The following is a 56,237-nucleotide window of genomic DNA, read 5'->3' as shown; positions in this document are numbered from 1 at the left end:
CCCTGGACCAGCAGCACGACGAACTCGGATTCACGTGGGTTGCTTCGGGTTTCGGGCATCGACACGGCCAACAGGAGCAGGATCGAACCGGCCACGACCAGGCGCACAGTATTGGTGGCTGTGTCGATGCCGTAACTGCCGTCGAACAGGGTGTACACGTCGCGGTTCCACACCGGCACCGTGGCGACCACCACCGCGGCGGCACCGAGCACAGCGAGCAGCCGTACAGGCCACTGCCGTGCGCGCGGCAAGAAAGATCCGAGCAGCAGTCCCAGGACCGCGACGAGGGCGAGAGCTGCTTCGGGGGCGAGCGCGAGGAGATCTCGGACCATCATGTCCTCGGACATCTGTCCCATCTCCCCCATATCAGCGCACCACCAACTCGCCGAGCACGCGCGACGCGGGTTCGATCGCATCGAGCAAGAAGCGGGGGAAAAGGCCGATCACGACTGCTGCTGCCATCAGCGGCAGGATCGAAACCGCCTCGGGTACAGTCAAATCCGTGAACGCCCCCACGCGTGGCTCACCGAGGAACATTCGTTGGTAGGCGCGCAGCAGTAGCGCTGCGGTGATCAAGATGCCCGGGACCGCTAGTGCGGTGTACACCGGCGCGGGCGCGAACGAACCGGTGAAGGTCTGGAATTCAGCGATGAAGCCAGAAAAGCCGGGTAGCCCGAGTGAGGCGAACGCGGCAGCCGCAGTGGTGGCAGCGAAGATCGGTGCCTGTCCAGCTAGTCCACCGAAGGCGTCGATGTCGTAGGTGCGGCGGCGTTCGTAGAGCACACCGGCCAGCAGGAACAGCGCGCCGGTGATGAGTCCGTGGCTGACCATCTGAGTCACCGCGCCGGTGATTGCCAAAGTACGGGCTTGGTCGGTATTGCGCGCAACGAGTCCAGCGGCGCCGACGGCGAGCAGAATGTAGCCCATGTGGTTGACGGAGGTGTAGGCGATCATTCGTTTGAAGTTGTTCTGCGCCAAAGCGACAAGTGCGCCGTACAGCACGCTCACCACCCCGATGATCACGATCACCAGTGCGTAACGCCGCCACGATTCAGGCAGCATCGGCATCGCGATCCGCACGAAACCGTAGGTGCCCAACTTCAGCAGCACTCCGGCGAGGATCGCCGACCCGGCGGCGGGTGCCTCGGTGTGCGCGGGTGGGAGCCAGGTGTGGAACGGCACGGTCGGTGTCTTGATCGCGAGCCCGATGACGATCGCCACCAGTGCGATGGCCCCGCGAGCGGTATTGCCCGCCAACGGATTCGCCTGCGTCAGCTCCACCATGTCGAAGGTGTGCGGGTCCGCAGCCAGGTACAGCACGATGAACCCGACCAGCAACGCCAGCGATCCTACGAAGGTGTAGAGAAAGAACTGAAGTGCTGCCCGCCGGGCTTGCCCGTGGCCCCATCCGTTGATCACGAAGTACATGCCGACGATCGACAGGTCGAAGAATACGAAGAACAGCACCAGGTCTAGGGAGACGAATACGCCCAGGCATGCGGTCTCGAGAAACAGGAACAACGCCGCGAACAGCCGAACGCGTCGGGTCTCACGCAGCGAGTACACCGCGCACGCCAGAAACAATACGACGGTCAGCGCCAGCAGCGGCAGGCTGAATCCGTCGACGCCGAGGTGGTATCCCGAACGCAGGCTGGGAATCCAGCTGCGGTGGACCTCGAACGCGAATTCGCCGTCGCCCGGCGGTGTGCGTCGGTATCCGACCCACAGCGCTACGACCAGCGCAACCTCCACGGCGCTGACCGCGACCCATGTCCATCGCACCCCGCGGTCACTCAGACTCGGTGCCGCGACCAGGACTACAGCCGCGATCAGCGGCAGAAATACCAGAACGCTGAGCACGCTCACCTCTTCTTTCGTTGTCGCGGATTCGTCGCGGCCCAACCAGATTCATCGCAAGGTCACCAGCACGACAGCAAGCACTACGAGACCGACCACTGCTTGGGCGTAGTACTGATGCACCAAGCCGGTTTCCGGGCGGCGCGCCCATCGACCGAGGCTCCGCGAGGCGGTGGCGACGGCGTGCACTGTGCGATCGAGCGCGCGTTCCACCCGGTGATCGACCGCACGTGCCAGTGCCACACCCGCGTTCACGACGACGTAAACGCCGTCGTTGAGCACGCGGTCGTCGAAGCGCGCCAGTGCGCGGCCCACCGCCAACGTCGGCACGACCACCACCAGGTGCGCGGCCCGTTCCATACCGAGCCACTCGGTCAAGAGCGCGGGGGCTGACACGTCGCCACGTCTGCGTACCACGACTCCGGCCGCGCCGATCGCCACCACCGCCACGGCGCCGGATACTGCTAGCTCCCACCACGTGGCCGCCTCCACCGGCGCCGAACCAACAAGACCCGCGAAGCTGCCGTACACGGCAGGAAGCACCGCGACGGCCGCAGCGAGTGTCATGGCGGCGAGCACCGCCAGCGGCAAAAGTTGACTGGTCTGGACTCTGCGCGTGCCTGTTTCCTCAGAGTCCCAACGTTTTTCGGTGTCGGCGACGGGCGATGACCACACCAGGGTGAGCGCTCGTCCGGCGTACAGCGCGGTCAGTATCGCTGCCGCGAATCCGGCCAGGTACAGAGCTGACGAGGAGCCGCGGGCCGCGGTGAGGACCGCGTCCTTGGCCGGCCACAACGCGAAGGGCGGAACTCCGGCGAGACTGAGCGCACCGATCGTAAACGTCACGCCCACAACGGGGTACGCGCGTGCGGCGCCGCGCAGACCGATGAGATTCTTGGTACCCAGTGCGGACAGCCATGCCCCCGCACCCAGGAACAGCAGGCTCTTGGTGACCGCGTGGGCGATCAGCTGTTCGGTACCCGCGGCGACCCCGCCCACCCCTGCAGCGAGAACCATCAGACCTACCTGGGCGCAGGTGGAGGCGGCCAGAAGTTGCTTGAGGTCGCTCTGGCACAGTGCCACCGCACCCAGCGCGATCGCGGTGAGCGCCCCCACCCACGCTGTGGCCTGGCTTGCCCAACTGGTCGCGTTGAGCAGCGGTTCCAGGCGTAGCAGCAGGTAAGCCCCCGCGGCCACCATGGTCGCCGAATGCAGCAGGGCCGATACAGGACTCGGGCCCGCCATTGCCCGCGACAGCCAGAAACTGAACGGCAGCTGTGCGGATTTGCCTAGCGCTGCGAGCACGATGCCAGCGGCTGCGGCGTCGCGCCAGCCACTGTCCAGCCCCGCCAGGGCACCGAGTTCAAGCGCGCCCGCGCCACCGGCCAGCGCCGCGCCCGCTGCGAGATACATGCCGAGATCACCGGTGCGCGTGGTCAGGAACGCGACCAGCCCTGAAGCGGCGCGTTGCTCTTCGCGCCAATGGAACCCGATGAGCGCATAGGAGGCCGCGCCCATCAGCTCCCACGCCATCAGCAGCGTCACCAAGGTCTGCGCCGTCACCGTGGCCAGCATCGCGGACGCGAACATCAGCACCAGTCCGTGGAAGCGGGCGCGTGGTTCCCGGGCTCCGAGGTCGCCCGCCGCGAAGACCAGCACCGCGGTCACGATCGCGGCCACGGTCACGATCATCACCGCCGACAACCCATCCACTCGCAGCTCCACCGGGATGCCGGACAGGAACGGCGCCGAAACTTCGGGCCGGTCAACGGCGTTCCACGCCGCCAGCCCCGTCGTAACGCCAGCTGTCGCGACGGCCAGCACCGGTGCGACGCGGTCAGCGCGGCGGCCACATACCAATAGCGCCGCGCCGACCAACGCCGGTAGCGCGATCATCGTCCACAGCACGATCTTCAGTCCTTCAAATCCGCGGCCATGTCGACTATGTCGACGTCCCGAGCGCGGAAGATCGCTGTGGCGACCGCGAAACCGGTCGCCATCTCCACTGCCATCGCGGTGACCGCGACCAGCACGAGCACCTGGGCGTCGGCGGAGGGAAACGCGAAGTACCAGAACGCGACCGCGGCCACGATGACCGCGTTGATCATCAGCTCCAGCCCCATCATGATCATCACGATCGACTGCTGCGACAGCACACCGTAGAGACCTACGCTGAGCAGCGCCGCCGCCAGCACCAGGAATTCGGGCAGGTTCATCGGCCCACGCCTCCTTCGATGGGATCGTTGGGGGTGCGTCGGTCGAGGCGGTCGCCGTAGCGGTCGTAGCGGCCCCGGTGGGTCGCCAGCACCACTGTTGCCACGATGGTGGCGAACAGCACCAACCCGACGATGATCATCACCAGCATCTTCGAGCCCATCAGGGCCTCCCCGAGCGATGCGGTGGGATCGGCCGGTCGTGGCTGTTTCCCGTCGGGCCAGTCGACCAGCAAAGCGACGCTCGTCAGTGCGACGAACACCGCAGCCGAAATGCCAACCGACGCTTTCTGGTTGTGCACCATCGTCATCGGCATCAGACCGGCCGGGTTCATCATGTACATGATCATGAACACGACCATGATGACCATCTCCATGATCATCATCAGCACGACCAAGACGCCGAGGTAGTTCAGGTCGACCAGGAACACGGTGCCCGCCGCGAATACGAATGACGCGAGCAATGCGAAAGTCGCGCGAGCCATCGAATCCACCCGGAACACCGCGATCCCGGAGGTGACCGCGCCTACCGCGCACACCCAGAAGATCACCTGTGACAGCACTGCGGCGTCTCCCATCTCAGCGAACCATCACGATCGAAACCACCAACGCCTGTACTAGTACCAGCGGCAACAGCACCACCCAGGCGACCTCCATGTAGCGCGACATCCGAATCGTCGGCCACCGCCGCCCCAACCAGATCAGCACCGCGAGCACCCCGGCCTCCTTCGCCAGCAACCACAGCCACCCGGGCAGCCACGGGCCCGCCCCGCCGCCGAGGAACAGTGGCACTGCCATTGCGGCCGCCGCCACGAAGAGCACCCGCCGACCCACCAGCAGCACGAGCCGGTCCACCCCCGATACCTCGGCGAAGACACCGCCCGCGATATCCGCACCAACGGCACTACTGAACGGCGTGGAGAACGACATCGCCGGCACCGAGAGCAGATACACCACGAAAGCCACCGGCATGATCACCACGAACCAGCGATCCTGTTGGGCGGCAACGATATCGCCGACCCGCAACGAACCGGCACCCACTGCGGCACAGATCAGCGCGAACATATGCGGCAGCTCGTAGGCCAACCCCTGCGCGACGAACCGGTAGCCGCCGACCAGTGAAAACGCCGAGTTCGCGCCCCAGCCCGCTAACCACACCGCCGCCCAGGCCACTACCTCGACCGTGTTGAACCAGACCAGCGATACCCCGCTGTCCAACACCGCCAGGTCACCGATCGGCACGAACGCGGCCGCCAATACTCCAGCCAGTAGCAAAGCCAATCCCGCAGAGCGCCAAAGCAACACGTCGGCGGCCACCACCCGACGCCGCTGCTGGATCACCAGCAACGCCACCGAGCGCAGCGGCGCCGCCGCAGCCGTCGCGACCGGAACACCGGAGGCCCGCCCGCGCAGAACAGCGTCGATTACCTCGGCAGCCAACGCGAAGGCCAGCACACCGACGGGCAGTACCACCGCCGACCACCACGGTGCCACCTCAACCATGCGCTGCCTTCGTCGCCGCTGTTGCCCAGCAGACCAGTTCCACGTCGGGGTCCAGACTTGCCACGATCAACCGGGCTTCCTCGAGTTCCGCGCCTACCAGCAGGCCGGGCAACGCGTCGACGATCCACCGATTGCGCTCGACCTCGTCGCTGATGAATCCTTCGGGTTTCGAAAGGCATTCGTCCCGATGGTCGGCATCGGCGAGCGCGGCAACCGACGTCAGGAACCGGTCGTGGGCATCGCCGATCACGGTGGCCGGCACGTTCGGACCGCGGCCGATACGCCCGACTTCTCGTAGCGACCACCGGAGCACCCGCGAGCCAACGACCCGGCGAATCCAGCTGCTCAATTGTCCGGCGTCCCGTTCGGATGGCTCTCCGCTCAGCAATCGGTCGCGCAACCGATGTGCCGCTGTCGCCGCATCGTCCCAACCCGCGATGGCCAACAATGTTGCGGCCGAATCCAACCGCCGCGCCGCCTGCCAACGTCCCGCCTCACCGGCGTTCACTCGCTCGCCACGTCCGGCCCGTAACCACGGTCGCAGCCAGAACGGCTCTATCCCTGCCGCCAGCGGCAGGACCGACACCGCCGCGTCGGAGACCACATCACCTTGCCACCGTGTGGTCATTACCAGCCCGGCTGGCCACCACCTGATCGCCGGACCCAGGGCAACATTCAGCACATCGAGCTGTAGCCCGTCACGGTCCGGTCCTCGATCCGCCATCGCCAGACCACCAGGCAATGGCATCCCCATGTCGTGCCCGTGCCCACCGTGGTGATGTCCGTGCCCGCCACCCATGTGCTGGTCGTGACCATCTCCGTGACCGCCGCCGTCACGCTGATCGTGGCCCTGATGCTCCGCGTGGTTCAGGTGATCGTGTTCGGATCCGGCTGTTCCATTCGCATCATGTCCGTGCGGGGTTGATTCCTCGGAATGAACATGGGTCGGCGGATCAGTTTGTCCGCCTCCATGTTCTTCCACAGTTGCAGGTCCGTCAGCGTCTGCCGCACCATGCTCTCCGTGCGAGGCAGGTTCGTGTGCGACCGCGTCGAATGGACCCCTATGGGCACCGTGCTCGTGCTCGCCGTTACCGCCGGGGCGAGGCTCAGCAGTATCTCCGGTGCTGGGCGGATGCTGTGAATGCTCAGCGTGCGCTCCGGAGGTGTGCTCGATGGGTCGCGGTGACACTCCCGTCGCGGTGTTGTGTCCGTGCTTCTCCGGATCTTCGGCACCGCTGCGGGATTCGTCCGCGCGCGCGGCGGTGATCGGTTCATAATCGGGCCCGGATCGCAGTAGCGTAGCCGCCATGCCGAGCTTCTCGGCGACATCATCGAATTCGGTGATGTGGACGCGGACCTTCGGCTCCGGCATCGCATCCCACACTCGTGTGACGTACTGATCGAACGCGTCATCCGTCGGCCCCGCGACGACCAGAAGCCCCGCTGCCGCCGGACTTTCCGCCCCGCACCAGCCCACCTCTCGGATGGCCTGCTCTACTGCCAACCGTGCCGCCGTACCCCCGGGCACCGTCACCACCAATGGCGCAATCGCCGCTCGCTGCCGCAGCCACATGCTCAGACCCATCGCAGCGCTCCTTCCCGCCAGGCGTAGAGGACGGCGATCATCAGCACGGCGAGGAAGCCGAACATCTCGGCAACCGCACTGATTCCGATATCGGCCACGACAATCGCCCACGGGTACATGAAGGCCATCTCCATGTCGAACGCAAGAAAGATCATCGTGATCGTGTACCACCGGACGTGATAACGCGAGACAGCGTGCTCCACAGCCGCCGCACCTGAGAGAAACGGAGCCTGGTCCACGCTCGCCGGGGCAGCGCCCACCGCCCGCGCCGCGCTGTAAATCACGACTATCGACGCGGCTACGATGGCCACGATCACCAGCAAGTTCGTCACCGCCGACCACCCCTCCTGTCCGTTCGTGCGGGCGACACTACTATCCACCTTCGTAATCCAGCAGGACCGGCACGCGCCAAATCGACTGGCTCACATACACCTACTGGGTAAGGGTAGACCGCAGCACGGCAGAACCGAAAGTAGACAACGAGAGCTGGCGATTCGGAAGCAGTTGCCACCGCGCAAGTCCTGCGCAGCCATTCCACGAATGCACATAGTGAAAAAGGGGCTGCGGAGAATAGTGGCTGCGGAATCGACCTGCGCCACGTAGTTCCATCATCGTCCACCGTTGCCACACTTTCCGCCGCCGAGTAGCCTTCGGTAGGTACCCCTGCCGGGTATTCAGGACCATCACCATGCCGGGCTGAGCAGGTGAATGCCGATGTCGCAGGACCACTATCTGACACGGGCGAGGGCGCGAATCGCGTACCAGCTCAAAGGTTCCGGATCTCCGCTCGGTTATTCGCATGGCATACTGCTGAGCCGGGCTGCCGTACGCCGGCTCGACCTCTTCGATTTCGATCAGCTGGCGGGCGACCATCTGCTCCTGACCTACGACCAGCGCGGCCATGGCCGATCGTCGGGCCGAGAATGGTGGGCGAAGGGTATTCACCGATCCGCTGCTGGATCGGGATGTTGAGGTCCAGCCGGTCCAGGCAGGTGCGCAGCAGTCCGATGGTGGTGGGCGCATTCGGGCAGTTGGGTACGGTAAGCACTTCGATCGTGGTCATTGTTTCCGGTTACCTCGGTTTCTCGCCGATGTGGAGGGGCCGACAAGCCAGTCAGCGACAGCCCTCTGAGTTATCGCCTGTGGAGGGCGCGGCGCAGTTTGCGTTCTGACAGGCGCCCGAAGGAGAAGGGTTCGCCAGCGATGAGGACTCCGGGCGCGAACAGCACGCCCCCTTTCCGCGCCAGTTCGCGGCCCTCGTCACTGGCGAGATCGATCTCGATGACCTGAATCGGGTAATCGACGCTTACCTGATTCAGGACTCGCTTGGCGTGGTCACAGTAGGCGCAGTCGGGTTGGGTGAGCAGGGTGATCGCGACCGGGGTGGTCATGGTCGGCGTTCTTTGCTCACGTCGGCGAGCAGCTTGTCGGTGGGGACGAACATGGTGTAATCGGGAGCGCCGCCATAATCCGCGCGCCAGGCGATCGTGCCGTCGGGACCGACGAGCACGAAGCTGTGCCCGGCGGTTTGCTCGCGCATCATCCCGTACTTGTGGGCGTCGTAGGCGTGGATGACCTGTTGGGTCGGGTCGGCCAGCATCGGGGTCGTAATCTTCTGGTCGGCGGCCTTGCGCGCCTGCTGCGCCACCTGGTCGTGGGAGATCGACACCACCGTGTCGATGCCGGCCGCCTTCAATGCAGCCTGGTTCTGTTCGAGGTCGGTGATCTGATCCCAGCACGGCTGGCACATCAGACCTTCCTGGAAGTACAGCAGCACACTGCGTCCGCGGAAGTCGTTGAGCGAGAAGGTATCTCCGGTGTGGGAGGTCAGGGTGAAATCGGGGGCGGGTTCACCGATCCCGGGATCTCCGGTGACGTGCCGGTACCCGCTGCCACCGTCAGCCGCGGTGTTCTGCTTGTTTTGGGCATTCTGGTAGATCAGGAACAGGGCTCCGACGGCCAGGACTACGAGCACCGCGGTGATCATCGGCCAGCGTCGTTGGCGGGCCGAGCCTGGTGGTTCGACGGTGTCTTGTGTGGTGCGCCGGGTTCGGGTGGTTCTGCCGCGTTTGCCGGTGGGCCGCGTGGTAGTGGATTTACCGCTGTTGACGTTCACTGGTGTTTCTCCTCAACAGATTCCGGAATCGGTGCGGGCGAGGGTTCGGCGCAGCAGTTCGATTCGCGGGTGTCCGGGATGGACTGGCGTGCGCGCAGCGATCGGCGGATCAGCAGGGCCGTACCCGCCAGGAGCAGTGCGGCAACCACGCCGCCGGGCAGCCAGGACACGGAGTCTTGGATTCGGGCACTGAGGTGTTGCAGCCAGGCGCTCACCTCCGATTGCCAACCACCAGCGCTCATTCCGGCACCCGTGAACGCGAGGACTCCGGTCAGGACGCCCATGCCGATCATCAGCACACCACTGAGAGCGGTCCCTACGGCGAGGTCGCGCTGCCAGCGGCCCACCCGGATACGCAGGGATCGGTCGGTGAACAGGCGCGCGGACTGTTCCCGGCGGCGGTCCCAGACCAGCGCGACCAATGCAAGCGGGGTGACCATTCCGGCCACGTAGGACAACCCGACGGTCAGCGCGACGGGGAACGAGCCGGACGCACCGGAGAGCACCGCGACACCGACCAGGACCGGCGCGCAACAGGCGCTGGCGATCCCGGAGAACGCGCCCAGCAGGTAGGCCGAGGAGAAACTGCCTTCCCGGACGGTGCGTGCGCCGGGCATGGGCAGGTTCGGCTTCCACCCGATCAGCACCGCGACGCCGCCGATGACCATCAGTGTCGCGCCGATCGAGAACACCCAGACGTGCTGTTCGATGAACAGTCTGCTCAAGATGGTGGCACCCAAGCCGATAGGCAGGATCACCGTGGCCACCCCGGCACCGAAAACCAGGGTCGCGGGTACGACGCCACCGCGGTGACGGAATCCGGTGGCCAGGTAGGCGGGCAGCATCACCGAAACGCAGCACGGCGCCAGCAGGGCAACCACGCCGCCAAGGAAGGACGCCAACAGCGTTGTCCCGATCAACAATTCACCCACCGTGTGGACCCCTTACCTACGACCTGTCGGCGCATCGCCGGATATCCGGAGCCGCGCGCGTCGGCGACCGTGTGCTGTTAATGGCATGGCTGTCCCATCTGCGAGGTCATGGTGTCCATATGCTCGGCCATGTCGCTGAGCGCCCCAGCGGGTGGGCCCGCGACGAACCCGAGCGTGAGCACGGCGAGTACGCCGGCCGCGGCAAGTGCGGCGATCACCGGAGCCCGGGAGCGGCTCGGTTGCGGTTTCGCCGATGCGGCGACTACCGGCAGATCTCTGGTCAGGGCTCGCAGCTCGCCGATAGTTTTCGCGTGGTAGGCCGCGTCGAGACGGTCGCTGTACTCCGCGAGCGTCAACCGGCCGGTGCCGACCTCGGCCTGCAGGTGGGCGGCCACCCGCTCCCGGTCGGCATCACCCGCACGTACCGATGGCTGTGCGCGGTACGGTTCGGTCACCTGTATCACCTACTCTCGCTGGTTGATTCGGTTCCGTCCTGCTCGCGTAGCGACCGTAGGTCTGCACGCAGCTCGGCGAGTTCACGCTCGACGCCTGCCGGTTTCGCGCCTACGCGGCAGCTGCCCCGGCGCATCGGCCGGATACAGCAGAAATAGGTGAGCGTCACGGCCGCCACGACCAGCGCGGCCGCGAACCAGATCGACATCACAGCACCTTGCCCTCGCGTCGCTCGGCCTTGAGCTGCTCGATCTCCGCACGCATTCGAGCGAGTTCCTGCTTCGCGGGATCGTCGTGCGCGCGGTCGTCGTGGGTGCGCGTTCCCGGTCCGCGCATCATGAACCACATCATCAGACCCATGCCGACCGGGCAGGCCAACACGGCAAGGGTCACAAGCAGCGATTCCATCGCAAACCTCCTGCTACTGGGGCATCTTGGGACACATGCCGCACTCGGCCAGGCCCAGCATCATCAGCTGGCAGTTCCACCAGGACGCCAGGTTCGCCATCATGTTCGGTGCCATTTGTTCGTCTCCTTTGTCGGGTGTTCACTCATTTGTTCCGACTCGTCTACCGAGTCCGGTCTTGTTGCCGCTCTTCGGTGTTGCCGAGTGCCAGCGCGATCGCACGGGCGAGTACGTCGCGTTCCTCGGCCAGGACCACGTTCGCGGCGCGCAGGCGCTCGAGTTCTGTTCGCTCGCCGTCCCCGAGGGGGCGACTGTTACCGTGCCGAGCCGCACCAGGGCGACCATTGGCACGAGCATCGACGCTCGGAGGCGGCTCGGAGGTGGGTGAGGCGCGGAATCGCCGCAGCCGCAAGCTGTTCGTCACCACGAACACGCTGGAGAAAGCCATCGCCGAGCCGGCGATGAGCGGGTTCAGCAGCCCGATCGCGGCCAGTGGGAGCGCGGCGACGTTGTAGGCGAAGGCCCAGAACAGATTGCCCTTGATGGTCCGTAAAGTGCTGCGTGCCAACCGGATCGCGTCGACAGCGGCGATCAAGTCACCACGAACCAGGGTCAGGTCCGAGGCTTCGATGGCGACGTCGGTGCCGGTGCCCATGGCCAGCCCGAGGTCGGCTTGGGCGAGCGCGGCGGCGTCGTTGATGCCGTCGCCGACCATCGCCACGACCCGGCCCTGGTCTTGCAGTTGCTTGACGATGTCGACCTTGTCGGTGGGCAGTACCTCGGCGATCACCTCGGTAATGCCGACCTCGGCGGCGATCGCCCGCGCGACGGTGCTGTTGTCACCGGTGAGCAGGACCGGTCGCAACCCGAGCTCCCGCAGCCCGCGAACCGCTTGCGCCGAAGTCGGTTTGACCGTGTCGGCGACGACCAGCACCGCCTGCGCAGTGCCCTCCCACGCGACGACCACCGCGGTACGTCCCTGAGACTCGGCCCGCTCTTTGACCGTCCGCAGGCCGACCGGAAGGTCGATGCCGCGTTGCTCGAGCAGGGTCGTGCGGCCCACCAGTACGGCGCGGCCCTCGACGGTGCCCTGCACCCCGAGGCCCTCGAGATTCGCGAAGTCCGCTACGGCGGGCAGTGTTGCGACTCGTTCGGCTGCGCCGCTGGCGATGGCCTTGGCGATCGGATGTTCGGACGCATCTTCCAGTGCGCCGGCCAGCCGCAGGATTTCGGTCTCGTCGGCATCGGCGCCCGCATGGACCTCGAGCAGGGTCATCTTGCCGGTGGTGACGGTGCCGGTCTTGTCCAGGACCACGGTGTCGATGCGGCGGGTCGATTCCAGCACCTCCGGGCCCTTGATCAGGATACCGAGCTGCGCACCCCGTCCGGTGCCGACCAAAAGCGCTGTGGGCGTGGCCAATCCGAGACCACACGGGCACGCGATGATCAATACGGCGACCGCGGTGCTGAACGCGAACGCCGCCCCGGCACCGACCGCGAGCCAGATCCCCAACGTGGCGATCGCGAGAGCGATGACGATCGGCACGAACACCGCAGACACCCGGTCGGCGAGGCGCTGGACCTGCGCTTTGCCGTTCTGCGCCTCCTCGACCAGCGTGGCCATCTGTGCCAGCTGGGTGTCGGAGCCGATTCGGGTCGCGTGCACCACGAGGCGCCCGCCCGCGTTGACGGTGGCGCCGACCACCGGATCACCGGGGCCGACCTCCACCGGCATCGACTCGCCGGTCAGCATGCTGGCATCGACCGCTGAATTGCCGTCGGAGACAACACCGTCGGTGGCGATCTTCTCTCCCGGTCGTACCACGAATCGGTCACCGACGCCCAGCTGGTCGATCGGGATCCGCTCCTCGCGGCCATCACGCAGGACAGCGACGTCTTTCGCGCCCAGCTCCAGCAGCGCCCGCAAGGCCGCGCCCGCACGACGACGGGCCCGTGCCTCGAAGAACCGGCCCGCCAGGATCGCCGTGGTCAGGACGGTAGCCACCTCCAGATAGATGTTCTGTCCGGCCATTCCGCGTGCCACGGTCAGCGAGAAGCTGTGCCGCAGGCCTGGAATTCCGGCCTCGCCGAGGAACAGTGCGAAAAGCGACCAGCCGAACGCGGCGAGTACTCCTACCGAGATCAGGGTGTCCATGGTGGCGGTGGCGTGTTTCAGGTTCGACCATGCCGCGCGATGGAACGGCCACGCGCCCCACACCACCACCGGTGCGGCCAAGGTCAGCGACAACCACTGCCAGTTGGTGAACTGCAGCGGCGGCACCATCGCCAGCACCGTCACCGGCACCGCCAGCGCGAGACAGACGAGCATCCGCTGCCGCAGCAACTTCGTGTGCTCGTCGTAGTCGTCGCCGTGATCGGCATCGCTGCGCGCTGCGGCGGTTTCGGAGCGGGGAATGGTCGCCGTGTAGCCGGCCTCGGCGACCGCGCCGATCAAATCCGACTCCGGCATCGTGTCGGGGTAGCTGACCTTGGCCTTGCCGGTCGCGAAGTTCACCGTCGCGGTGACCCCGCCGAGTTTGGCCAGCCTGCGTTCTATCCGCGGCGGGCACGACGCACACGTCATGCCTGCGATCGACAGCTCCACCTGCCGCACACCAGCAGACATCCGGTCGGTGACCTCACTCATCTGTCACCTCGCCATCCACTTTGTCTCCGTTGCGCTTTCGACGGTCGAGCATCAGCCGACCAACTCGAAACCGGCCTCGGTCACCGCGGCCCGCACCGCGTCCTGTCCGAGGGGTCGCTCGCTGGTCACCACGACCCGGCCGGAGTCCACGTCGACATCGACACCGCGCACGCCGGACACGGTCAGCAGTTCCCGTGTTACGGAATTCGCGCAGTGCCCGCAGGTCATACCGCGCACCGTGTAGGTGGCCTCACTCATCGCCACTCCTTCGATAGATCGCTGCGCTCGCGTGTTCGGCGAGCTCTGCCACCATCATGAACCTTCCAGTACGATGGAATGTCAAGGGTGAATTTCGTACGACACGGGAGTTGTGATGAGAATCGGTGAACTGGCCACGGCCAGCGGTCTTACGGCCAAGACCATCCGCTTCTACGAGCAGTCCGGGCTCATGCCCGAACCCGCCCGGACCCCGGGCGGCTACCGGGATTACAGCGACGACCACATCGCCCGGCTGCAGTTCATCCGCCGCGCCCAGGCCGCCGGGCTCACGCTCGCCGAAGCCCGCGAGGTGCTGACCATCGTCGACCACGGCGATACACCCTGCGGCCATGTCGAACAGGTCCTCAGATCCCGACTGGATCAGGTGCGCGCCCAGATCGCCGAACTCATCACCCTCGAAACCCACCTGGAATCCCTGCTGGCCACCGCTCGGCGCGGCCCGACCGCCACCGAACACGACCGGGCCGCGGTGTGCTGGATCCTGGAATCCGACGCTCAACCCTGCGCGTAGGCCACTTCGGTGAGCACACCGAAGCCTTGTCCTTCGGCGGGCTTCCAGGCGAGTTCGCCGTGGTAGAGCCGCTGCAGGAATCCGATGCTCTGGTGGTAGCAGAACACCGACGACTCGGCGCCGACGATGGCGCCGGTGTCGGTGAACAAGGGGAGTTCGGCGAGCAGGTAACGCACGGCGGAGCGCAGTTGATCATCGGTCGCCGCGCCGCCCGCCGGTAGCCGGTTTTCCAGCACCCACCGGGACGCTTCCACGCATTCGGCCCGAAAGTCCGGGTCATGGTCGAACAGCCTCTGCGCCTGATCGCGCAGGTGCCGGTATCGCGGATTCGAATAGAGTTCCGCCCAGCCGAGGATCAGTCGCTGCGGCTCGTGCACGCCCACGTCGGTGAGCGCACGCGCGATCTTGTTGCGGACATACTGTCCCTGGCGGCGCGCCTTGTGCGCGGCCCGCGCCGGCGGATATCCCAGCGCTTCCAGGGTGTAGGCCGCGGGCAGGTCCGGGACGAAGAAGTGCGCCGCGTCGAACTCGGCGAAGCCCCAGCGAGCCAGGTCGATGATCCGCTGCGGGGTGAAGTAGCTGTTGAACGGGCTGATCCCGAAACAGACATGCGCGCCACGCGCCACCGGCGCGTGGCAATGGATCGACAGTGGCTGTACGTGGAAGGGCATGGCGGGCCTTTCGGTGGATCACCAATTCGGCACCACCGGGACCGGACAGGTTCGGCGGCGTGATGTCGCCCCACAGCATGAACCTTCCACTGAAGGGGAAGGTCAAGCCCAGACATCCGAGATCTCACCTCCTACTACACGCCACGTAGTTGGTTAGTACTATCGGCGGGGTGACCGCCACCTCGCCCTCTCGCGGCGTATCCGCGCGATTGCTCGTGGTGTTGGCGGCGCTCGCGGGAATCGCTCTGATGCACGGTCTGCAGTGCAAGGACGGCATGCCGGCCATGCCGATGTCGGTGTCGGTGTCGATAACGCACTCCGCGCAGACCGTCGTCGGCGCTGAGGACCCGATGGATCACCTGGTGACCGGCGCGCTCCACGCGGTGCAGACCGCGGTCGGCGCACCGATGGTTCTTGACGGAATTCTGGCCGCCTGCCTGGTGGCCATCTTGACCTGGTTGGCGGCGTCGACGCTGCGTCTGCGGCGAACCTTCGCCGCCGTGGCCTGTGCGATCCGGGCGGGAACCACCCGCGCGACTCGCGCGGCGTTACCGCGAGCGCCCACCCTCGCGCAGCTCTGCGTGCTCCGGACATAGGAGAAACCCCGGCCCAACCGTCTCGGCCCGCATCACGGCCCGGTCGGTGGTTCGGCGTGCGTATTCCTCTGTCCACCTTTGCATTCCAGGAGCTTGCATGAATCTCCTTGCCATCCTCACCACCGGCCTGTTCGCCGGTGGTATCTCGTGTGCCGCTGTCCAGGGCGGACTCCTCACCGGTTTGATCACCCGACAGCGCACCACAGCCACCCAGACCGTCGGCGCCGTCGCTTCCCGGGCAACCGTCGCGAGCGGCAGCGCCGACTCGGCCGCCGCTCGGTGGTCGACCCGACTCGCCGACGATCTCACCCCCGTCAGCGGATTCCTCGCCGGAAAACTCGTGTCCCACACCCTGTTCGGCGCGCTGCTGGGAGCGCTCGGTAGTGCGGTCCAGCTGTCCCTCGGGATGCGGACCTGGCTGCAGATCGGTGCCGGACTGCTGATCGTGACCTTCGGGCTCGCCCAGCTCGGCGTGCCCGGTTTCCGCCGTATCGTGATCGAACCACCCGCCTGCTGGACTCGACTGGTCCGCACCCAGGCCCGCTCCCGGGCGGCTCTCGCGCCCGCGTTGCTCGGCGTGGCCACCATCCTCATCCCGTGCGGGGTGACCCTGTCGGTCGCCGCGCTCGCGCTCGCCTCCGGCTCACCGCTGCAGGGTGCGGCGATCATGGCGGTATTCGTGCTCGGCACCGGACCGCTGTTCGCGCTTCTCGGATATGCCGCCCGCCTCGCAGCGACGGCATGGCGAGGGCGGCTCGACCTGGCCACCGGTCTGGTCGTACTCGCCATGGGCCTCTACACCCTCAACGGCGGACTCGAACTCACCGGCTCCCCACTGGCGGCCAGCCGCATCGCCGCCTCGCTCGGTCCGGCGGGTCCGGCACCCGACGCCGTGGCCGCCACCATCGTGGACGGCACTCAAACGGTGGCGATCACCGCCCGCACCGGCTCCTACAGCCCCCACGCCATCGCAGCCACCGCCGGTCTGCCGACCACGCTGGTCATCAAGTCGGACAACGCATCCGGCTGCGTCCGATACCTGGTCATCCCCGACCGCGGAATCGAACAGATCCTGCCCGTCAGGGGCGAGACCCGGGTCGATCTCGGAGTACTCGAGCCGGGCAGGCTCGACTACACCTGCGGCATGGGCATGTACTCCGGCGTCATCACCACCGCCTGAAAGGACCACGAACCGAAATGACCACCAGCACACACGAATTCCGCATCGACGGCATGCACTGCGCCAGCTGCGCACTACTCGTCGACGACACCCTCGACGACCTACCCGGCGTCCGCAACACGCAGACAACCATGAAAAAAGGCCACACCACGGTCGAACTCGACACCGGCACCACAACCCCCGCCGACGTCATCGATACCATCGAAAAGCTAGGCTACACAGCAACTCTCGTGTCCTGAGCCCCTCAGGTCACCCCACCAAATATTACTGTCGCTACCCTTTCATCCCCTGGTCGGCCCGGTGATCGGCCGGTGCAAGGCTTTGCCTGGCTCCCCGTCCGGCCGAGCACGGGCAGGTCAGCGGCCGACGTGGCTGGTGCGCTGGCGCCGCTGTGGGAACCACCAGTTCCAGCGTCCGAACAGGCGCATGAGTGCGGGCACCAGGATCAGGCGGATCACGATGGCGTCGATGGCGACGGCGACGGCCAGGGCCAGGCCGAGTTGCTTGAGTTCCACGACGTCGGCGGTGATGAAGCTGCCGAAGATGGCGACCATGATCGCGGCGGCGGCGGTGATGGGGCGCGCGGTGTGGGTGAGCCCGGCGGCGACAGCGAATTGGTTGTCGTTGCTGGATTTCCAGTATTCGCGGATGCGCCCGATGAGGAACACCTCGTAGTCCATCGAGAGGCCGAACAGCACGGCGAAGACGACCGTCGGTAGGTAGACCTGGACGAATCCGGGACTGGTGAAGTTCAGGGCCTGCTCGCCGATGCCCCATTGGAAGACCGCGACGGTGATGCCGAGTGCGGCGCCGGTGGCGAGCAGGTTCATCGCGATTGCTTTGAGCGGCAACGCGATACTGCGGAAGGCTGCGACGAGGAACAACAGGGAGATGACCAGTACCAGTGCGACGACGAACGGAAGTTTCGAGGTCATCTCGTCGGAAAGGTCAACGAATTCCGCTGTGCTTCCGCCGATCAGCACAACTGGGCCGCCGTCACTGCCGGCATCGGCCGCCAGGGTGCGCAGTTCTCGAATCAGATCGGTGGCAACCATCGAGTCGAACGCCACGCTGGGCACTGCCATGACGACGATCCGCCCGTTGCTGAGTTGAGCGGGAAGAACAGTGTCGATGCGTTCGTCGGTGGAGATGTCGTTGAGGAATTGGCCGACCCGAGTGTTGGCTTCACTGGTCATTGCGGTGTCGTCCGGGCCGGTGGCGATGATTTCGATGGGAGAGAGCGCACCGGCGGGGAAGTTGGCGGTCAACGCGGTCGTTGCCCGACCCGAGGGTGAATCCTGCAGGGCGGAGGTGCCCATGTCGAGGCCGTAGCGGATACCGAAAATCGGTGCGGCCGCGAGGATCAGGACAGCGACAGCGGCGACGCCGAACAGGATCGGGTGCGCCATGACCAGGTATGCCCATCGCGCCCACCGACCGGGCCGGGTGGCGTCGACGGCGGCGGTTTCGGCGGGGCGCCACCGTTTCGGCAGTGCGCCGCGGTTGACGGCCGGCCCGACCGTGGCGAGCAGGGCGGGCAACAGCGTGATCCCTACGACGAGCATGCTGATCACCGCGGTGGCGACGCCGATGGCGATGCCGCGAAATATCGGTGCTTGCATCACGACCAGCGCGCACAGCGAGATCATCACCACCAGTCCGGACACGAGAATCGTTTTGCCCGTGGTGGCCAGCGACCGCCCGACAGCCTCGGCGATACCGGTGCTGTCGGCGCGCTCGGTCACGCCGGTGCGGGCGAGTTCCTCACGGAAGCGGCTGACGATGAACATGGCGTAGTCGATACCGACACCGAGCCCGATCATGGTGGCCATCGACATCACCAGCGAATCGAACGCGGTGAAGCTCGTCATCGCGAACAATGCCCCGGTCGCCAGCAGGAGCCCGGCGATCGCGACGCCGATCGGGATCGCCGCGGCAGCCAGCGCGCCCAAGGCGAGTACCAGCAACCCGAGTGCGACCGGGAGGCCGATAGTTTCCGCACGAGCCAGGTCGGCGCTTTGAATATCGGTCGCGTCGTTCTGCACCGCGGAGTAGCCGGTCAGCGCGACATCCACGCCGGTGCCGGCGTTCGGAGTCAGCGCGTTTTGCAGATCCCTGGCCACCTCGGCGCGTGCAGCCATGTCACCGTCCAGCCCGACCAACGCGATCGCGACATGGCGATCCGACGAGATCTGCGCACCGGGCAACCCGTCGTAGGGGCCGAGGACCTCACGCACACCCGAAACCCGCTGTGCCGCGGCGATTGCCTGCTCGATCGCGCCACGGAACTGTGCGTCCTCGGCGCTCAACGACTCCGATTGCATCACGATGACGGCCTGCTCGGCCCCGTACTGCGGAAAGTGCTGCGCCAACAGCCGGTCCACTTCGGCGGAGTCGGACCCTTCGACACCGAAATCCATTGCACCGAGCCGATCTTCGAGCATCGGATAGGCCACCGCGCACGCCATCAGCAGCGCGGCCCACACCACAAGCACCATCCGCCGACGGCGTGCCATCATCACACCCCACCGGTATAAGAACGGCGGGGTTTCCGAGCCGGGCACGGCCGCTCGCTCGGAATATTCGACCGTCGTCGTCGATTGTTGCTCACTCACTTGCCATCTCCTCATCACCGCGACCCCGCGGGATCGCGTCGCTCCCGATTACACACATAGTGATGTATGCATGTGTTGACCCTAGGCTCGAAGTCCATCGATATCAATGCCAATGTCCGCTATCATCGCCCTATGGCGATGAATCATGGTGATGGCTGCTTGGCCGGGACAGAAGGTTTGGATCCGGCGGTGGCGTTGTTCCACAGCCTCTCCGATGCCACCCGGTTGTCGATCCTGCACCGGCTCGCGTGCGGGGAGGCTCGTGTGGTGGACCTGATGGGTGAGTTGGCGTTGGCGCAGTCCACGGTGTCCGCACACGTCGCCTGCTTGCGTGACTGCGGCCTGGTAGAAGGTCGACCGCAAGGGCGACAGGTGTTCTACAGCCTCACCCGCCCGGAGTTGATGGACCTGCTGGCCTCGGCCGAAACTCTGCTCGCGGCCACAGGTAACGCCGTCGCGCTGTGCCCGAACTACGGCACCGACTCCGCACCAACCGCTACCGACACGATCGACGCGGGCACGCAGGTGCGGCCATGAGCGACGCCTGCTGCGGACATGATGAACCCAGCACCGGTAACGCCGAGGAGCATGAGCCGCAGCGACTCTGGGAAGTCGGAGAGCTGCGTGCGGCCGCGGTGGCGGGGGTGCTGCTGGCGGCCGGATTTATCGCCGGATGGGCCGGAGCTCCGCGTGCGGCGGAGTTGGGATTGGAGGCGGCGGCGCTGGTGATCGGCGCCTACACCTTCGTGCCCTCAACGCTGAAACGGCTGACGCAGGGCAAGATCGGGGTCGGCACACTGATGACGATCGCCGCCATCGGTGCGGTGCTACTCGGTGAGGTCGGAGAGGCCGCAATGCTGGCTTTCCTGTTCTCGATCAGCGAAGGCCTCGAGGAATACGCGGTCGCACGCACTCGCCGCGGGCTGCGCGCGCTGCTCTCCCTGGTCCCCGAGCAGGCCACCGTTCTACGCGACGGCACCGAAACCACCGTGACACCAGTCCAATTGCGCGTCGGCGACCGGATGCTGGTCAAGCCCGGCGAGCGCATCGCGACCGACGGCGTGATCGCCGAAGGTCGCACCGCACTGGATGTTTCGGCGATCACCGGCGAATCGGTACCGGTAGAGGCCGCTCCTGGCGACGAGGTATTCGCCGGGTCGATCAACGGCAACGGCGTCCTCGAGGTGGAGGTCACGACCACCACCGCGGACAACTCCCTGGCCCGGATCGTACGGATCGTGGAAACCGAACAAGCCCGCAAGGGCGCCTCGCAACGCTTGGCCGACCGCATCGCCAAACCACTCGTTCCCGGGATCATGATCGCTGCGGCAACGATTGCGTTGGTAGGCGGCCTTCTCGGCGATCCTGCCACCTGGATCGAACGCGCCCTCGTGGTGCTCGTCGCCGCGTCACCATGTGCGCTGGCGATCGCTGTGCCGGTCACTGTGGTCGCGGCGATCGGTGCGGCGAGCAAACTCGGTGTCCTGGTCAAGGGCGGTGCCGCGCTGGAAGCGATGGGCAAGGTGCGCGAGGTCGCACTCGACAAAACCGGCACCCTGACCGCGAACAAACCCGCCGTGGTCGAAGTCGCTGCCATCGACGGCGTGAACCAGGACACGGTGTTGGCGGTCGCGGCGGCGTTGGAATCACGCAGCGAACACCCCTTGGCCCGTGCCATTCTCGCCTCCACCACCAACTCCACCCCGGCGACCGAGGTCGAGGCCGTCACCGGCGCCGGGCTGACCGGCCGTATCGACGGACGCCCAGCCCGGTTGGGAAGGCCCGGATGGATCGAGGCCGGACCACTGAGCGCTGATGTGGAGCGGATGCAACATTCCGGTGCCACCGCGGTCCTCATCGAGGACGACGGCCGAGTTATCGGCGCGGTCGCCGTCCGTGACGAACTGCGCCCGGAAGCACGCGAGGTCATCGCTCGGCTGCATTCGGCCGGGTGCCGGGTGTCGATGCTGACCGGCGACAACCCCCGCACCGCGGCCGCCCTAGCCGCCGAGGCCGGGATCGACACCGTGCACGCCGATCTGCGGCCCGAAGACAAGTCCCGCATCGTCGCCGAACTGCGCGAACAGCGGTTCACCGCGATGGTCGGCGACGGTGTCAACGACGCCCCTGCCCTGGCGACCGCCGACCTCGGGATCGCCATGGGCGCGATGGGTACCGACGTCGCCATCGAAACCGCCGACGTCGCGCTGATGGGTGAGGATCTGCGCCATCTGCCCCAAGCCCTCGATCACGCGCGGCGCGCACGCGCGATCATGTTGCAAAACGTCGGGCTGTCACTGGCGTTGATCACCGTCCTGATCCCCTTGGCGTTGTTCGGGGTACTCGGGTTGGCCGCTGTGGTACTGGTGCATGAGCTCGCCGAAGTCGTCGTCATCGCTAACGGCGTGCGCGCGGGCCGCGCCAAACCTCTTGCCGGGGAATCGGAAGCTATCCGCTCGCGCATGCCTGCCACGGTGGGAGCGAGGTCATGACAGTTGCCGCTGCGTCCACTCGACCCAGAAACGCACGCAAGATCGGGCTGATCGCGACCGCAGCCGGATTCGCGGGTGTCGATCTGGCCGCCAAAGCATGGGCGGTGCGCGGCCTCGACAGCGCGCCGATCGACGCGTGGCCGGTGAATCTGCGATTGGCCTTCAACTCCGGCGCCGCATTCTCGATCGCGGACGACTCCCCTGCCTGGGTGATGGTGGCCGTCACCGCAGCAATCACGGTCGCGGTGGCGATTGCCGGGTGGCGTATCGCCCCACGGGCCGGGATCGGTTGCCGGATGGGGTTGGCCGCGATCCTCGGCGGCGCGACCGCCAACGTCATCGACCGGATACCCGACGGGAAGGTCACCGATTATCTGCATACCGGTTGGTGGCCCACCTTCAACCTTGCCGACACCTTCATCGTGCTCGGCGCCATCACCTTGGTCACACTCACCATGTTCGGCGACCCCCATGAGCGACAAGAACTCTCATCCGATGACTGAACCGACGCCCCGTGCGGTCACGGGTATCGGTGGCACGAGCATCGCGCCACGCTCGCTCAACGTCGCGCCCACTCTGATCAGCGCCCTCGCTGCCGACCGGAGGCCGGTTTTCCTGGCGAATGTCAGCGTTCGGCCATGCCGATGAAGGTCATCATCTCGGGAGCCGGAATAGCCGGACTATCACTGGCTCATTGGCTCTCTCGCATCGGAGCAACACCCGTCGTGCTGGAGCGCGCACCACGTTTCCAGCCGCTCGGCCATTACATCTCACTCAAGGGTAACGGCGTAGAAATGGTCCGCCGGATGGGCATATTCGACGCATGCGAGGCTCGGTCGGCACCGCTGGAAGAGGTGCGACTCTACTCCGCTGCCAGCGGGCGGTACCTGCGCAGCGAGCACTCCGCGACCCTGGCCAAAACCCTCGGCGGTTACATCCTGTTGCGCCGCGCAGATCTGCAGAGCGCACTCCATGACCTGACGGCCGAACACGCCGACATCCGCTTTGGTATCGAGATCCTCAGAACTCGTCCCGACGCGAACCAGGTCGAGGTAACCCTCAGCGACGGCACCACCGAGATAGGCGACCTGCTAGTCGGGGCCGACGGCATCCACTCCGCGGTCCGTGGCTTGGCCTTCGGCTCAGGTTTCGAACGCCCGCTCGGCGGCTACTACATCGCGATCACCCAGCGGGTGCACCACGGTCTGGACCCGGTGGTGCACACCTATCTGGGTACTGGCCGAATGGTGAATCTGCTTCCCGTCTCGCCCGACTCGGTGTCAGCTGTGGTGTACCTCGGTGCGGACGTGGACGCTCCGCCGCGCAACGACGTCTTGGCTATGCGTGACCACCTGCTGGCAACCTGCGCCGATTTTCCCGATGAAGTGCACAATGTTCTCGCCGATCTGGGCACCGACGACTTCGTGTTCGCCGACGCCATCGCCCAAATCGACCTGCCGCGCATCAGCCAGGACCGTGTCGCGCTTGTCGGCGACGCCGCCCACTGCCCGACATTTCTCTCCGGAATGGGCACCTCGCTGGCCCTGCAGGACACCCACATCCTGGCCGGCAGTCTCGCACGCAGCCGCGACAACGTGGCCGAGGGACTCTCGCGTTACGAGGAGGTGATGGCCCCCATCGCCCGCCGCTACCGCGACAGCGCGGCCAGCGCGCACGCCGCGCTGCTCACCTCCAGCCAGGTCAAGGCGCGCATCCGTGATCTCGCGCTGCGCGTGATCCCCGATCGCGTCTTCGAACGCGGTATGCGTCGCTTCTACGACTCCGAACGCCCGCTGGCAAACCTTCCCGGCCCGTGAAGCCCGCGAACTGCCCGACGACACCGTTGTGCCGCTGTGCCGACTGTGTTTCGGGCACCTTGCTCGATGCCGCTTACATCGGCACTCTGGACCCACATCTCGCCGCGCTGTCCGAACCCACCACCCGCGACAGCATCGCAGGCGCCAACCGGGTGACACGAATGGATCCCCGGATCCAGAGCGGTGAGCTTGCCGACGCGGCAGCTGACCTCTATACACAGGCGGTGCCATCTGTGTTCCTCGCCAGCGCCGCCATTTGCGCGCTCATCGCGATTCTGGTCGCAGCGCGACTACCGAAAACTGTTGCTCAGCAATGATAGACAATGGCAGCCGATGGCTCGGTGGGGTTGTATTCACCCCTGGGTTGATGGCGTTCACCGGCGACATCGGCGACACCGCACCACACTCCCACGCCGCGGTGCAGGTTCTACTCGTCACCCACGGCCGGGTCACCCTGATCGATGCGGCCGGGCGCAGCGCCCCCGCGCACAGCGCGATCATCCCGCCCGGCGTCCGCCACGAAGTCCACGCCGATCCCGGCACCACTGGGCTCCTCGCGTACCTAGACCCCGCCGGAGCACCAGGCCAGGCTGCGGTCGCCCGTGTCGACGACCGCACAGCCGACAGCACAATTGCCTGGATCGCCGCCGCTACACCGGTGCCGGGCACGGCCCCGCGCCCGGCACCCGGCGTGTATCCCTCGCCACGGCAGCGCCTCTCCCATCCAGCGGTAGCCGCCGCGCTGCGCTGGGCCGCCGAAAGCCCTAACGGTCCCCCGGCGCTGGTCGAGCTGGCTGACCAGGTCGCGATGTCGCCAAGCCGTTTGTCGCATCTATTCGCCGCCGAAATCGGCCTGCCGTACGCGGCGTGGCGACGCTGGGCGCGGTTGCAACGCGCTATCGATGAGGTCCGCGCCGGGGCCTCACTCACCCGCGCCGCGCACGCCGCGGGCTTCGCCGACAGCGCACACCTGACCCGTACCTGCCGCGACCTATTCGGTATCACCCCCACCGACGCACTTCTCGCGGCAGGCTGGCGATCCACTCCAGCTTGAATCACCGGCAGTCAGCCGATTTCTTCAAGCGCCGAACCCCGCGTGCAGGTCAGGCTGAAGTCATGTCCACGATCATCAACCCGGCCATCCGCTACGGCTACGCACCGTTCATGCTGCTCGGCATCAACGGCATCGGCATCGCTATCGCCGCCACCGGCACCAACAAACTCTGGCTTCTCGGCTTGCTCGTCGCCGCGATCGCGCTGTCCTTCGCCGCCGAACGGCTGCTGCCCTACGAGACAACCTGGAACACCCCGACCGGCGACAGCGGCCGCGACGCCGCCCACACCTTCGTGAACGAAACTCTCATCCTCGCCAGCGTCGCCGCCATCCCGGCTCTTGCCGCCCTCATCCCTGGAGACGGGATCTGGCCTACAGCAATACCTTTCGTGGCGCAGGTGCTGATCGCGATACTCATCACCGACCTCGGCATCACCCTCGCCCACTACGCCAGTCACAAGATCGGGATCCTGTGGCGCTTCCACGCCGTGCACCACAGCGTCACCCGCTTCTACGGACTCAACGGCCTGATGAAACACCCCCTGCACCAAACCATCGAAATGACCGCAGGCGTCATACCTTTGCTCCTGATCGGCATACCCGTCCCCGTCGCCGCCGCCCTGTCCCTGGCCGTCGCGGTCCAACTCCTATTGCAGCACTCCAACGCCGACTACCGCGTCGGTCCCTTCAAACATGTCCTTGCGCTCAATGAAGGACACCGCTTCCACCACCTCAAATGGGCAGGCATCGGCGACGTCAACTTCGGACTGTTCACCCTGCTCTGGGACCACTTGCTGCGCACCTACAGCTACGACCCCGCCCGCCGCTTCAGCGGCGCCGACCTCGGCATGGCCGCTAAACCGAACTACCCCGTCGGCTACCTCGCCCAACTCGCCGAGCCCTTCACCACTCACGGCGCTTGCGAAATCAGCACCACCAACGCGGCGGCGATTGCGGACGAGGCACGACAGAAGATCAGCTGACGATCACCAATGGCAACCGCCTCAACGATGGGCGATCACCAGAACGATTGCGCTACAGGGGCTGGCCAGGTGCGGACGCGGAAGCCGATCCCTCCCCGACCACTGCGACGGCACTGCTCGACACGGAAACCGGCAGCCTTCAGGTAAGGCACGGGATCGCGCAGCAGGTTCAACCCGGTACCGACTGCGATCTCGACGACCCGGACCCGCGCCTGGGCCGCCGCCCATTCACGCGCCCGGCAGAACGGCACGCTCGAAGAACCCGATCTGACGGTCGTAGCCAGGGGCGTTCTTGTCGAAGACCTCGATAATCCGTTCATTACTCGACGCCTCATGCACGGACCTCGGCGCGTGTTGATGCTGCCCGCGTCAGGGCAAAAGTAGGCAAGCAATGCCGCCCATGCCCGCGATGCTGGCTGCGGCGATGCCAGCCGCCAGCGTCGCCGGCAAGCACAGTGCGACCACCGCCGAGAATCGTTGCGGCGTCGAGCCGCTGGCCGATTCCAGTCGGCGTAGTCGTAGTGCGACGACCTCGTTACCGAACGACGCCAGCCCTGAGTGCTCAGTGCTCGCCGATTCCGATACCGCACGCAACGCGCCGCACATCGCGGGCCTGCTGGTAGCGGTCGCAGCGATCTCATCGGCGTCTAGTTCGACCAACGTCGCTACAGCCCGTGGGGCGGCGGCGAACAACGGGATCCAGGGCAGGGCGGCAGCCATCACCGCGCAGATCCTGATCATGAGGTGATGATGGCCCCGCAAGTGGGCGTGTTCGTGCGCCAGCACCGCGCGGCGCTGCGGCTCGGTCAGCGACCGAGCCAGTCCGTCGGTAGCCACGATGATGCCTGGTCGCCCATCCACGCTATAGGCCAAAGGCAGGGGGTGATCGAGCCACATCACCGGAACGACATCCTCGGTGATGCGGGCCACGACAGCGATGACGTCTCGGTGATACGCCCGGATCCGGGCCCCTGCCCGTGACAATCGACGTGCTGTCACCGCTAGCCGGCCGGTTACCGCAGCCGCAACAACGGCTCCCAACACCGCGCACGGATTGATGGACCAGGCCGGTGCTGTGTGGAGGAAAGCGGTCAGGCAAACCATCGTCGTTTCAACGGTCTCGACTACTGACGCGTGTCCCGGCCACACCGAAACGAGCACTGCGCACCCTGCGAGGAAGACGACGGCCGTAATGCAGGTCAGCCAGGCCGCCGCCATCACCCGCGGCGAGGCCGCCAGCATCATGGATCGAAGGACCCGCGGTGCTACCACCGACAACAGTGCCGCGAACAATCCCAGTCCAAAGGCGACGATCATTTCGTCGACCGTCTCGTCCGCCGCACCAAACCACGTCGAAACGCGTCGGACTCGGCGTCGCTGGTGGATTTGGCCAAATGCAGCAGAACCGCCTCGGGATCGTTACTGGCATCAATGATCTCGCGCACCGCCCTCGCGGTGGCCTCGGCGCGTGTACTGGCTGGGCGATACAGATACGCACGCCGATGCATGACCCGCACCACCCATTGCTTCTCGTAGAGATGGGTCACGACGGTCAGGATGGTGGTGTAGGCGTAGGAATCCGGCAGACGCTCGAGAATATCGCGAACAGTCAACGCTTCGGTCGTTGCCCACAGCACATCCATCACCCGTGATTCGAGGGTGCCGAGCCCGTGCATTACCCCTGTCCTTTCCCACACGCTCCCGTGCGGGCCTCGGCGTGTGCGCGTGTCGCTACTCCGCGATGCGCCATCGCAGCGGCCAAGCCGACACTACAACTATCCGCCATAGTTCCCACCTGCCACTTGGCTCCGCGCTCGGTCTGTGCGGTCAATTCATAGGCAGGGGTGCGACAGCTCGCTGGTCGAGAAGTTCACGCAGAGTTTGGGTTTCGGCAGTTTGCGCGGAGTCGATCTGGCGTGCCAGTGCTGTGACGGCGGGAATGGTGGTGTTGTCGCGGGCAAAGCGGGCCATGGCCAGTCCGCCTTCGTGGTGGCGCAGTAGCAGTTGCAGATACAGCGAGTCGAACGCTGGGCCGATCGTGCGTCGCAGCGCCGTCAGTTCCTCGGGGGTGGCCATGCCGGGCATTTTCATGGTGCCGTCTGCAGGCATGCTGTGCCCTGGCATCGAGGTGGTCGCTCCCCGCATCCAGCTCATGGCCGGCTGGGTCGAGATCGTCGGCTGGTCCCACAGCACCAGCCAGCCGTGCATCGTGCCGATCTGGCTTTGCTGGGTGGTCAGCACGTCATAGGCCAGGGTGCGCACGGCGGGGTCGACCGCTTGGGACAGCGCCATGGATGACATCTCGACGGCTTGGCTGTGGTGGACCGACATGTCTTGGGCGAAGCCGACTTCGACTTGGTCGGTGCCCGGAGTGGGCGCGGTGTCACCGTCGTTGATTTGGCCGCGACCGATGAAGCCCAGGACCACTCCGATGGTCAGCGTCGCGACCAGTGCCGCTATCAGCGCCAGCTGGGTCCGGTAGCCGAGGGTGGGCGTGTCGGTCCGGGTGGCAGCGGAGGTGTCAGTTGCCACCGTCGACCTCCGGGCTAGCAGTGCCCGGTGCAGGCGCGGCAGGTGCGGCGGCACCTTCGACGGGTACGGCATCGGGTCCTGGTGGTGTCGGGTCGAAGGGTGGCGGTTTGTTGGGATCGAACCCGCCTCCTGGTGTGGAGCAACTGGCTCCGAACTCGGGGTGGGTGTTCTGGTTCTGTCGCAACGCGGTGATGAACTGGTCTATGCGCTTGTCGTCGGCGCTGTCGACTTCGAGTTGGCGGCCCCAGGACTGCAAGGTCACGGGCGCGCTCAGCCCAGGGTACGGAGACATCAGCATGTACGGCTTGCCTTTTACCTTGGCTTGTAGCGCCGCGACGTCGCGTTCGCCGACGAGGTCGGCGTTGTAGGTGATCCATACCGCGCCGTGTTCGAGAGAATGCACGGCGTTCTCGCTGCGGATCGGCTGCGGGTAGGCCATCCCGGTGCAGGTGGCCCAGTACTGGTCGTGCGGGCCACCGAACGGAGGACTCTGGTTGTAGGCCACCCGCTGCGAGCCCGCGACATGTTTACCGGCGGGATATTCCTTCTTCTCCACACCGTCGATCCGGTCGGAGGGATCGGGTTGTGCGGCGCTGGGGCTGTAGCGCTGGGCGTCGGCCTGGTCGAGATACTTCGGAACATAGTTGTAGGCGAGCACGCCGATCAGCGCGACGATCACGACCGCGGCACCGACCATGTCCCACCGCATCCGCCGACCGCCGGTCAGTGCGCGCACCGGGTCCTTCGAGCGTTTGGTGCCCGCGGCCGGTCGTTTCGGCGTTCCTGGTCTCCGACTCGGCTTTCCGGCCACCTCGACGTTCCTTCCGCTCGGCACCAGCCATGCCCCACCGGGTGCACGGCCGTTTCGGTCGCTGTTGCTTCCGGCGACTACTATGCACGATAGTTGATACGAATGTGCTTGTCTGTGCCGATTTTGGCGATCACCTACGAGCAGGAGCACGAGCGATGGTGATCGACCACGTCGCCGAGCGATCCTCACCAGGCCCGGGTGCTGTGCCTCCACTTGTGGCGTGGAGGCACAGCACCGCTCATCCGATGGCGGCCGGGGCCGGCTGCAGTCGCGGATACCGTTGCACGGTGCGCAGGCCCAGTGCGGAAGTGGCGCCGATCGCGATGAGGCCCGCCCAGGCGAGTGCGCCGAAACCGGCATCGCGGGCGGTGTCGAGGACCGCGCCGGTGCCGAGGTTGCCGAGCAGGATGCCGATACCGATGACGGTGTTGTAGAAGCCGTAATGGGTGGCTACGAGGCGGTTACCCGACAGCGTCACGATGGTGTCCATTTCGAAGGGGAACACCGCTGCGGATCCGATTGCCAGCAGCGCCGCACAGCACAGTAGTGCGGCGACCGCGACACCGGTGCCCCACAGTGCCGCGCTGGGCGCGAGCAGTGGCGGCACGAACGCGGCGGACAGGATCACTACCCCGGCCACTAAACCTCGGTCGGTGCCCCAGTGGTCGGTGAACCAGGCGGTGATGCGCAGTTGCCCGGCGACCGAGACCACGCCGAACACCACGAAGATCGCGGTCACGAGCCCGGTCGGTGACGCTGGGCCGCTCAGGAAGGACGCCTGCATCGGCAACGCGAGATATACCTGGAACGACAGCACGTAGCAACCGATCATTGCGGCGGAGAATCCGACGAAGCGCCGGTTGGCCAGGATGATCCGCCAGTCCTGCCACACCGAGGACACTCTGGGTTCGGATTCGCCGTGATGCTGGGGCAGCGCCCACAGCTGGGCGAGGGTCAGTATCGCGAACACTGCCGCTGCTCCCAGTGCTGTGGTGCGGAAGTCCAGCGCCATCAAGGCAACTCCGACCAGCGGTCCTGCCAGCATCCCGGCCTGGTAGAACATATTGAACAGGGCGAAAGCTTCGACCCGCCGTTCCCCGGCGTCCGCGGCGAGGTAGGCGCGCACAGCTGGATTGAACAGCGCTCCAGCGAAACCTGTTGCCGCTGAGGCGATCAGCAGCGCAGCGAGCGAATCCACCAATGCCAGTAGCCCGAATCCGCCTGTGCGCAGCAGACACCCGGCCACGATGAGAGGTTTGTAGCCGAGTCGGTCGGCCAGTGTCCCCCCGATCAGGAACATGCCCTGCTGGGCGAAATTGCGCACACCGAGCACCAGAGCAACCATCCATACCGCCAAACCCACTGTGCCGGAAAGGTACCCGGCCAGATACGGCATCAGCATGTAGAAGCCGAGGTTGATGGCGAATTGGTTGATCATCAGCATTCGGCTGGGCAGGTCGAAGCTGGCGAAGCCGCGCAACGCACCGATCATCGATCTACCACCGACGTCGCGTTCCCGTGTCCTATGGCAGGCCGTGCCGGATTGTCGGCTCGTGTGCTCGATTCCCGAGGGTCGATGACGCTCGTGCACCTCGTCCACGACCGCACGACCCGCTCGCCCGGATGTGCGATCGTAGCGGGTTCGACAGGTGGATCGGTGTCGAGCAGGTCGTGCTCACGGCAGTAGTCGTCGTTGTAGATGGTGTCGAAGTAGCGTTGCGGTCCGTCGGGGAAAACGGCGGCGACCCGGACGTCGGCCGCACATACCCCCGCTGTCCAACCAGCCACCAGCGCCACCGCACCGACGCTCCAGCCGCCGCTGGCATGGTGGGTCGCTGCCAGTGTCCGTGCAGCCCAGACCGCCTCGGCTGGAGCCACCCAATGGATCTCGTCGAAGGCCGCATAGTCGACATTGCGCGGATGGATGCTCGACCCGAGCCCTCGCATCAGCCGCGGGCCCGCGGGCTGACCGAAGATGGTGGAGGCGACGGTGTCCACACCGACCAATCGCATGTCGGGGAAGAAACGTCGCAGCACCCGGGTCACCCCCGCGGAGTGCCCGCCGGTGCCCACTGAGCACACCAGCACATCGATACGGCCCAGTTGAGCCACCAGTTCCAGCGCAAGCGATTCATAACCCGCGGTGTTGTCGGGGTTGCTGTATTGGTCGGGGCACCACGCGTGCTGATCGGCGGCGAGCAATGCCGCGACCCGGTCACGGCGCGCCTGCTGCCAGCCGCCGCTGGGGTGTGCCTCGGTGACCACCTCGACCTGGGCGCCGTAGGCAGTCAGCAGGCGGTGGACCAGTGGTTCCATCCCGGGATCGGTGACGACGGTGACCGGATGGCCGTGCACGGTGCCCGCCAGGGTCAAACCCAGTCCCAGTGTGCCGCTGGTGGATTCGATGATGCGTGCGCCTGGTTGCAGCTCGCCGCGCGCGCTGGCCCGCCGGACCATGTGCAGGGCGGGGCGATCTTTCATACCGCCGGGATTACAGCCCTCCAGCTTGGCCCAGAATCCGTGTCCCGCCGGGGCGATCGGGGGCCCGATCCACAGCACGGGCGTATTGCCGACCAGGCCGTCGGGTCGGCGGCACCGACTCGCGTCGGTCACTAGTTGAGCTGGTGATGCGCAGATCTGGTCGAGAAGAACGTGGTTCATCCGAAATCTCGATTCTGTAGGCACCCGGGAGGGTGGCCGGACCTGGTCAACAGCGGGTCACCGGCCGACCTACGCAGCGGTCGGCGCGGGCCTGTCGATCAGCACCGCGCGATACAGAGTCGAGTCAGGATCGATCGCCCGCCTCCATCGGAAGCGAACACGCCAGGACCGTGGCGGGCGATCGGATATTGCGCTACGAGTCCACCTGATATGGCCACGAACGCCGTCGGCGGTGGGCTCGGTGACGTTTCGGCACGTGGCACGGCTACCAGGGCGTCATGACTGAGATGCGATCCCGGCAGACACAACATGTCGCCGGGATGATCGACTCCGAGATGTCGCTCGGGGGTGAGCTCACCGGTGGTGCATGCGGTTTCGACAGAAACCGACATCGCCAATTGCGACCCGGACGAATCGTGGTGACAGTCCGGAACCGCGATGGTCAGCATCCACACGGCCGCGCACAACGCAGCCAAGAAGCGACCGAGCGGTCCGTGAACCACGTGCTGCACCTTATCCGACCACAGTCGGGGTCACAGGCGAACTCCTCAACGTGTCGTGGCATTCGGGAGTATTCGACGCAGGCCCGAGCACACGGCGACCCGGGCGGGTCACGCGACTACCAGGACATGCGCTGGCAGTGTTCGGCACTGCTCGCAGATTCCACCTGCAATGTGGCGTGGTGCAGGTTGTAGCTGTCGGCCAGCAGTCGCTGCCCCGCAGTGAGGACCGCGCTCGGGTTTGCGTCCTCGGCGATCGTCAGGTGAGCCGAGGCGACTTCCATTCCGGAGGTAAGAGTCCACACGTGTAGGTCATGGACCTGCTGAACCCCGGGCAGGGCCTGCAGGGCGGCATCGACTTCGGTGACATTCAACCCTGCCGGAGCATGCTGCAGCAGGATTCGCAGGGCGTGTTTACCCAGACTGTAGGCCCTGGGCAAGACGAACAGGCCGATGCCGATACCGATGAGCGGGTCGGCGTAGCGCCAGCCGAAGATCATCGTGACCAGGCCGCTGACCAGGACCCCGAGGGAGCCGAGCATGTCGGCCATCACTTCGAGGTAGGCGCCGCGAACGTTGAGGCTGTGCTCAGCGCCGCTGCGCAGCAGCAGAAGGGCGGCCACGTTCATCACAAGACCGACGACAGCGACCAGTGTCACCGGCAGTCCCGGCACCTCCGGCGGGTCAGCGAGCCGGCCGATCGCCTCGTAGAGCACCCACCCTGCCACCACGAACAGCAGCACCGCGTTGAACAGGGCAGCGAGAACTTCACCGCGGTACATCCCGTAGGAACGTTCGGCACTACGCGCCGAGCGGCGCGCCAGCATGATCGCCACCAAGGCCATGGCGACACCGAACACATCGGTGAACACATGCGCGGAGTCCGACAGCAATGCCAGCGACGAGGTGGACAACCCGACCACCAACTGCGTCACCAGCGTGATCAGGCCGAGCCCGATCGCCAACGCCAGGCGCCGAACGTACTTCCCGGAAGCGCTGCCCGCCTCCGCCGCCGAAACCCCGTGATCGTGCCCGTGTCCCACCGCCATCCTTCCTACCGCTGCCAGCTCCGACACCGCGCAACCCGTCTGCCGGGCGATAATCGGCTGCCGCATCGTAACATTCGCATGTACATATATGCGGCACCCGAGAATCTACGACACAGTCCTGCAACTGCCGGTTCACGCCAGGCCAGCGGCGCCGCCAACAGACTTGCCTGCCGGATTACCCCCGGCAGCGGCCGGGAGCGAGGACCGGAGTCCCCGAATCAGGCAGAACCGCGGTGGTGCAGCTGTCTGAGATAATTGTTGTACGCTTCGCGGTCCTCGTCCTCGCCGCGTTGCGCGTGTAGCAGCCCAGTGCTCGTGCCGCGGGTTTCGTCGCGGTACCAGCGTGCCGCGAAGACGACCACGATGACCACCGCGATCGGCTCACCGTATGACCAGGCCAAGGCGCCCGCGGTTTGTTGATCCATCAGCGGGTCGATGCCCCATCCGGCCGGCGGGTCGGTGAACATCGATAGCACCGGGGTGGTCGCCATCATCAGGACCACGCCGAAAAACACATGCAGCGGCATCTCGAGAAAAATGTCGAACAGTCGCCCCAGATTGGTCTGCCGGATCGGCAGGGGGCCGGTCGACAGAATCGGCACAATGAACAACACACCCGTTGCCAGAAAGAACACCTCGACGCCGATGTGTCCGAACCACACCGAAGCAACAGTGTCGAGGATCGGTGTGAAATACAGGCCGTAGTAGCTGAACAAGAACACCGGGATGGTGACCGCCGGGTGCAACAAAGTACGGGCCGTGCGGCTGCGCAGACCGGCGAGGGCGGCCACCAGCAACAGCCTTCCCAGGCCGTGATGGGCACTCGCGCGCAGTAACAACTGACCCGGGGAACCCAGCACGAGCAGCGGCGGGATGGTGATCGACAGCGTCAGGTGCTGGAACATCCACACGCTGAAGACCTTGTGGCCATACCCTTCGATCGCCAGCCCCATCACCACGACCAGCAGCAAGCATCCACTGACGAAACACGCTGTGCGCCACCACGGCCAGCCCCGCCCCGAGCGATGCATACGCAGCACGCCCCACCCGTACACCGCGGCCAGCGTGAGCCCGATGATCGGCAGCAGCGGCACGGGCTGGGGATTCCACTCCAGCAAAGTGCCCAGCGAAGGCGGCGCTGTGGGAAGGTGCACGGTGTCGGCAAGATTCACAGATGCACCTTCCATCGGCGACCGGCGAGGGTCAAGCGGCTTCACGTCTGGACCGGTAGCATCTGCTGCGCTGTGCCTGAAATGTCCTGTCGGGAGTGCGTGTGAGATCAATCGTCGCGATTGTGCTGATAATCGTCGCCGCCGCACTGACCGGCGCGGGTCCGGCGCTCGCACACAGCGAATTGGTCAGCTCCGATCCGGCACCCGATGGAATCATCGCTGTTGCGCCCCAGCGGGTAGAGCTCGTGTTCAACCAGAACATCGAACAGCAATTCGCGAACCTGACAGTCACCGCCGAAGACGGAACCAGTTGGGCACCAACCAAACCCACTGTCGAGGGCGCGAAAGCGCGGGCCGATATTCGCCCGGCCATCCCCGCCGGGCGATACACAGTGGCCTACCGAGTCGTCTCCGCCGACGGCCACCCCATCGCAGGCACATACTCGTTCACTCTCACACAGGCTCCGGACCTACCGCCTCCAGATTCGGCTGCGCCCCAGGCCCAACCCGCAGCGCCGTCGGCAACGGCACGACCGGAGTCCGCCCCCGCCGGGGACGGCAGTGCGGTTCGATGGATCCTCGCCTGTGCACTCGGGGGACTTCTCATCGCCGGTATGGTCCTCGCACTGCGCAGTCCCCGAAAGACACAGCGGCAACCTCGCGAATGACGACAGGCCGCGACGACGCGACCGGCCGCCCAGAATGGGCCTGGTGGGAACTGAATTTCGTTCCATAGCGATCTCTGCATGAGATCTGTAGTGTGACCGCGTGCCCATTTGCTCCCGTTTACCCGTTCCGTTGGATGTGCTCCAAGGTGCCCTCGGATGACACGTACCGCAAGAATTGCGTTGACCCTGGCGCTCATCTGCGGCGTGGGTCTGGTGGCATTGCTGCTGACCAATAGGTCCAGAGCCGAAGACCCGCGGGCCGACGTCATGGCCGGCGAATCAGCGCTGGTTCGAGCCAACAGTCACCGTCTGTCGATAGTCCCGGATGGTCGAGTGACCCTCGTGGAGTTCCTCGACTTCGAATGCGAAGCATGCGGCGGGGTATACCCCCTCGTCGAGAAGTTGCGGCAGGAATACGGCGAAAGGGTCAGTTTCGTCGTGCGCTACTTCCCGATTCCTTCCCACGTCAACGCCGAACGAGCAGCCCGCGCCGCCGAAGCGGCGGCACAACAAGGCAAGTTCGAGCAGATGTATCAGCGACTCTACGAAACACAGTCCGTATGGGGTGAGCAGCGGACACCGAAGGACGACGTGTTCCGGATTTTCGCCGCCGACCTCGGACTCGACTTAGCCGCATTCGACGCCGCATACAACGACCCCGCCACCCTCGACCGAATCCGCGCCGACATCGCCGACGGCACAGCCCTCGGAGTGGACGCAACCCCCACCTTCTTCCTCAACGGACAACGGATCACACCGCGCAGCTATCAAGACCTCTCCAACGCACTCGATCAAGCACTGCGCTGAGGTCAAGGCGCGTGGCCGCTGTGCGATTTCCAGTCGACGGGCAGCCGGATTATGATCGGCTGCTGGGCATGGCAATTCGCGTTCGTGTTCTCGGAAATCAACACGAGCACCGACATGATGAACCGGTTTAATACCGGGCTTCCCCGATACTCATGCCGACCAGCACCGCCAGCGTGACAGGTAACGATTCCATCAACCGCCGGTTACTGGGGCATCTTGGAGCACATACCGCATTCGGCGAGGCCGAGCATCATCAGCTGGCAGTTCCACCAGGACTGCAGGCCGGCCAACATGTTCGGTGTCATTGTTCTATCTCCTCTGGTGTGTTTCATCTGTTCCGACTCGCCTACCGGGTCCGGCCTTGTTGCCGCTCTGCGTTGTGCCGAACGCCGGCACTATCGCACTGGCAGGGACATCACGCTCCTCTGCCAAGACTTGGTCCGCGGCGCGGAGCCGCTGCAGCGGCGGGCTGTTCGACAACTCGAACACGCTGGAGAACGCCATCGCCGAGCCCAGCGATCAAGGGTTCAACAGGCCGGCCGCAGCCGGGCACAACGCGCATGTCATGCCTGCGATCGAGAACTCGACCTGCCGCGGGCTGCGGGGATCGGGGTCGGTGACCTCATCTGTTGCTGCATTCGGCGGGCTCTGCCACCATCATGAACCTTCCAGTAAGGTGGAATGTCAAGGGTGAATCCGTCCGAATCTCCTCCGCGAACCGGAGGTGTCATGAGGATCGGTCAAATATCCCAAGCCAGCGGAATCACAGCAAAAACAATCACTCAGCGACCGCGGCACCGGCGTGGGCTCCGCGTTCGAGCACCGGCAGGCCGCGGCGGCAACTATCCAACGCCGCATCGGCCACTGCGCGATCGTCACTGGACCCGAACCCACTTTTCTCTGCGAGCCAATAGCTCTAGCTACTATGATACATAGTAGAAATAAGTGCGGTGGTTGGTGGTGAGCGAGGTGTCGTTGCGTCCCAAACTGGCCCTAACGTCCAGGTAGGTGACAGTACGTCGGTCTGCCTACTGGGGTCCGGCAGTGCCGATTGTTCGGAGGCACGGTCGTAGACTGGGCTGACCGAGAACGAGGAGGATCGATGGCCCATCGTTTCGGGGATCTGGAAGCGGTCGTGATGGACCGCGTCTGGTCGGCTGACGACACCATCACGGTGCGGGAGGTCTACGAACATCTGCTCCGCGACCGGGAGATCGCATACACCACCGTGATGACCATCATGGACAACTTGCATCGCAAAGGTTGGCTGGAGCGAACACGGCAAGGCAAAGCCTACGATTATTGGCCGACACTCAGCCGTGAGCAATACAGCGCCAAGCTGATGCGTGATGCACTCGGCGGCGGCGGACGCTCGGATCTCGTGCTCGCTCATTTCGTCGAGCAGATCACCGAAGACGAATCGGCCGCGTTGCGAACGGTATTGCGTGGATTGGCTGCCAAGAGGAAGAAACGGTGAGTTCCGCAGTCTGCCTGCTGGTGTACTCCGCCCTCGTCTCTGTGATGACGCCGCGGCTGCTACCGCGTGTGACCGCCGGCGGCCGGGCTCCAGCGTTCGCGGTGGCGGTCTGGCTTGCAGCCCTCACCAGTGTTCTGGCCTCATGGATGGCTGCTGCGGTCGCCTTGATCGCCGATGCCATCCGTATCTGGCACAAGCCGGATTCGTCGTTGCTCGGCACGTGTTTTGCCGTGTTGCGTTCGGTCCTTTCCGGCAATGACGGTTCCGCAGCGCGGCTTGCAGTGATAGTGCTGACGTCGACGCTGTCAGGGTTCGTCGCGGTGCTCGGCTTCCGCGTTCTTCGGTCGGTCGCCCGCACACGAGTGACCAGCACTCGGCACGCTCGGTCGGTGCAGATCATCGGCCGCCGGGTGCAAGGCGTGGACGGGCTGGTGATCGATGTTCCGGAAAAGGCTGTCTACTCGGTGGCTGGACGCCACCGAACGGTAGTGATCACCACGGCCGCCTTAGCCGTGCTCGAAAAGAGCCATCTCGATGCCGTTCTCGCGCATGAGCGGGCTCATTTGACCGGACGGCATCACCTCATACTGGCAGCGACCCGCGCCCTCGCCGGTGCCCTCCCCCGGGTCAAGCTGTTCACCGTTGCTGAAACCGAAGTCGCCCGGTTGCTCGAGATGTGCGCCGACGATCGGGCCGCCCAAGACCATGGCAAGCCTGCGGTCCTCGGCGCGATTCTGAGCCTCGCCGGGGCGGTGCCCATCCCCAGAGGGGCGCTCGGCGCCGCAACGGTGAGCATCAGCGCGCGGGTCGTCCGGCTCGCCGCACCCGCTAATACAGTTCGACGCGTGCGCAGCCTTATTCAGCTCACCGCGTTCGGCGTCGTCGTCGCATCCACACCGGTACTGGCGCTCTCCGGAGCCGCGCATGGTGCCGTGATGTGCCTCCCTTTCACCAGTTAGCAGATCGCCAGGCTCGCCGACAACGATGCGGGCTAGCAGTTCTCGAAGTACGCCCGCCCATATCCAAACGACTGATGCACGTAGTTGTAAGCCCATTCACGCACTGACAGGCGCGAGCGAGCAGGCACCATCAAGACCTCGCCGGCGAAGCACTTGCCGATGATGTACCGAGCTCGGGACAGGTGCGGGATGAACGTCACCACGATCACCCGCTGCCACCGTTCTTCGCGCGCCAAGCGGACGATCTCGCGGGCCTCACCGCGCGTGGTATCCGGCACAGGCGCTAAGCAATGCACCTTGAAGCTATAAGTGCTGGCGCAGATCCGGTTCAGCGTTTGATCGTGATCCGGCAGGTCGTCGCCGTAATGGGAGTTCGACAAAATCAGCTGCGGCGCATAGCCATCCCGGACAAGCTCGAAGCCCAGCTGCTCACGGTCACGAGGATGTGCACCACCGAGGACCACAACCGCGTCCGCCGCCGCCGGGTGGTCGGCTCGAGGTCGGACATACACCGGCCACAACGCGGTCACGTAGACGGCTGCAACCACCGACAGCACCGAGCCGACCACAAGCACGCGACGAAAGACTCTGCGTGCCCCGGTCACCCCTGTTCGACGTAGCTCGATGGCCTCTCCTCGGTCACGGCCTATCGTTTGAACACCAGATAGTGTGTCTTCCCCGGCATCGATGTCGCGAAAAAGCTTCCTACACATTCGAATCCGCGTCGGCCGAAGAAGTCGACCGCGAATTGCTTGGTGGTCATGCTGGTGACGTAACCGGCACCCGAATCGAGCCAGCGGCGCAACGTGTCTTCGTCGAGGCAGTCTTCGGTCAAGATATCGAAGACCACCACGCTCTCCGGGCCGGCGATTCGCGCGATCTCGTAAAAATAGCTGCAGATATCCAAGATCTTCAGGCCGTTCAAGACCTTGTGGGAATGGACGAGATCCACTGTGCCATCGGGGGTCGCCGAAAGTTTGACACCGTCGGTCGGCCGCGCCGTGACGTTGTATGTCGTCGTGAGCCAGTCACGCCATGGGCCAGCAGTTTCGTATATCTCATAGGACTGCGGTGCGCACCTGGCGATCACTTTCTCCAGGTATCGCCCCGATCCCGGTCCAATTTCACATACGCGGCAAATCGGCCGGTCGAAGGCCCCTAATTCGGCCATCTGATCGATGGTGTCCTGCGTGCAGCCGGGGACGTTGTACTCCCGATCGATGTAGTCCCCAACTGACAATCCTGCTGCCGTTGCGGCCGCTTGCGTCTGCTCGAAGGGTATGTAGTCCTCGAACTCGTCGGTTCGTCTGACCAACTGAAAGCCGGACGGAGTCAGCAACACATTCGCTGACGCGAGCACTCTCTTTCTCAGCCTTGGCTTCGGTTCGTGCCGAGCAGGATTCGACATTGATCCCGGTTCTCCCATTCAACAGGACGAGTCGATCTGGCCGGTACCCGAACCACGACCCCGCCGTATCCGCCACCGTTCGAAATTGCGCGCGGACAGCGCGGATGCCTGCCCACCTGAGTTCCGAACCCCACATAGGGGCGGCCCCACGCGGCCATTCATACTATATAGGTTAGTAGAGCAGTACCCTCGACGTCGACAGTTCCGACCGTCGGGTGCCGCAGCCGAACATATGACCCAACGCCCAGCCGTCCCGCTCAGCAGGACAGGAACGGGTGGGCTCGTCCCAACTGACAGGGAGGAGCCCATCACTGGCAGTCGCCTCTCAGATGGCGCCGCCTGGACGCCAGAACGGCGCCGATGGCGATCCGGCGCGCAAGCTAATCCTGATGCATCCCAACAGTAGGGACGCTCTACGCAGCTCCACCCTGCCCGACGGCACTGACGAGCAACGTCGAGCTCGCGAAGCCCGCGACCACTACACGATCACAGCATGGGCATGCCAGGGAACATTCGGTTCCACCAGTCACGCATCATGCCCATCGTCTGCATGCACATCTCCGCCATCGAAATCATCTCCTTCGCATAACCTACTAAACAACCTCGTATTACCCACTGCACGCGAATGCATGCACGATCCCGCAACGGTCTGCGCCGCCAGCGGCGCAACGTGTTCGCGACGACACCCGGCGGACAAGCATCGAGCATCCCAATCGCGACAGGGCTGAGAGGGGATTCTGCGAGGACTTTTCCTGTGCAGCCATGGATTGATTCACCGCCCAGCTAACCCCAAGCGCAGACCACGCGCTGCTGGGTAGCGGCACTAGCTGCACACTGACCGGCCGAGGAACCAGCGCCCAGTCACTGCAGCGCCGGCGATTACCGATCCGGCCAACAGGATCAACCAGCCCACGCCGAACACTCGACGAGCACCGAGCGTTCTCACGTGGTGGGTTGACCTTGTTCCTGGGTACAGGGTTGAGAATGGGCGGATGCGGACCGGTGAACTGGCGGCGCGTGCGGGAGTGAGCGCGCAGACGTTGCGCTACTACGAGCGTCGCGGCCTGCTCGCGCGACCCCCGCGGTCTGCGGGTGGCTACCGCAGCTATCCCGACGAGGCGGTCGAGACGGTGCGGTTCGTGAAACGCGCTCAAGAGCTGGGGTTCAGCCTCGACGAGATCGAGGAGTTGCTGCATTTGGCCGACGGCGGCCCCGCCGACTGCGACACCGCCCGCGCACTAGCCCAGGCGCGGATCGGGCAGCTGGCCCAGCGGATCGCTGATCTGCAACGCATGCAGCAGTCACTGACCGAGCTCGTCGCGACCTGCGAGCTGCCGCGCTCGCGCCGATCGTGTCCGCTACTGACCTCACTACACAAGGAAGAATGCTGATGAGACTGGAGATCCTTCAGGTGCCGGACTGCCCGAACGTGGCGGTCCTCGAAGACCGCATCCGCCAAGCCAGCGCCGGTGAACCGGTCCAGATCGCCCACCGTGTCATCGACGACTCGGACCAAGCCGCCGCAGCGGGAATGACGGGATCACCGACATTGCTCATCGACGGACACGACCCCTTCCCGACCACCGGTCAGTTGCCGAGCCTGTCGTGCCGGCTGTACTCGCACGAGGACGGCAGGCTCGATGGTGCACCGTCGGTCGCTGCGCTGCGCGAAGCGTTGAGCCTGCCAGTGGCCGCCGGATCGTGCGACAGCGACCAGCCCACGCCGTGTTGCTCCTCAGCCGCGGATCGAGGGCCGGTCGATACCCTGGACACGTGGCGCGGTGCTGCCCGACCGGCCGATCCGGCAGAAAAGGCAGTGCATCAGGCGATCCTGCGCAGTTTTGTTGCGCACGGTGTCCCGCCGACCCTGGGTGCGCTCACCGAAGTGCTTACCGGGCATAGCGCTTCGGTCGCCGAGGTGCTGCGGCGTCTGCATGACGGCGATGTCCTCCGCCTGGATGTGGAGGGGTCGGCAATCGTCTCGGCCTATCCGTTCTCGACCGCACCGACCCCGCATCGAGCCCAGATCGCAGGCGGGGCAACCGTTTACACCATGTGTGCGATCGATGCCCTCGGCCTGGCCGCCATGCTCGACACCGATGTGTACATCACCTCCGCGGACCCGGTCACCGGCGCGCCGATCACGGTCTCGATCGAGGCCGAGCATCTCCTCGTACACCCGGTCACCACGGTGGTGTTCGTCGGCGGAACAGCCTCTCGAGGTCCCTCGGCGGACACGTGCTGTAGCTATCTGAACTTCTTCACCGACCGGTCCGGCGCCCACGCCTGGGCTGCGGGCCATCCCGAGATCGGTGGTGCGGTGATGGATCTTGCCGAGGCACACGAGTTGGGCAGCCGCATCTTCGCAAGCCTGCTTCGCGACTGACCACAGTCGAGCTCGATGAGCCGGTGATCAGTCGGCCGCTGATCCTCGGATTGTCGAGTCTTCTTAATCCGGACCCGGTGGTTCCGCCTCGCTGGATGAGGAGTAGCCACGCCGGGCGAGCGGTCAGGGTTGGCGGCCTGTGCGCCCGGTGATGGTGAGTTGGTTGCGGTGGAAGTCGTAATGTTGTGCCGGGTAGTGGAATAGGTCTGTCAGGGTCATGTACTCGGTGAAGAAGGGGTCCCACCGGGTGGGGAAGTACATGCCGCGGGCCATGTCCCGCTCGGATGCACTGTCGAGGCGGCGGTGCAGGCTGGCGATGACACGGTCGAGCTTGGCGCCCATACGGCCTCTGTTGTAGACCCGGCCTGCCGCGCACGATCCGTGATAGTTGACCCAGTGGAAAGGGCGGGTTCCGGCGTCGAGGAGCCGGGCATAGCCCCGGCTGATCCTGGGTGGTAGCCGATCGAACAGCCGCATCAGGATCAGCAGGCGCTGGACCACCATGTAGCCGAACACCATGTGGAACAACAATTGCTCGTTGGTCCAGCGCGTACCGTCAGAGACCCGGTCGAAGTCCGCTGGCATCGCGGAGTCGAGGAGCCGGTGCAAGTCGGCGCGGACTCGTTCCAGTTCGGCGTGGATCGGGGATCGATCGATCTCGGCCATGGCGGACTCATCTCTTCGAACGGTCTACCTCCACTGTCGCCCGATCCGCGACGATAGCCAGGACTTGCACCGGTAGGTCAGCGGGCCGTGACGGCGAGTGGCTGCCCGTGGGCTTGCCAGTCCTGTTTGCCCTCGATGTATCGGCGCACGTTGCGGTAGCCCAGGCGGGTCAGCTCGGCGGCGACGGTTTCTGATCCGCTGCATGTCGAATTCCAGCAGTAGACAACGATTTCGGTGTCGCGGCTGGGCAGGTGCGCGGTGGCGGTGGCGGTGATGTCGTCCCAGTCGACGGCATGCGCGCCAGGCAGGTGGCCCTTGTCGTACCAGCCCGGCCCTTGGGCATCGATCAGCACGACCGTGCCCGCCCCCATCTTGGCTATGAGTTCGTCTCGCTCGATCGGGACGACCGGTGCGAGGTCTGCGCGGTCGCTACCGGCGGCACCGAAGTAGCCGGTGTCGCCGATGACGTTGTAGACCTCCCATGGGGTGCCATCGGGGTCGGCGACCCACACTTTGTCCTGGGTGGCATAACAGCAGGTGTGGGTGGGGTCGACGCGGGTGTGCAGGCCCGCCTCGGCGAGCCGGTGGGCTTGGCGCACAACCGCTTCGCTGTCGGCGACCTCGATGCCGACGTGGTTGATGGTGGCGGGTGCGCCTTCCCCTTCAATGAGGACCAGCTTCAGCGGCGGATCGGACACCACGAAATTCGCGTAACCGTCGCGATGTTTGGCGGGCTCGACCCCGAGGAGCTCGGTGTAGAAGGTGACGGCGGCCTCGACGTCGGAGACGTTGAGCGACAACTGAAAACGCGACATGAGACTTCCTCGAAACCGTAGACAACTATTACACGTACTCGTTTAATAGTGGAATGGAAGAGTCGAAGAAGTCAACACCAGATCAGGCGCACGGATCACGAAGATCGAGATTATGCATCTCGATGTCGATGGCTGCACACGGTGCGAGGCCACCGCCGAAACCCTCGACGAGGCAGTGGATCTGGGCACCCCGGCATGCGAACGATCGGCATCGAACTCACCATGCAGCGTGGCCGCGGTAGCCACGATCCGGCAGGCGGAGCTGGGGGTGAGTTCGCCGACGATCCATATCGGCGGCGTGGAGATCGCCGACGAGGTGCTGCGGCGTATAGGTGTTGCTGAGGTCAGCGGCCGTCAGTGGCTGAATCTTCGATCAAACACAACGCCAGTTCCAAGACCGCTGGCAGGCACGGGTCGGCGATCGAGTAGAAGATCCGATTGCCGTCACGTCGGGCTGCGACCATCGAGCGATCAGCCAGGCGCTGTAGTTGGTTCGAGACAGCCTGCGGGCGCATCTGCACCTGTTCGGCCAGCCCGCCCACTGTGACTTCACCCTGGCGATGCAGAACATGCAGCAGTCGCAGCCGAGTATCGTTGCCCAGCATCTTGAACAGCGACACCAACGCCGCCGCCTGCTCACCAGTGACCAGCGGCCGCTGCGCCAACGACGGCTTCCCCGCTGCCAGCGAAGCACTTCGAGGGCTGAGTCCGATAACCTCTGACACGCCTTCACTATTACACGAAATCGTGTAACCCTGCGCCCATCCCAGGCGCGAGGCATGGTCCCATCCGGTACTCCGTCCACGATTCGGGCACAGGTGGCGATCCATCACCTGCTTGAACACCATAGGACTCCGCGTCCCGCCGATTCCTAGTGCAGCCCCGAATGCAAGCCTGTTCGCCAGAGGTTGCTGTACAACAAAACCTTTGGCGTGTCGCTCAGCGACACGCCAAAGGTCGTCCTATCGCCCGCGAACGTTTTCGCGAACGTATTCAGGCTGATCTTCCGTGATCTATTCGAACCTCCGGTGATTCAGGCACCAACCCACTAGACGTCAAACTCTGCCCTCACCAGCCAAAAGACTCTGCCTACCCGGCCGAGCGGCGCGCAAATGTCCGAGCACTACTGCATCAACTCGATGGCAGACCGCAGGTCGGATGTGTCCGGTCTCAGCTGACCTGATGCGGAGGCGAGCCGCTGAGCTGCACTGCATCAGTTCCATTGAGACGACGGCGAATCAGCCGTTTCAAATGATCTGATGTATGTCGGCACCGGCTCGTCGCGGCGACCTGGGTCGAGGATTCGAGGGTTCTGGGGGCGGCTGGCGCTCGCTGATGAGGATGCCGGTCAGAGCGACTGCGTCGGGGTAGGTGGCGAAGTCGGTCCCGTGTTGCAGTGCCTGGGAGGCAGTAGTGAAGGCGGCTGTCGTTGTTTGGACGCCGTGTCGATGCATGAGCAGGTTGTGCTGGCGCTGAGCTCGGATCAGGTCGGGAAAGGACGTCACATCCTTCTGGGTTGCATGGCTGTCGCCTCCGATCCAAAGTCGGTGGCGCAGGCAGACATTGAGGTGCAGGTCGCGATAGATCGTCACGGGCCCGAGGACTCCGCGCCGGACTGCGCATCGCCGGCAGGCCGTGCCGATGGGCAGGCGTTCGAGGTCGGGGCGGGTGAATCCGGGGAGTCGATCGATGAGGGTTTCGATGGAGTAGCCGGTGGCGAAGGACGTCCATTCGAGGTTGATCCAGTCCCGGTCAGGTTCCCATCCGCCGAGGTGATCGTGCATGTCGTCGACGGCGATGTGGTTGGCGGCAGCCAAGCGGGTGATGAACGAAGCAATGGTTTCGTTCTGGAAGAGTGGGATGCGGCGTGGAAGCTGCTGGTAGGGGCCGGGGTTCCAGAATCGTTCGGCGGTGGTCATCAGTGGGTGACTCCGCCGCGGCGGGCCATGGATTCGGCGGCGTGATCGACACGGACGGTGTCCATGCTGGTTTGGGTGATCTGTTCGGTGCCGTCGAGGATGGAGCGGATTGCGCTGGCGCGAATGAGGTGGCCGAGGCTTCCGATCATCCCGCCGGTGCGGTGGTGCAGGTAATCAGCCGCGTTCACCAGGGCGCCGGGCTTGTGGTGGTGCAGTCGCAGCGTTGATTCCATCGCGCCGACCAGTTGCTGCCATTCGGTTTTGTAGGGGAACGGGCGGGTATTGACGACCAGGCAGCGTCCGGCGATCTGGCGGCCTCGCAGCCCGGTGAACAGCCCGGAGCGTTCGACGTCGATGCCTGCGTAGACGAATGTCGCGGGGAGGTGTTCAGTGAAGTATTTGAGGTGGTCGGACATGTCTTCACCGGCGCTGGTGGCCAGGGAAATGTTATGTATTTCGTCGATCACGACGATGTCGGTGCGGGCATCGATGAGGACCTGGCAGACTGCGTCGGCGATGTCGGTCACGTTGTGGCGGGACCGTATCGAGGGCAGTCCGAGGAAGCGCGCGAATTCCATCGCCAGTTTGCGGGGTGAACCTTTCGGCGGGGCGGTGACATAGACGACCGGGATGCGGTCGGTGCCTGGGAACCGCATCTGGATGCGGTGCTCGTGGAATCTGCCGAGTTGCTTGATCGCGGTGGTCTTTCCGGTGGCGGCAGGCCCCGAGATGATCAGGCCGCGTCGAGCGCCGATCTCGCGCTGATTGAGCAGCGTGAGCAGTCGTCCTTCGTTGGTGATCTCGGTGATCGTGGAGGTGGTGACCACGACTAGTTCGGCGTGATGCGCGATGCGGGCCTCGTCGTATTCGATTCGTTTCTGCTCGTCGAGGGTCTTCCATTCCCGTTCGGGGAGCAGCTCGAACTGCGGGGATGGTTCGGTTTGGACGAATCGCCGCCAGCCTTCCAGCGTGGTGGTGGGTTGGCGGCGGTCGTCGAGCTGACTGACGGGGGTCAAAACGGCCATCGTTCGGCTTCTTTCCGGGCATCGAAGATGGGCAGGGGGATGACTTTCGCCGCTGCCGGTTCGTCGCCGGAATCGACGCCTGTCCGCGTTGGAGCGGGGCAGATGCCGTCGTCGGGTTCCGGTGGTGGTGCCTCGGGCCGAGGCCAGGACGGTTCATTGGTTGCCTTGGTGCGTCCGGTGACCCTGCGATCCCGCGCCGACGGCTGCTGTGCCGGTGTAGTTGGTCCCGATGGTCCCCGTTCGGCGCGGTCGAGCAGATCGGCTGCAGACGAGGCGATTTCGGCTTCGGTGGCCTTGTCGTGTCCTCGTTGAGCCAACACGGTCCGAGCGTGTTGCCATGCGAGTTCCCCGAATGGGGTTGGGGCGGTGCGCAGATGGGTCCAGCTGACGGTGATCCAACCGCCGCCGTGGTGGTTGCGGACCCAGATCCGCGACACGTCGTAGGGGTCGTGATGGACCTCCCACCGTCCGTTGCGATGCTCGACGCCGGAGTGTTGGCGGCGCAACGGGTTGAGCGCTTTCGTGTCGTAGGTGCGGTTGTTCAGCTTGATCCCGTAGGAGTTGATGGTCCGCCAAGTCGCTGGCAACAGCTCGATATAGTCATCGGGTGACAGCGGAATCGGGACATATCCGGTGAGTTCGACCATCGCCGAATACATTTCGTTCGGGGTCAGCGCCTTGGCTGGGGTGACCGGATCGCGAAGCCCGTCGTGCGGCCGGTTCTGCCAGACCGCGACGATCCATTCGTCGAGCAGCTGCTGCAGTTCGAGCATCGACCAGACGGCGTGGCGCTCAGCGTTTTTGCCGCGCCGCTCGACGCAGGGGCCGACGTAGCCCGCGACATACTGGGCGAACAACGTGCCCACCGACCCCAGGGTGCGTTCCACTTTCGCTTTGTCGGTAGGAGTGTCGGGGTGGGCCGGTTGCAGATTGATGCCCAACGACAAGCACGCCGATCGGAACGTCTGCGACAGATACGCTTTGCCGTGATCGACGACGATGGTTTCCGGCGCGATCACCGGACGAGCGGCGGCATCGGCCAACCGCTGGTCGATGCCGGTCAGCCGCCGGTGCGGCAGCACCGACCGCGACAGCCGTAGTGCGTCCGGCCATCCCGGCCGCATCGGTTCGGGTGTCAACGCCCGGGCCAACAGCAACGCCGCGTCGACCGCTTTCGTGGTCGGCCGCAGCACGGCCGCCGCGATGGTGCGTGTCCGAATATCCACCAGGCCGGTCAGTTCCACACGATCAACGGTGCCGTCGTCGAGGACAACCCTCACGTCCAGCGGTGTCGAGTCGATCTCCATCACCTCGCCCGGTCGGGCGACACTGACCGCCGAGAACGGGCCGTCGGGTTGTTTGGCCAACGATCGGCGCGTACGAGCCGACCCGAGGGTGTGCTTGCCCTCGGACAAGCGTCGCACGAGCCGGTAGAAAGTCGCCCGTGACGGCATCGCCGGTGCATCGGCCCCATGCTGGGTCTCCAGCATCTGGTGGGTGCGGCGCATCAACCGTGTCCCCGTGCCGGTGGAGCGGTCGGTCTCGGCGTCGATGACCCGCCGCAGCGCGTCGACCACACGCTCATCAACGCGACCCACCGTCGAGTTTCGCGGCCGGCAGCGGCGGTCGAGAACACCCAACAAGCCGTCCTGTTGATATGCCCGCCGCTGACGCTGCAGTGTGATCAAGGTGAGATCCTCACCCGCTGCCCGTAATTCGGCGAGCTTGGCCATCTCACGCTGCCGCAGCGTCCGGTCGGATCGGTATTCCGGCCGGACCGGGGTCGACGGTGAACAACCAGGCGGGCGGCCGGTGAGAATCTCCACGACCTGGATCTCCCACCATTTCGCCCGCTTCACCGCCGCCGCCGGGATTCCCGCCAAGACATCCCCGGCGACAAGCGGCGCGCGGACAGCGGACACCAAGTTCAACCCCGGATCATTGACCAACGCAGACACCGAAACCGACGCGACCCCACCGAGGGTATCGACCAACTCGACACCCGAACCGGTCACCGCGCCAACGACATACCCGACACCAGCGATCTCGATCTCATCGCCCACCCGCACCACGCCCTGGCGTAACCCGGTCATGGCCCCGACCTCACCGACGTCCACGCGTCCAAAGGCAGGGTGAGCAAGTCCACGACCAGGGAACCCGTCCACAACAGATGGAACAGCGTCGGCAACACCTCAATCGGGTCGCCAACCTCGCAGCAGCCCTCCAACAACGGACGTCCGCACCTGAAAGCGGCCATCAAGTTCGCAGCTGCGGAGTCCGAGCGGTTGCGCGGATGCCGATACCCCGACAACCACCGCAGATTCGCCGCCAGCACCGGATCAACAGTCCCAACCCGGCGATAGCCCCACCCCACCGATTCACATGCGCGCCCTGTCATAGCGAACACGGCCACATCATCGACCTCGACACGGTCGTCGGCGCGCACATCGATAACGGCTACGGTGCCGTCCCGATGCCGAACAAGGAAATCCGGGGCATGCCGTTTCGGCCGATCAGCATCGAACCAGTGCAGCCAGAACGGCTGTGACACAACCGATACCACATCCGGATCGGCATCGAGCACCATCAGATTGTCACGCTCGAGCCAGGACTCGTAACCGACGTGGGTTCCGGTGTGCGACAACCACCACCACCCCGAACAGTTGCGCTGCCCGCGATAGGACGGAAATGACCGCACAGGCAGCCCGCCCCGGTTCAGCAGATCGCTCCAGCACATGGCCAAGGAGCCGCGGGCACGGCCACCGTCGGCGGTACGAAACTCGACTTCGAAACCGCCGTGACCAACCACGCCCAGATCGAGCGCCGCGCTCGTCACATGCCGAACACTATGCCGTGTATCAAGTCATATGAGACAGACACGCCGATGTATCAGGTCAGTGAGACTGCATCAAATCAAATGAGACCGGACAGGATGCGTCGGATCGGTTGGCACAGGACACTTTGCTGAAGGTCTGCTATACCTGAAATCGCGCCGCGTGTCGGTTCCGCGACACGCGGAAGGCCGCTCGGCGGGGCGAAGCATCACTCCCCGAGAGCTCGGGAGCACTCGAACCCACAGCACAACTACAGCACAGAATGGATGGGAACCAGCGGGAAGCGACGAGCAGAGCTGATTGGTTTCCGAATCGCCGCTGGTAGCGGGCGATTTCGGGTGATCATGGGAAGCATCAGGAACCGGACATAACGCCCTGAACCGGTGTCAGGTGGTCGCAGGTTCAAATCCTGTCAGCAGGGGTCTGCCATGGCGGAGACAGACCACGAACCTCTGTCGCTGCTCGAGCAGCGGATGTACACGACCGGGCAAGTCTTGCATACTCGGCGTAGACACCTCCACGCTGCGACGATGGCGACGCGGAACACCCATCGAGGGGGGCCGGGCTAAGCAAGGCCGCCGTGATTCCGTGGGCCTCCGCGACCCGGATAGCGCGGGTGCTCCGCAGTGTCTCGAGTGTCGACCATGACAGCTCGGTGTCCTTGACGAAGATGTCGGTCGTTGGTGCCGGACAGCTGTCTGTTGCCAGGTTGGATACTCTGCCCGTCAGCAGAGGAGTCTGGCCAGGGGATGGGCCGCAGTGGAGTTCGGTCAACGCGTCGGTTGGACTGCGCGTACGCGAGATTTTGTTCCAGCCGCGTATTGCTGGCCCGAGAAATCGCCAGCGAACAAGTCTTCGTTCAGCAAGCGGAGTAGATCCGGTGTTGTTTCTCTGGTGAAAACCACGTCTCCGTCTGGCATGAGAAACGACGGATCCAAACCGTGGTCACGCATCTTGGCTTCGATTGTTTGAGGTGTCAGGGTTGCAATGTAGCCCCGCCGGAGAACACTATGCACCTTCCGCCTCAGCACTGAGTTTGTTCGAAGTGCTTGTGCGAGATAGTCCTTGCTGTCAGACGATAGCGGCAAGAGTTCTGAAAACTCTTCAACCCACGTTTCGGCCTTGGCTAAGACAGTCTCGGAATCCTTGAACAGCATCTCGAAGTTACGTTTGTCCAATACATACACGGTCGCCGGCGTGACGATCAGGTCGACGCGCTGATCGTAGGCGAACAAGGGCGTGGTCAGGAGATCGAGCGATTCACTTGCCAGGCGAGCCAGCAGTGTCTTTCTCGCTAACTTAATGGGGCTACCGTGCCTGACGTAGAGCGTTCGGCGGGTTCCGTTGCCCAGGACTAGCCCATAACAGGCGAGATGATGGGTTCTGAGCTCGTCATCCGTTGAAGTCGGCAAGGACTGCCCTTGCTCCAACGTCGACAAGAGGTCTATGTCCAACAATTCTTCGTGGTTTGCCGTGAGGAACTGATACTCGTCGTCGGGCAAGTCGGGATCGTAGGCTTGGCCCTCCCCGACGATCAAACCCGCAGCTGTGCGCACAACGTCATCGCGCAACGCTTCTGCCACTGCGTTCGTTATCTTCACGTATCGGCCATGCGTACCGGCGCTTGTCCGCCACGCGACTACCAACGTCAGCGGGCCCTCCACCTCAGGGGCGCATATCGTTTGCATGATCCCCCTTCGTCCGGATGAAAGGTTGCTCCGAAGATGCTACTCCTCGATTCTGCGGAGCACGAGTATATCGTCGGCCCATCTTGTTGCGAGCACCCGCGTATTTACCGCAACCGGTTGACGAGTAAGTAGATACGATCCGAACCCCTGGTCGTCGCGAACCTTCAGAACGCTCCATCCGAGACAGTACAGTGTTGGATTAATCTGCACTACAGCAGTTTTCACATGGACGATCCCTGCGACAACCAAAAATCCCACATACGCGGCGATATCGGACACTGAAGGTGCCGAGACCGTCAGAAATGGTAGCAAGTAGCTGGCGAGGTAGCTGGACGCTTCACTGCCCGCGTTACTTACTTCGACCAACCGGTAAGAGGCCGGTTGGTCTTGGGCGTTGAGACGGATCAACGCCACTGCGGCGCAGATTCCCAGAACTGACAGCACAACGCAGCTCAAACGTAACCAGTCCGTCTGGAAGCGAACCGCGAGTAGTCCGAACAATGGTGCATAGGAAGATACGAACAACAGCGGTTTCACGAACATAATCACCTCCTCCTTAAGGTTCACCCTACGAGAACATCGTCGGTGGCCGAGGCCGAGCACCCGCTCTGAGTAGACGGAGCCGTTGAGCCGTTGCCTCATGACTGGCTATCACTCCATATGCCGAGCCGAGACCTCGGCACGCGCAAGGTCGGCGTTCGCCCGCTGGAATTGCTTTGGATGCAAGAGATTGGGGCCAGTGATGACGCGGATCGGTGGGCGATGCCACGCTCACTGAGCATCGTCGTGGCCAGATGTAGTTGTCATGTGAGCGGCGTTGTCTCGTTGTAGTTGGCACGTGAGTGTCTTCGACAGTTGATTCGAGCTGACGCAGGTTCAGCATCCTGGTTGCCCGCTCGCGATACTGCCGTACCGCTCGCCATCGACGGTGCCCCGCTCGATCCGATCGGCGGGGGTGGCGCCGTTCGTCAGTTGCGGGCACATGTGACTAAGGGCGGCCAGCCGCCCGCCCGGCAGCTTGCCGCGCGGGCAACGCCTCAGCTGGCGCCATGAAGCGCTTCACACAGGCTGCTGGTACTGCAGGTTGACACCGTCATGGATCCGCACTCGAGTGCTGTGGTTCGTCAAGTGTGTCGAGGACTCGCACAGCAAACGCCGGCACCGCTCGGTAGTCCTCGATCGCAATAGCGCTCATTACATCTGTTAAGCAATCGCATGATGATCCGGGGTATTTCAATAGATCTCCGTTGCCTGGAGCAACTCCGGGCTGATCCGCGTCCAATCACCGTTACGGTTGGCGAGTGGGTGGGGCTCACCGGTGAGTGTCGCGACTGCTTCGGCGACCTCGTCAATGTGTGCGCGTGTGTAGATGTCTGTTGCCCCGCCGCCGTTGTCGGTGTGCCCGGCGAACGTTTTGGCGACTGCCTTTCCGAAGTTCCGTTCCACCCATGTCAATGTTGTGTGACGCAGCCAGTGCGTGCTGATGCCATGAGTGGCAACGGCCGGTATGTACTTTCCCAGGCGTGTCCACAAATGGTCGTAGCGACGCCGTGTCAGGGGATTTCCGTTACGAAACCGGAGCAGCGGCGTATTGGGTCTGCTCCGGCGTTCCTTGGCGTGGGCTTGCAGGGCAGCCATCAAAGTCGGTGACACCGGTTGCCAACGCATGAGGTCACCCTTCTCACGCAATCGCACCAAGCACTGATCAGGGTCGAGATCATTGGGACGCAACGCCAGTGCACCACCACGCCGACAGGCAGTCTCGGTGTGCAGGCGCAGCAGCAACACATCAAGATCGGGATCATTTCCCGTGGTACCGGCAATCCGGTTGATCTCGGCGAGGAGCTGTTCGGGCAGAGCCCGCCGGTTCGACGGCACCCGGCGAGGTACCTCCAGCTTGGCAGCGGGATTGTCGATTGCGGCGATCAGTCCGTCCGCTTCTGCGTGACGGTAGAGGCAGCGCAAAGCGTGGATCGATTGCCTGACAGTGCCTCGCCCCCCGATATCGGATCGGCGAATCAGCCGTGTTGCCTTGAAGTGTTCAACGAGTGCCTTCAGCTCGCTCACCGTGGGTTGGTCGATCCGGCGGTCGGCCCAACCTTCCTGCCCGAGGAGCCTGTCCCACGTGGACTTGTATTCCCGCCGTGTTCGCCCATCAGGCATCGCCGCCCACACGACCGGGATGTAAGCGGCAAACGTCGGCGCAGGCGCACGAGCAACCACCCCACCCCGCAAGTCATCGGGGGTGAGCCCAAGACGGCCCAACAGCAACACCGCGGCAGCGACGTTGTCCTCATGTACCGAGTCGCCGGTCATGACTCATCAGCTCCGGCCACGTCGGCAAGACGATCGCCTGCGATCGCATCGAGTTCGCCCGGAGGAACGATGATCAGCACGCCGCGGCCGAGGTGAGCCGCTAGTAGTACACGGTCACCAGCAACCAGACGAGTGGCACGTCGGTGCTGCGCGGGCAATCGAAGACACCCTGCGCGCGTGATACCGAGCCGATCACCGGGACGGGACACGCAGATGAGCCCGTTGAATACCCTCCACTGCAACAGATCTGACGGTACCCAGCCCAGGGCATCCACCACGACCCGAGCGCGTACCCGTCCATCTCGATCGATTGCCTGCACCGCGTACACGCCGGTCCCCTCGCGGCGTCCACGCATCGGTGAGAGCGGCAAACCGATCGCGGTCTGCCGCGCGGGAATTGGTTCCGTTCGCGTCGTATTCGCGCGGGCCGAAACGGCCCTGCTCGGGATCACCGGAGCGAGCGGATTCGCAGTCACAGTGGCCCCCCGCCGAGGAAGGGAAACCACTGATCGACCGACATTACGTGAATGCCGGTGTCGAAGCGATGCTTTGACACCGGCGCTAGGGCGAATTCGCCCCAAAAACGTGTCCGGAGGGGGACTTGAACCCCCACGCCCGTTAAAGGGCACTAGCACCTCAAGCTAGCGCGTCTGCCATTCCGCCACCCGGACCGGTGGTGCTCAGCAAGATTATAGGATGTGGCGGCGTGGACCAAATCGCGGGCTGACCATGTGTTTTACCGGGGGTTGGTGGGCTCCCGGGGTGAGTCGGGAGCCCGGTCCGGTCAGAGGAGTTCTTCGATGGTTCTGGCGAACTCTTCGGCGCCGTGGCCGTCGGCGACCTGGCGGTCGATGAGGTTTTTGATGGGGGCGACGAAGTCGACGGTGACGCCTGCGTCGCGGGTGGCGCGGTTGATGGCGTCGAGGGCGGCTTTGTGGAAGGCGAGGGATTGGGTGGGGGTGGTGTAGTCGCCGCTGTCGATGATTTCGCCGTAGGCGGGGAGCATCTGGGCCATGGCGGTCACCCAGGGCATGGCTCGTTCGGCGAAGGCACTGGCGGAGACGCCTACGGAGCGCATCATGGCGGCGCCGTGCATGAAGCCGCCGAACATGGCGTACATGTTGGCGAGCAGGGCGAAGTCGTAGGTGGAGGCCAGTCCGGCGTCGTCGCCGAAATATTCTGCGGCGGCGAGCAATTCGAGGGTGGCGCGGTGCTGGTCGAAGAGGGTCCGGGAGCCGCTGTAGAGGATGGAGGCGCCGGGCTGGCCGATCATGGGCGGGACTGCCATGATGCCGCCGTCGAGGTAGTCGATGCCGTGTGCGGCTGCCCAGGTGGCGAGTTCCCTGGCTTCCCCGGGGGCGGTGCTGGTCAGGTTGATGACCTGCTTGCCGGACAATTGGTCGGCGACGGGGTCGAGGGTGGCGTGCACGGAGGCGTGGTCGAAGAGGACGGCGATGATCGGGCCGCCGGCCTGGACGGCTTCGGCGACGGAGGTGGCGCTGTTGGCGCCGGCGGCGACGAGGTCGGCGTCCTTGCCGGGGGTGCGGTTCCAGACGGTGGTCGGGTGGCCGGCCTTCAGCAGGGTTGCGGCCAGCGCCTGGCCCATCGCGCCGAGTCCGAGGATGGTCACGGGGGTGTTCGTGGTCTCCGCCATTGCGGGGTCAACTCCTTGGCAAGTTTGTGAACAGGGGGTCAGCGCGCTGGAACCAAGGCTGCTCTTTGCCCGCTATGGCGACAAGTACCTACTATTTAGTCCGGTACTTACCCATGGGTGTGTGAACAGGTAGCGAGGTCGGGCGATGGGCGAAAAGAGATCCGGACCATACTTCTGCGGCATCGACGCGGCGATGGATGTGGTCGGTGGCAAGTGGAAGGCGCTGATCCTGTGGGAGCTGGAGACGCATGGGATCCGTCGCTTCGGCGAGCTGCGCCGCGGCCTGCCGGGCGTCTCGGAGAAGATGCTGATCCAGCAGCTGCGCGAGCTCGAGGAAGACGGGATCGTGTCGCGGGAGGTGTATCGCGAGGTGCCGCCGCGGGTGGAATACCAGCTCACCGCGTTGGGTTCCGCGCTCAACCGCGCGCTGGAGCCGCTCGGCGCCTGGGGTCGGGACCGCATCGACCGGATCGGCGCCGATCGGGTCCATCCGGTGAACGCGTGACGTCTATTGGCGCCGGGAATCGGGCTGAACTGTTGCGGTAGCAGGGTTTTCACCGGTGGGTGACGGGATGTGGGGCAAGGTCCGCACATGCTGATCGGTCGCCGGTACCGGGTGCTCGGTCGTGGGCATCAGCCACACAGCGAGGATGACGAGCAGCAGGGCCGCCGATCCACCGAGGATCGGTCGCCAGTAAACGAGCACATGCGGATGATCGGCACCGGAGCTCGATCCGTTACCCGGAAACGCGAATGTGCTTGCCTCAGGCCACTTCCGGGGTTGCAGCCAGCGCATCCGCAAGGTAGCTGACAATGCGTTGGGCTTGCAGGCCGCCCCTGTCGAGGTCGGGGTTGTAGATCGTCAATGTCATTCCGACACAACCGGGTTGGATGGCAGCGCTGGTGATGGCGATAAGGTCCGGCCAGTCCAGGCCGCCGGGTTGCGGGTAGTCCACGGCCGGCATCGCCGCGGTGGACAG

The 56,237-nt window shown here is 64.9% G+C and carries 60 protein-coding genes and 1 tRNA gene (2 of these 61 running past the window's edge); 19 read left to right on the top strand and 42 right to left on the bottom strand.

Annotated features, from left to right (window positions below):
* The 7 genes in view from NN4_RS05085 to NN4_RS05055 are tightly spaced (at most 48 nt apart) and all read right to left on the bottom strand, a layout consistent with a single transcriptional unit that may run on beyond the window.
* Window positions 1-365, bottom strand: the 5' end (the start) of a protein-coding gene (locus tag NN4_RS05085) for an NADH-quinone oxidoreductase subunit N (RefSeq protein ID WP_246180708.1). Its footprint begins 1,087 nt before the window's first position; 365 of the gene's 1,452 nt are visible here — the first part of the coding sequence; its start codon is at window positions 363-365; its stop codon lies off the left edge, out of view.
* A gap of 1 nt (window position 366) precedes the next feature.
* Window positions 367-1,860 (bottom strand): complex I subunit 4 family protein, encoded by a 1,494-nt coding sequence (locus NN4_RS05080; protein WP_147128765.1) that lies wholly within the window; start codon window positions 1,858-1,860, stop codon window positions 367-369.
* A 48-nt stretch (window positions 1,861-1,908) separates the two neighbouring features.
* Window positions 1,909-3,765, bottom strand: coding sequence for an NADH-quinone oxidoreductase subunit 5 family protein (locus NN4_RS05075; protein WP_147128764.1), 1,857 nt, complete (start codon window positions 3,763-3,765; stop codon window positions 1,909-1,911).
* 5 nt (window positions 3,766-3,770) lie between these two features.
* Window positions 3,771-4,073, bottom strand: coding sequence for an NADH-quinone oxidoreductase subunit NuoK (gene nuoK / locus NN4_RS05070; protein ID WP_147128763.1), 303 nt, complete (start codon window positions 4,071-4,073; stop codon window positions 3,771-3,773).
* The gene (locus tag NN4_RS05065; protein WP_147128806.1) at window positions 4,070-4,633 is read right to left on the bottom strand and encodes an NADH-quinone oxidoreductase subunit J; all 564 of its coding nucleotides are present in this window, start codon (window positions 4,631-4,633) and stop codon (window positions 4,070-4,072) included. The genes nuoK and NN4_RS05065 overlap by 4 nt, the downstream gene beginning before the upstream one ends.
* 16 nt (window positions 4,634-4,649) lie before the next feature.
* Complete coding sequence (locus NN4_RS05060) at window positions 4,650-5,573, bottom strand: NADH-quinone oxidoreductase subunit H (protein WP_147128762.1); 924 nt, start codon at window positions 5,571-5,573, stop codon at window positions 4,650-4,652.
* The gene (locus NN4_RS05055; protein ID WP_147128761.1) at window positions 5,566-6,297 is read right to left on the bottom strand and encodes a hypothetical protein; all 732 of its coding nucleotides are present in this window, start codon (window positions 6,295-6,297) and stop codon (window positions 5,566-5,568) included. Before NN4_RS05055 ends, NN4_RS05060 begins: the two co-directional genes overlap by 8 nt.
* Window positions 6,298-6,330: 33 nt before the next feature.
* Here NN4_RS05055 and NN4_RS44780 point away from each other — a divergent pair, with 33 nt between their 5' ends.
* Window positions 6,331-6,498, top strand: coding sequence for a hypothetical protein (locus NN4_RS44780; protein WP_186818270.1), 168 nt, complete (start codon window positions 6,331-6,333; stop codon window positions 6,496-6,498).
* Between the two features lie 650 nt (window positions 6,499-7,148).
* Here NN4_RS44780 and NN4_RS05050 read toward each other — a convergent pair.
* The 10 genes from NN4_RS05050 to NN4_RS05005 form a co-directional block, all read right to left on the bottom strand.
* The gene (locus NN4_RS05050; RefSeq protein WP_147128760.1) at window positions 7,149-7,490 is read right to left on the bottom strand and encodes an NADH-quinone oxidoreductase subunit A; all 342 of its coding nucleotides are present in this window, start codon (window positions 7,488-7,490) and stop codon (window positions 7,149-7,151) included.
* Between the two features lie 434 nt (window positions 7,491-7,924).
* Window positions 7,925-8,221: a hypothetical protein gene (locus NN4_RS05045; RefSeq protein ID WP_147128759.1), complete on the bottom strand. Its 297-nt coding sequence runs from the start codon at window positions 8,219-8,221 to the stop codon at window positions 7,925-7,927.
* Between the two features lie 70 nt (window positions 8,222-8,291).
* The gene (locus tag NN4_RS05040; protein WP_147128758.1) at window positions 8,292-8,549 is read right to left on the bottom strand and encodes a glutaredoxin family protein; all 258 of its coding nucleotides are present in this window, start codon (window positions 8,547-8,549) and stop codon (window positions 8,292-8,294) included.
* On the bottom strand, window positions 8,546-9,274 hold the full coding sequence (locus tag NN4_RS05035; protein WP_147128757.1) for a peroxiredoxin family protein: 729 nt from the start codon (window positions 9,272-9,274) through the stop codon (window positions 8,546-8,548). Before NN4_RS05035 ends, NN4_RS05040 begins: the two co-directional genes overlap by 4 nt.
* On the bottom strand, window positions 9,271-10,206 hold the full coding sequence (locus NN4_RS05030; protein WP_147128756.1) for a cytochrome c biogenesis CcdA family protein: 936 nt from the start codon (window positions 10,204-10,206) through the stop codon (window positions 9,271-9,273). The genes NN4_RS05035 and NN4_RS05030 overlap by 4 nt, the downstream gene beginning before the upstream one ends.
* Before the next feature lie 77 nt (window positions 10,207-10,283).
* The gene (locus NN4_RS05025; RefSeq protein WP_147128755.1) at window positions 10,284-10,661 is read right to left on the bottom strand and encodes a DUF1707 SHOCT-like domain-containing protein; all 378 of its coding nucleotides are present in this window, start codon (window positions 10,659-10,661) and stop codon (window positions 10,284-10,286) included.
* 5 nt (window positions 10,662-10,666) lie between these two features.
* On the bottom strand, window positions 10,667-10,867 hold the full coding sequence (locus NN4_RS05020; RefSeq protein WP_147128754.1) for a hypothetical protein: 201 nt from the start codon (window positions 10,865-10,867) through the stop codon (window positions 10,667-10,669).
* Window positions 10,867-11,067 carry a hypothetical protein gene (locus NN4_RS05015; RefSeq protein ID WP_147128753.1) on the bottom strand — a complete coding sequence of 67 codons (201 nt, stop codon included), beginning with the start codon at window positions 11,065-11,067 and terminating at the stop codon, window positions 10,867-10,869. Before NN4_RS05015 ends, NN4_RS05020 begins: the two co-directional genes overlap by 1 nt.
* Before the next feature lie 161 nt (window positions 11,068-11,228).
* Window positions 11,229-13,712, bottom strand: a complete 2,484-nt coding sequence (locus tag NN4_RS05010; protein ID WP_147128752.1) for a heavy metal translocating P-type ATPase — start codon at window positions 13,710-13,712, stop codon at window positions 11,229-11,231.
* A gap of 51 nt (window positions 13,713-13,763) precedes the next feature.
* The gene (locus tag NN4_RS05005; RefSeq protein ID WP_147128751.1) at window positions 13,764-13,970 is read right to left on the bottom strand and encodes a heavy-metal-associated domain-containing protein; all 207 of its coding nucleotides are present in this window, start codon (window positions 13,968-13,970) and stop codon (window positions 13,764-13,766) included.
* A 115-nt stretch (window positions 13,971-14,085) separates the two neighbouring features.
* Here NN4_RS05005 and NN4_RS05000 point away from each other — a divergent pair, with 115 nt between their 5' ends.
* Window positions 14,086-14,502, top strand: a complete 417-nt coding sequence (locus NN4_RS05000; protein WP_147128750.1) for a heavy metal-responsive transcriptional regulator — start codon at window positions 14,086-14,088, stop codon at window positions 14,500-14,502.
* Here the strand turns inward: NN4_RS05000 and NN4_RS04995 are convergent.
* Complete coding sequence (locus NN4_RS04995; RefSeq protein ID WP_147128749.1) at window positions 14,487-15,173, bottom strand: tRNA-dependent cyclodipeptide synthase; 687 nt, start codon at window positions 15,171-15,173, stop codon at window positions 14,487-14,489. The two genes, NN4_RS05000 and NN4_RS04995, sit on opposite strands and share 16 nt — an antisense overlap.
* A gap of 170 nt (window positions 15,174-15,343) precedes the next feature.
* On the opposite strand from NN4_RS04995, the gene NN4_RS04990 reads away from it, so the two are divergent.
* The 3 genes from NN4_RS04990 (at window position 15,344) to NN4_RS04980 (ending at window position 17,188) form a co-directional block, all read left to right on the top strand.
* On the top strand, window positions 15,344-15,769 hold the full coding sequence (locus NN4_RS04990; protein WP_147128748.1) for a hypothetical protein: 426 nt from the start codon (window positions 15,344-15,346) through the stop codon (window positions 15,767-15,769).
* A gap of 97 nt (window positions 15,770-15,866) precedes the next feature.
* Window positions 15,867-16,949 (top strand): sulfite exporter TauE/SafE family protein, encoded by a 1,083-nt coding sequence (locus NN4_RS04985; protein ID WP_147128747.1) that lies wholly within the window; start codon window positions 15,867-15,869, stop codon window positions 16,947-16,949.
* A 17-nt stretch (window positions 16,950-16,966) separates the two neighbouring features.
* Window positions 16,967-17,188, top strand: coding sequence for a cation transporter (locus tag NN4_RS04980; RefSeq protein ID WP_147128746.1), 222 nt, complete (start codon window positions 16,967-16,969; stop codon window positions 17,186-17,188).
* 117 nt (window positions 17,189-17,305) lie between these two features.
* Here the strand turns inward: NN4_RS04980 and NN4_RS04975 are convergent, their stop codons facing one another.
* Window positions 17,306-19,564 (bottom strand): MMPL family transporter, encoded by a 2,259-nt coding sequence (locus NN4_RS04975; protein WP_246180707.1) that lies wholly within the window; start codon window positions 19,562-19,564, stop codon window positions 17,306-17,308.
* A 132-nt stretch (window positions 19,565-19,696) separates the two neighbouring features.
* On the opposite strand from NN4_RS04975, the gene NN4_RS04970 reads away from it, so the two are divergent.
* The 7 genes from NN4_RS04970 (at window position 19,697) to NN4_RS04940 (ending at window position 25,910) form a co-directional block, all read left to right on the top strand.
* Window positions 19,697-20,101 (top strand): ArsR/SmtB family transcription factor, encoded by a 405-nt coding sequence (locus NN4_RS04970; protein WP_147128745.1) that lies wholly within the window; start codon window positions 19,697-19,699, stop codon window positions 20,099-20,101.
* Window positions 20,098-22,056 carry a heavy metal translocating P-type ATPase gene (locus tag NN4_RS04965; RefSeq protein WP_147128744.1) on the top strand — a complete coding sequence of 653 codons (1,959 nt, stop codon included), beginning with the start codon at window positions 20,098-20,100 and terminating at the stop codon, window positions 22,054-22,056. Before NN4_RS04970 ends, NN4_RS04965 begins: the two co-directional genes overlap by 4 nt.
* Entirely contained in the window at window positions 22,053-22,559 is a 507-nt protein-coding gene (locus tag NN4_RS04960) for a signal peptidase II (protein WP_147128743.1), read from the top strand. The genes NN4_RS04965 and NN4_RS04960 overlap by 4 nt, the downstream gene beginning before the upstream one ends.
* 135 nt (window positions 22,560-22,694) lie before the next feature.
* Window positions 22,695-23,873, top strand: coding sequence for an FAD-dependent monooxygenase (locus tag NN4_RS04955; RefSeq protein WP_147128742.1), 1,179 nt, complete (start codon window positions 22,695-22,697; stop codon window positions 23,871-23,873).
* Window positions 23,870-24,190: a hypothetical protein gene (locus tag NN4_RS04950; protein ID WP_147128741.1), complete on the top strand. Its 321-nt coding sequence runs from the start codon at window positions 23,870-23,872 to the stop codon at window positions 24,188-24,190. The genes NN4_RS04955 and NN4_RS04950 overlap by 4 nt, the downstream gene beginning before the upstream one ends.
* A 50-nt stretch (window positions 24,191-24,240) precedes the next feature.
* Window positions 24,241-24,927 (top strand): helix-turn-helix transcriptional regulator, encoded by a 687-nt coding sequence (locus NN4_RS04945; RefSeq protein WP_246180706.1) that lies wholly within the window; start codon window positions 24,241-24,243, stop codon window positions 24,925-24,927.
* 62 nt (window positions 24,928-24,989) lie between these two features.
* Window positions 24,990-25,910 carry a sterol desaturase family protein gene (locus tag NN4_RS04940; protein WP_147128739.1) on the top strand — a complete coding sequence of 307 codons (921 nt, stop codon included), beginning with the start codon at window positions 24,990-24,992 and terminating at the stop codon, window positions 25,908-25,910.
* Window positions 25,911-26,279: 369 nt separating this feature from the next.
* On the opposite strand, the gene NN4_RS44775 is transcribed toward NN4_RS04940, so the two are convergent.
* The 8 genes from NN4_RS44775 to NN4_RS04895 form a co-directional block, all read right to left on the bottom strand.
* A complete protein-coding gene (locus tag NN4_RS44775; RefSeq protein WP_186818269.1) occupies window positions 26,280-26,840 on the bottom strand; it encodes a M56 family metallopeptidase in 561 nt (186 codons plus the stop codon).
* Window positions 26,841-27,223: 383 nt separating this feature from the next.
* The gene (locus NN4_RS04925) at window positions 27,224-27,586 is read right to left on the bottom strand and encodes a BlaI/MecI/CopY family transcriptional regulator (protein ID WP_147128737.1); all 363 of its coding nucleotides are present in this window, start codon (window positions 27,584-27,586) and stop codon (window positions 27,224-27,226) included.
* Window positions 27,587-27,737: 151 nt separating this feature from the next.
* Window positions 27,738-28,442 (bottom strand): DUF305 domain-containing protein, encoded by a 705-nt coding sequence (locus NN4_RS04920; RefSeq protein ID WP_246180705.1) that lies wholly within the window; start codon window positions 28,440-28,442, stop codon window positions 27,738-27,740.
* Window positions 28,432-29,277 (bottom strand): thioredoxin-like domain-containing protein, encoded by an 846-nt coding sequence (locus tag NN4_RS04915; protein ID WP_371865615.1) that lies wholly within the window; start codon window positions 29,275-29,277, stop codon window positions 28,432-28,434. The genes NN4_RS04920 and NN4_RS04915 overlap by 11 nt, the downstream gene beginning before the upstream one ends.
* A gap of 214 nt (window positions 29,278-29,491) precedes the next feature.
* Entirely contained in the window at window positions 29,492-30,745 is a 1,254-nt protein-coding gene (locus NN4_RS04910) for an MFS transporter (RefSeq protein ID WP_147128735.1), read from the bottom strand.
* Window positions 30,742-31,914, bottom strand: a complete 1,173-nt coding sequence (locus tag NN4_RS04905) for a PLP-dependent cysteine synthase family protein (protein ID WP_147128734.1) — start codon at window positions 31,912-31,914, stop codon at window positions 30,742-30,744. Before NN4_RS04905 ends, NN4_RS04910 begins: the two co-directional genes overlap by 4 nt.
* Window positions 31,915-32,533: 619 nt before the next feature.
* Window positions 32,534-33,457, bottom strand: coding sequence for a cation diffusion facilitator family transporter (locus NN4_RS04900; RefSeq protein ID WP_371865618.1), 924 nt, complete (start codon window positions 33,455-33,457; stop codon window positions 32,534-32,536).
* A 224-nt stretch (window positions 33,458-33,681) separates the two neighbouring features.
* Window positions 33,682-34,650, bottom strand: coding sequence for a cytochrome c oxidase assembly protein (locus tag NN4_RS04895; RefSeq protein WP_147128802.1), 969 nt, complete (start codon window positions 34,648-34,650; stop codon window positions 33,682-33,684).
* 86 nt (window positions 34,651-34,736) lie between these two features.
* Between NN4_RS04895 and NN4_RS04890 the strand changes: the two genes are divergently transcribed.
* The 4 genes from NN4_RS04890 (at window position 34,737) to NN4_RS04875 (ending at window position 38,546) form a co-directional block, all read left to right on the top strand.
* On the top strand, window positions 34,737-35,303 hold the full coding sequence (locus tag NN4_RS04890) for a copper resistance CopC family protein (protein WP_186818268.1): 567 nt from the start codon (window positions 34,737-34,739) through the stop codon (window positions 35,301-35,303).
* Window positions 35,304-35,459: 156 nt separating this feature from the next.
* Window positions 35,460-36,110 (top strand): DsbA family protein, encoded by a 651-nt coding sequence (locus tag NN4_RS04885; protein WP_147128732.1) that lies wholly within the window; start codon window positions 35,460-35,462, stop codon window positions 36,108-36,110.
* A gap of 1,102 nt (window positions 36,111-37,212) precedes the next feature.
* On the top strand, window positions 37,213-37,587 hold the full coding sequence (locus NN4_RS04880) for a BlaI/MecI/CopY family transcriptional regulator (protein WP_147128731.1): 375 nt from the start codon (window positions 37,213-37,215) through the stop codon (window positions 37,585-37,587).
* Complete coding sequence (locus NN4_RS04875) at window positions 37,584-38,546, top strand: M56 family metallopeptidase (protein WP_147128730.1); 963 nt, start codon at window positions 37,584-37,586, stop codon at window positions 38,544-38,546. The genes NN4_RS04880 and NN4_RS04875 overlap by 4 nt, the downstream gene beginning before the upstream one ends.
* Before the next feature lie 32 nt (window positions 38,547-38,578).
* Here NN4_RS04875 and NN4_RS04870 read toward each other — a convergent pair whose 3' ends face one another.
* Entirely contained in the window at window positions 38,579-39,121 is a 543-nt protein-coding gene (locus NN4_RS04870; RefSeq protein WP_246180704.1) for a YdcF family protein, read from the bottom strand.
* A 71-nt stretch (window positions 39,122-39,192) separates the two neighbouring features.
* Window positions 39,193-39,888, bottom strand: coding sequence for a methyltransferase domain-containing protein (locus NN4_RS04865; RefSeq protein ID WP_147128728.1), 696 nt, complete (start codon window positions 39,886-39,888; stop codon window positions 39,193-39,195).
* Between the two features lie 1,058 nt (window positions 39,889-40,946).
* Between NN4_RS04865 and NN4_RS04860 the strand changes: the two genes are divergently transcribed.
* Together NN4_RS04860 and NN4_RS04855 are read left to right on the top strand one after the other, a co-directional pair.
* Window positions 40,947-41,345, top strand: coding sequence for a MerR family transcriptional regulator (locus NN4_RS04860; protein ID WP_147128727.1), 399 nt, complete (start codon window positions 40,947-40,949; stop codon window positions 41,343-41,345).
* A complete protein-coding gene (locus NN4_RS04855) occupies window positions 41,345-42,340 on the top strand; it encodes an alkylmercury lyase family protein (protein ID WP_147128726.1) in 996 nt (331 codons plus the stop codon). The genes NN4_RS04860 and NN4_RS04855 overlap by 1 nt, the downstream gene beginning before the upstream one ends.
* A gap of 123 nt (window positions 42,341-42,463) precedes the next feature.
* Here the strand turns inward: NN4_RS04855 and NN4_RS04850 are convergent, their stop codons facing one another.
* From NN4_RS04850 to NN4_RS04795, 12 genes are all read right to left on the bottom strand, one after another.
* The gene (locus NN4_RS04850; protein ID WP_186818267.1) at window positions 42,464-43,006 is read right to left on the bottom strand and encodes a DinB family protein; all 543 of its coding nucleotides are present in this window, start codon (window positions 43,004-43,006) and stop codon (window positions 42,464-42,466) included.
* 77 nt (window positions 43,007-43,083) lie between these two features.
* Window positions 43,084-43,821 carry an ArsI/CadI family heavy metal resistance metalloenzyme gene (locus NN4_RS04845; RefSeq protein ID WP_147128725.1) on the bottom strand — a complete coding sequence of 246 codons (738 nt, stop codon included), beginning with the start codon at window positions 43,819-43,821 and terminating at the stop codon, window positions 43,084-43,086.
* A gap of 344 nt (window positions 43,822-44,165) precedes the next feature.
* On the bottom strand, window positions 44,166-44,669 hold the full coding sequence (locus NN4_RS44770; protein ID WP_222594981.1) for an ArsR/SmtB family transcription factor: 504 nt from the start codon (window positions 44,667-44,669) through the stop codon (window positions 44,166-44,168).
* 399 nt (window positions 44,670-45,068) lie between these two features.
* A complete protein-coding gene (locus tag NN4_RS04835; RefSeq protein WP_147128723.1) occupies window positions 45,069-45,740 on the bottom strand; it encodes a TniQ family protein in 672 nt (223 codons plus the stop codon).
* On the bottom strand, window positions 45,740-46,765 hold the full coding sequence (locus NN4_RS04830; RefSeq protein ID WP_147128722.1) for a TniB family NTP-binding protein: 1,026 nt from the start codon (window positions 46,763-46,765) through the stop codon (window positions 45,740-45,742). Before NN4_RS04830 ends, NN4_RS04835 begins: the two co-directional genes overlap by 1 nt.
* Window positions 46,753-48,858: a Mu transposase C-terminal domain-containing protein gene (locus tag NN4_RS04825; RefSeq protein WP_246180703.1), complete on the bottom strand. Its 2,106-nt coding sequence runs from the start codon at window positions 48,856-48,858 to the stop codon at window positions 46,753-46,755. The genes NN4_RS04830 and NN4_RS04825 overlap by 13 nt, the downstream gene beginning before the upstream one ends.
* On the bottom strand, window positions 48,855-49,502 hold the full coding sequence (locus NN4_RS04820) for a TnsA-like heteromeric transposase endonuclease subunit (RefSeq protein ID WP_222594983.1): 648 nt from the start codon (window positions 49,500-49,502) through the stop codon (window positions 48,855-48,857). The genes NN4_RS04825 and NN4_RS04820 overlap by 4 nt, the downstream gene beginning before the upstream one ends.
* A gap of 867 nt (window positions 49,503-50,369) precedes the next feature.
* Window positions 50,370-51,182, bottom strand: coding sequence for a Kiwa anti-phage protein KwaB-like domain-containing protein (locus tag NN4_RS04815; RefSeq protein ID WP_186818266.1), 813 nt, complete (start codon window positions 51,180-51,182; stop codon window positions 50,370-50,372).
* 144 nt (window positions 51,183-51,326) lie between these two features.
* Window positions 51,327-51,830, bottom strand: a complete 504-nt coding sequence (locus NN4_RS04810; protein ID WP_147128719.1) for a KwaA family protein — start codon at window positions 51,828-51,830, stop codon at window positions 51,327-51,329.
* 690 nt (window positions 51,831-52,520) lie between these two features.
* Window positions 52,521-53,603 (bottom strand): tyrosine-type recombinase/integrase, encoded by a 1,083-nt coding sequence (locus tag NN4_RS04805; protein ID WP_147128718.1) that lies wholly within the window; start codon window positions 53,601-53,603, stop codon window positions 52,521-52,523.
* Between the two features lie 586 nt (window positions 53,604-54,189).
* A tRNA-Leu gene (locus tag NN4_RS04800) sits at window positions 54,190-54,274 on the bottom strand.
* Window positions 54,275-54,387: 113 nt separating this feature from the next.
* The gene (locus NN4_RS04795) at window positions 54,388-55,257 is read right to left on the bottom strand and encodes an NAD(P)-dependent oxidoreductase (protein ID WP_147128717.1); all 870 of its coding nucleotides are present in this window, start codon (window positions 55,255-55,257) and stop codon (window positions 54,388-54,390) included.
* A gap of 145 nt (window positions 55,258-55,402) precedes the next feature.
* Here NN4_RS04795 and NN4_RS04790 point away from each other — a divergent pair, with 145 nt between their 5' ends.
* The gene (locus NN4_RS04790; protein WP_147128716.1) at window positions 55,403-55,762 is read left to right on the top strand and encodes a winged helix-turn-helix transcriptional regulator; all 360 of its coding nucleotides are present in this window, start codon (window positions 55,403-55,405) and stop codon (window positions 55,760-55,762) included.
* Between the two features lie 259 nt (window positions 55,763-56,021).
* Here NN4_RS04790 and NN4_RS04785 read toward each other — a convergent pair whose 3' ends face one another.
* Window positions 56,022-56,237, bottom strand: partial view of an arginase family protein gene (locus tag NN4_RS04785; RefSeq protein WP_186818265.1) — the 3' portion only. The gene runs 669 nt beyond the window's last position; only the last 216 of its 885 coding nucleotides appear in the window; its start codon lies beyond the right edge, outside the window; it ends in the stop codon at window positions 56,022-56,024.

Origin of the sequence: Nocardia ninae NBRC 108245 (assembly GCF_007990755.1) — a bacterium.
Lineage (GTDB): Bacteria > Actinomycetota > Actinomycetes > Mycobacteriales > Mycobacteriaceae > Nocardia > Nocardia ninae.
Note: the sequence above shows the minus strand (reverse complement) of the source record. Positions and strands in the feature narration are given on the sequence as shown.

What these genes read in the sequence shown, in the direction of transcription:
- nuoK (WP_147128763.1), bottom strand. Translation starts at nt 4,073, where the DNA reads ATGAACCTGCCCGAATTCCTGGTGCTGGCGGCGGCGCTGCTCAGCGTA.
- NN4_RS05060 (WP_147128762.1), bottom strand. Translation starts at nt 5,573, where the DNA reads ATGGTTGAGGTGGCACCGTGGTGGTCGGCGGTGGTACTGCCCGTCGGT.
- NN4_RS05055 (WP_147128761.1), bottom strand. Translation starts at nt 6,297, where the DNA reads ATGGCGGATCGAGGACCGGACCGTGACGGGCTACAGCTCGATGTGCTG.
- NN4_RS05045 (WP_147128759.1), bottom strand. Translation starts at nt 8,221, where the DNA reads ATGACCACGATCGAAGTGCTTACCGTACCCAACTGCCCGAATGCGCCC.
- NN4_RS05040 (WP_147128758.1), bottom strand. Translation starts at nt 8,549, where the DNA reads ATGACCACCCCGGTCGCGATCACCCTGCTCACCCAACCCGACTGCGCC.
- NN4_RS05020 (WP_147128754.1), bottom strand. Translation starts at nt 10,867, where the DNA reads ATGTCGATCTGGTTCGCGGCCGCGCTGGTCGTGGCGGCCGTGACGCTC.
- NN4_RS05015 (WP_147128753.1), bottom strand. Translation starts at nt 11,067, where the DNA reads ATGGAATCGCTGCTTGTGACCCTTGCCGTGTTGGCCTGCCCGGTCGGC.
- NN4_RS05010 (WP_147128752.1), bottom strand. Translation starts at nt 13,712, where the DNA reads ATGAGTGAGGTCACCGACCGGATGTCTGCTGGTGTGCGGCAGGTGGAG.
- NN4_RS05005 (WP_147128751.1), bottom strand. Translation starts at nt 13,970, where the DNA reads ATGAGTGAGGCCACCTACACGGTGCGCGGTATGACCTGCGGGCACTGC.
- NN4_RS05000 (WP_147128750.1), top strand. Translation starts at nt 14,086, where the DNA reads ATGAGAATCGGTGAACTGGCCACGGCCAGCGGTCTTACGGCCAAGACC.
- NN4_RS04995 (WP_147128749.1), bottom strand. Translation starts at nt 15,173, where the DNA reads ATGCCCTTCCACGTACAGCCACTGTCGATCCATTGCCACGCGCCGGTG.
- NN4_RS04985 (WP_147128747.1), top strand. Translation starts at nt 15,867, where the DNA reads ATGAATCTCCTTGCCATCCTCACCACCGGCCTGTTCGCCGGTGGTATC.
- NN4_RS04980 (WP_147128746.1), top strand. Translation starts at nt 16,967, where the DNA reads ATGACCACCAGCACACACGAATTCCGCATCGACGGCATGCACTGCGCC.
- NN4_RS04970 (WP_147128745.1), top strand. Translation starts at nt 19,697, where the DNA reads ATGGCGATGAATCATGGTGATGGCTGCTTGGCCGGGACAGAAGGTTTG.
- NN4_RS04965 (WP_147128744.1), top strand. Translation starts at nt 20,098, where the DNA reads ATGAGCGACGCCTGCTGCGGACATGATGAACCCAGCACCGGTAACGCC.
- NN4_RS04960 (WP_147128743.1), top strand. Translation starts at nt 22,053, where the DNA reads ATGACAGTTGCCGCTGCGTCCACTCGACCCAGAAACGCACGCAAGATC.
- NN4_RS04955 (WP_147128742.1), top strand. Translation starts at nt 22,695, where the DNA reads ATGCCGATGAAGGTCATCATCTCGGGAGCCGGAATAGCCGGACTATCA.
- NN4_RS04945 (WP_246180706.1), top strand. Translation starts at nt 24,241, where the DNA reads ATGGCGTTCACCGGCGACATCGGCGACACCGCACCACACTCCCACGCC.
- NN4_RS04940 (WP_147128739.1), top strand. Translation starts at nt 24,990, where the DNA reads ATGTCCACGATCATCAACCCGGCCATCCGCTACGGCTACGCACCGTTC.
- NN4_RS04925 (WP_147128737.1), bottom strand. Translation starts at nt 27,586, where the DNA reads ATGCACGGGCTCGGCACCCTCGAATCACGGGTGATGGATGTGCTGTGG.
- NN4_RS04910 (WP_147128735.1), bottom strand. Translation starts at nt 30,745, where the DNA reads ATGATCGGTGCGTTGCGCGGCTTCGCCAGCTTCGACCTGCCCAGCCGA.
- NN4_RS04905 (WP_147128734.1), bottom strand. Translation starts at nt 31,914, where the DNA reads ATGAACCACGTTCTTCTCGACCAGATCTGCGCATCACCAGCTCAACTA.
- NN4_RS04895 (WP_147128802.1), bottom strand. Translation starts at nt 34,650, where the DNA reads ATGGAAGGTGCATCTGTGAATCTTGCCGACACCGTGCACCTTCCCACA.
- NN4_RS04885 (WP_147128732.1), top strand. Translation starts at nt 35,460, where the DNA reads ATGACACGTACCGCAAGAATTGCGTTGACCCTGGCGCTCATCTGCGGC.
- NN4_RS04880 (WP_147128731.1), top strand. Translation starts at nt 37,213, where the DNA reads ATGGCCCATCGTTTCGGGGATCTGGAAGCGGTCGTGATGGACCGCGTC.
- NN4_RS04860 (WP_147128727.1), top strand. Translation starts at nt 40,947, where the DNA reads ATGCGGACCGGTGAACTGGCGGCGCGTGCGGGAGTGAGCGCGCAGACG.
- NN4_RS04855 (WP_147128726.1), top strand. Translation starts at nt 41,345, where the DNA reads ATGAGACTGGAGATCCTTCAGGTGCCGGACTGCCCGAACGTGGCGGTC.
- NN4_RS04850 (WP_186818267.1), bottom strand. Translation starts at nt 43,006, where the DNA reads ATGGCCGAGATCGATCGATCCCCGATCCACGCCGAACTGGAACGAGTC.
- NN4_RS04845 (WP_147128725.1), bottom strand. Translation starts at nt 43,821, where the DNA reads ATGTCGCGTTTTCAGTTGTCGCTCAACGTCTCCGACGTCGAGGCCGCC.
- NN4_RS44770 (WP_222594981.1), bottom strand. Translation starts at nt 44,669, where the DNA reads ATGGTGTTCAAGCAGGTGATGGATCGCCACCTGTGCCCGAATCGTGGA.
- NN4_RS04835 (WP_147128723.1), bottom strand. Translation starts at nt 45,740, where the DNA reads ATGACCACCGCCGAACGATTCTGGAACCCCGGCCCCTACCAGCAGCTT.
- NN4_RS04830 (WP_147128722.1), bottom strand. Translation starts at nt 46,765, where the DNA reads ATGGCCGTTTTGACCCCCGTCAGTCAGCTCGACGACCGCCGCCAACCC.
- NN4_RS04825 (WP_246180703.1), bottom strand. Translation starts at nt 48,858, where the DNA reads ATGACCGGGTTACGCCAGGGCGTGGTGCGGGTGGGCGATGAGATCGAG.
- NN4_RS04820 (WP_222594983.1), bottom strand. Translation starts at nt 49,502, where the DNA reads ATGTGCTGGAGCGATCTGCTGAACCGGGGCGGGCTGCCTGTGCGGTCA.
- NN4_RS04810 (WP_147128719.1), bottom strand. Translation starts at nt 51,830, where the DNA reads ATGTTCGTGAAACCGCTGTTGTTCGTATCTTCCTATGCACCATTGTTC.
- NN4_RS04805 (WP_147128718.1), bottom strand. Translation starts at nt 53,603, where the DNA reads ATGACCGGCGACTCGGTACATGAGGACAACGTCGCTGCCGCGGTGTTG.
- NN4_RS04795 (WP_147128717.1), bottom strand. Translation starts at nt 55,257, where the DNA reads ATGGCGGAGACCACGAACACCCCCGTGACCATCCTCGGACTCGGCGCG.
- NN4_RS04790 (WP_147128716.1), top strand. Translation starts at nt 55,403, where the DNA reads ATGGGCGAAAAGAGATCCGGACCATACTTCTGCGGCATCGACGCGGCG.